Source organism: Paenibacillus sp. FSL R7-0189 (assembly GCF_037969925.1).
Lineage (GTDB): Bacteria > Bacillota > Bacilli > Paenibacillales > Paenibacillaceae > Paenibacillus_AQ > Paenibacillus_AQ odorifer.
This window is the reverse complement of sequence record NZ_CP150223.1, coordinates 5075091-5132761: the sequence shown is the minus strand read 5'-3', so window position 1 is coordinate 5132761 and position 57671 is coordinate 5075091. Positions and strand designations below refer to the sequence as shown.

Annotated in this window: 48 protein-coding genes and 2 pseudogenes (2 of these 50 cut by a window edge); 9 read left to right on the top strand and 41 right to left on the bottom strand. The window is 41.7% G+C overall.

The window, feature by feature from the left end; all coding sequences use genetic code 11:
• The 18 genes from MKY63_RS22405 to MKY63_RS22320 all read right to left on the bottom strand — a co-directional run.
• On the bottom strand, positions 1-386 hold the 5' end (the start) of the coding sequence (locus MKY63_RS22405; protein WP_076143820.1) for a helix-turn-helix domain-containing protein. The gene continues 1336 nt to the left of window position 1, outside the view; the window shows 386 of its 1722 coding nt (coding positions 1-386); its start codon is at positions 384-386; its stop codon lies beyond the left edge, outside the window.
• Between the two features lie 109 nt (positions 387-495).
• Entirely contained in the window at positions 496-1272 is a 777-nt protein-coding gene (locus MKY63_RS22400; protein ID WP_076143818.1) for an IucA/IucC family C-terminal-domain containing protein, read from the bottom strand.
• Position 1273: 1 nt separating this feature from the next.
• Positions 1274-2323 carry an iron-siderophore ABC transporter substrate-binding protein gene (locus tag MKY63_RS22395; protein WP_076143816.1) on the bottom strand — a complete coding sequence of 350 codons (1050 nt, stop codon included), beginning with the start codon at positions 2321-2323 and terminating at the stop codon, positions 1274-1276.
• Positions 2324-2727: 404 nt separating this feature from the next.
• A complete protein-coding gene (locus MKY63_RS22390; protein WP_339809841.1) occupies positions 2728-5304 on the bottom strand; it encodes a glycosyl hydrolase in 2577 nt (858 codons plus the stop codon).
• A 308-nt stretch (positions 5305-5612) separates the two neighbouring features.
• A complete protein-coding gene (locus MKY63_RS22385; protein ID WP_339809840.1) occupies positions 5613-6761 on the bottom strand; it encodes a DUF3626 domain-containing protein in 1149 nt (382 codons plus the stop codon).
• Positions 6762-7071: 310 nt separating this feature from the next.
• Positions 7072-7716: a Type 1 glutamine amidotransferase-like domain-containing protein gene (locus tag MKY63_RS22380; RefSeq protein WP_094901187.1), complete on the bottom strand. Its 645-nt coding sequence runs from the start codon at positions 7714-7716 to the stop codon at positions 7072-7074.
• A 263-nt stretch (positions 7717-7979) separates the two neighbouring features.
• Positions 7980-8744, bottom strand: coding sequence for a VOC family protein (locus MKY63_RS22375; RefSeq protein WP_076223167.1), 765 nt, complete (start codon positions 8742-8744; stop codon positions 7980-7982).
• 2 nt (positions 8745-8746) lie between these two features.
• Positions 8747-9553 carry a pyrroline-5-carboxylate reductase gene (gene proC, locus MKY63_RS22370; protein WP_076106412.1) on the bottom strand — a complete coding sequence of 269 codons (807 nt, stop codon included), beginning with the start codon at positions 9551-9553 and terminating at the stop codon, positions 8747-8749.
• A gap of 17 nt (positions 9554-9570) precedes the next feature.
• A complete protein-coding gene (locus MKY63_RS22365) occupies positions 9571-10398 on the bottom strand; it encodes a MetQ/NlpA family ABC transporter substrate-binding protein (RefSeq protein ID WP_036688665.1) in 828 nt (275 codons plus the stop codon).
• Positions 10399-10409: 11 nt separating this feature from the next.
• Positions 10410-11429, bottom strand: coding sequence for a uroporphyrinogen decarboxylase family protein (locus MKY63_RS22360; protein ID WP_036688667.1), 1020 nt, complete (start codon positions 11427-11429; stop codon positions 10410-10412).
• Between the two features lie 30 nt (positions 11430-11459).
• Complete coding sequence (locus MKY63_RS22355) at positions 11460-12119, bottom strand: methionine ABC transporter permease (RefSeq protein WP_339809839.1); 660 nt, start codon at positions 12117-12119, stop codon at positions 11460-11462.
• Positions 12094-13137: a methionine ABC transporter ATP-binding protein gene (locus tag MKY63_RS22350; protein ID WP_036688670.1), complete on the bottom strand. Its 1044-nt coding sequence runs from the start codon at positions 13135-13137 to the stop codon at positions 12094-12096. Before MKY63_RS22350 ends, MKY63_RS22355 begins: the two co-directional genes overlap by 26 nt.
• 27 nt (positions 13138-13164) lie before the next feature.
• Entirely contained in the window at positions 13165-14325 is a 1161-nt protein-coding gene (locus MKY63_RS22345) for an amidohydrolase (RefSeq protein ID WP_076141013.1), read from the bottom strand.
• 21 nt (positions 14326-14346) lie between these two features.
• Positions 14347-15018, bottom strand: a complete 672-nt coding sequence (locus MKY63_RS22340) for a GntR family transcriptional regulator (RefSeq protein ID WP_036688673.1) — start codon at positions 15016-15018, stop codon at positions 14347-14349.
• Positions 15019-15279: 261 nt separating this feature from the next.
• Positions 15280-16632, bottom strand: coding sequence for a sodium-dependent transporter (locus tag MKY63_RS22335; RefSeq protein WP_036688675.1), 1353 nt, complete (start codon positions 16630-16632; stop codon positions 15280-15282).
• A 251-nt stretch (positions 16633-16883) separates the two neighbouring features.
• Entirely contained in the window at positions 16884-17531 is a 648-nt protein-coding gene (locus MKY63_RS22330; RefSeq protein WP_036688678.1) for an elongation factor G-binding protein, read from the bottom strand.
• A 317-nt stretch (positions 17532-17848) separates the two neighbouring features.
• Complete coding sequence (locus MKY63_RS22325) at positions 17849-18721, bottom strand: carbohydrate ABC transporter permease (protein ID WP_036688680.1); 873 nt, start codon at positions 18719-18721, stop codon at positions 17849-17851.
• A 15-nt stretch (positions 18722-18736) separates the two neighbouring features.
• Positions 18737-19693 carry an ABC transporter permease subunit gene (locus tag MKY63_RS22320; RefSeq protein WP_036688682.1) on the bottom strand — a complete coding sequence of 319 codons (957 nt, stop codon included), beginning with the start codon at positions 19691-19693 and terminating at the stop codon, positions 18737-18739.
• Positions 19694-19837: 144 nt separating this feature from the next.
• Between MKY63_RS22320 and MKY63_RS22315 the strand changes: the two genes are divergently transcribed.
• The 3 genes from MKY63_RS22315 to MKY63_RS22305 all read left to right on the top strand — a co-directional run bounded on the left by MKY63_RS22315 (position 19838) and on the right by MKY63_RS22305 (position 25055).
• Entirely contained in the window at positions 19838-21649 is a 1812-nt protein-coding gene (locus MKY63_RS22315; RefSeq protein ID WP_076141014.1) for a sensor histidine kinase, read from the top strand.
• Positions 21650-21653: 4 nt separating this feature from the next.
• Positions 21654-23264: a response regulator gene (locus tag MKY63_RS22310; RefSeq protein ID WP_076141015.1), complete on the top strand. Its 1611-nt coding sequence runs from the start codon at positions 21654-21656 to the stop codon at positions 23262-23264.
• 105 nt (positions 23265-23369) lie between these two features.
• Entirely contained in the window at positions 23370-25055 is a 1686-nt protein-coding gene (locus MKY63_RS22305; RefSeq protein ID WP_036688689.1) for an ABC transporter substrate-binding protein, read from the top strand.
• Positions 25056-25123: 68 nt separating this feature from the next.
• Here MKY63_RS22305 and MKY63_RS22300 read toward each other — a convergent pair whose 3' ends face one another.
• Positions 25124-26257: an SGNH/GDSL hydrolase family protein gene (locus MKY63_RS22300; protein WP_076143804.1), complete on the bottom strand. Its 1134-nt coding sequence runs from the start codon at positions 26255-26257 to the stop codon at positions 25124-25126.
• 167 nt (positions 26258-26424) lie between these two features.
• Here MKY63_RS22300 and MKY63_RS22295 point away from each other — a divergent pair, with 167 nt between their 5' ends.
• Positions 26425-26970: a CDP-alcohol phosphatidyltransferase family protein gene (locus MKY63_RS22295; RefSeq protein ID WP_076106418.1), complete on the top strand. Its 546-nt coding sequence runs from the start codon at positions 26425-26427 to the stop codon at positions 26968-26970.
• Here MKY63_RS22295 and MKY63_RS22290 read toward each other — a convergent pair.
• Positions 26957-30073, bottom strand: coding sequence for an ATP-binding protein (locus MKY63_RS22290; protein ID WP_339809836.1), 3117 nt, complete (start codon positions 30071-30073; stop codon positions 26957-26959). The genes MKY63_RS22295 and MKY63_RS22290 overlap by 14 nt on opposite strands.
• Positions 30074-30270: 197 nt before the next feature.
• On the bottom strand, positions 30271-31104 hold the full coding sequence (locus MKY63_RS22285; RefSeq protein WP_036688698.1) for a sugar phosphate isomerase/epimerase family protein: 834 nt from the start codon (positions 31102-31104) through the stop codon (positions 30271-30273).
• Positions 31105-31281: 177 nt separating this feature from the next.
• On the opposite strand from MKY63_RS22285, the gene MKY63_RS22280 reads away from it, so the two are divergent.
• Positions 31282-32181: a LysR family transcriptional regulator gene (locus MKY63_RS22280; RefSeq protein ID WP_339809835.1), complete on the top strand. Its 900-nt coding sequence runs from the start codon at positions 31282-31284 to the stop codon at positions 32179-32181.
• Between the two features lie 8 nt (positions 32182-32189).
• On the opposite strand, the gene MKY63_RS22275 is transcribed toward MKY63_RS22280, so the two are convergent.
• From MKY63_RS22275 to MKY63_RS22260, 4 genes and pseudogenes are all read right to left on the bottom strand, one after another.
• Positions 32190-33179, bottom strand: coding sequence for an aldo/keto reductase family protein (locus tag MKY63_RS22275; RefSeq protein ID WP_076143801.1), 990 nt, complete (start codon positions 33177-33179; stop codon positions 32190-32192).
• Positions 33180-33390: 211 nt separating this feature from the next.
• The gene (locus MKY63_RS22270) at positions 33391-34479 is read right to left on the bottom strand and encodes a DUF1648 domain-containing protein (RefSeq protein ID WP_076143799.1); all 1089 of its coding nucleotides are present in this window, start codon (positions 34477-34479) and stop codon (positions 33391-33393) included.
• A gap of 406 nt (positions 34480-34885) precedes the next feature.
• Positions 34886-35176: a MurR/RpiR family transcriptional regulator gene (locus tag MKY63_RS22265; RefSeq protein WP_081390232.1), complete on the bottom strand. Its 291-nt coding sequence runs from the start codon at positions 35174-35176 to the stop codon at positions 34886-34888.
• Positions 35166-35300: pseudogene (locus MKY63_RS22260) on the bottom strand (PTS sugar transporter subunit IIC); the annotation flags it as partial. The pseudogene MKY63_RS22260 and the gene MKY63_RS22265, both read right to left, overlap by 11 nt.
• A 234-nt stretch (positions 35301-35534) precedes the next feature.
• On the opposite strand from MKY63_RS22260, the gene MKY63_RS22255 reads away from it, so the two are divergent.
• Positions 35535-36743, top strand: a complete 1209-nt coding sequence (locus MKY63_RS22255) for a GNAT family N-acetyltransferase (RefSeq protein ID WP_339809834.1) — start codon at positions 35535-35537, stop codon at positions 36741-36743.
• A gap of 96 nt (positions 36744-36839) precedes the next feature.
• Here MKY63_RS22255 and MKY63_RS22250 read toward each other — a convergent pair whose 3' ends face one another.
• From MKY63_RS22250 to MKY63_RS22195, 12 genes and pseudogenes are all read right to left on the bottom strand, one after another.
• Positions 36840-37757 carry a BadF/BadG/BcrA/BcrD ATPase family protein gene (locus MKY63_RS22250; RefSeq protein ID WP_076100313.1) on the bottom strand — a complete coding sequence of 306 codons (918 nt, stop codon included), beginning with the start codon at positions 37755-37757 and terminating at the stop codon, positions 36840-36842.
• Positions 37758-37785: 28 nt separating this feature from the next.
• Positions 37786-39348, bottom strand: a complete 1563-nt coding sequence (locus MKY63_RS22245) for a glycoside hydrolase family 3 protein (RefSeq protein ID WP_076106426.1) — start codon at positions 39346-39348, stop codon at positions 37786-37788.
• A gap of 17 nt (positions 39349-39365) precedes the next feature.
• Positions 39366-40508 (bottom strand): DUF1343 domain-containing protein, encoded by a 1143-nt coding sequence (locus MKY63_RS22240; RefSeq protein ID WP_076275212.1) that lies wholly within the window; start codon positions 40506-40508, stop codon positions 39366-39368.
• 98 nt (positions 40509-40606) lie between these two features.
• Positions 40607-41314, bottom strand: coding sequence for a PIG-L family deacetylase (locus MKY63_RS22235; RefSeq protein WP_076106428.1), 708 nt, complete (start codon positions 41312-41314; stop codon positions 40607-40609).
• Positions 41315-41316: 2 nt separating this feature from the next.
• Positions 41317-42288, bottom strand: a complete 972-nt coding sequence (locus tag MKY63_RS22230) for a GNAT family N-acetyltransferase (protein ID WP_256719405.1) — start codon at positions 42286-42288, stop codon at positions 41317-41319.
• A complete protein-coding gene (locus MKY63_RS22225; protein ID WP_076275211.1) occupies positions 42289-43509 on the bottom strand; it encodes an anhydro-N-acetylmuramic acid kinase in 1221 nt (406 codons plus the stop codon).
• Positions 43509-44369 carry a carbohydrate ABC transporter permease gene (locus MKY63_RS22220; RefSeq protein WP_036688719.1) on the bottom strand — a complete coding sequence of 287 codons (861 nt, stop codon included), beginning with the start codon at positions 44367-44369 and terminating at the stop codon, positions 43509-43511. Before MKY63_RS22220 ends, MKY63_RS22225 begins: the two co-directional genes overlap by 1 nt.
• An 18-nt stretch (positions 44370-44387) precedes the next feature.
• The gene (locus MKY63_RS22215; RefSeq protein WP_036688721.1) at positions 44388-45290 is read right to left on the bottom strand and encodes a sugar ABC transporter permease; all 903 of its coding nucleotides are present in this window, start codon (positions 45288-45290) and stop codon (positions 44388-44390) included.
• 104 nt (positions 45291-45394) lie between these two features.
• The gene (locus tag MKY63_RS22210; RefSeq protein WP_036688723.1) at positions 45395-46849 is read right to left on the bottom strand and encodes an extracellular solute-binding protein; all 1455 of its coding nucleotides are present in this window, start codon (positions 46847-46849) and stop codon (positions 45395-45397) included.
• A gap of 57 nt (positions 46850-46906) precedes the next feature.
• On the bottom strand, positions 46907-47812 hold the full coding sequence (gene murQ / locus MKY63_RS22205) for an N-acetylmuramic acid 6-phosphate etherase (RefSeq protein ID WP_042129111.1): 906 nt from the start codon (positions 47810-47812) through the stop codon (positions 46907-46909).
• A gap of 572 nt (positions 47813-48384) precedes the next feature.
• On the bottom strand, positions 48385-49248 hold the full coding sequence (locus tag MKY63_RS22200) for a MurR/RpiR family transcriptional regulator (protein ID WP_036688728.1): 864 nt from the start codon (positions 49246-49248) through the stop codon (positions 48385-48387).
• Positions 49249-49553: 305 nt separating this feature from the next.
• Positions 49554-50142 (bottom strand): annotated as a pseudogene (locus MKY63_RS22195) (MMPL family transporter); the annotation flags it as partial.
• A 341-nt stretch (positions 50143-50483) separates the two neighbouring features.
• Between MKY63_RS22195 and MKY63_RS22190 the strand changes: the two are divergent.
• Both MKY63_RS22190 and MKY63_RS22185 read left to right on the top strand, forming a co-directional pair.
• Positions 50484-51185 (top strand): response regulator transcription factor, encoded by a 702-nt coding sequence (locus tag MKY63_RS22190; RefSeq protein WP_036688733.1) that lies wholly within the window; start codon positions 50484-50486, stop codon positions 51183-51185.
• A gap of 6 nt (positions 51186-51191) precedes the next feature.
• The gene (locus MKY63_RS22185) at positions 51192-52586 is read left to right on the top strand and encodes a HAMP domain-containing sensor histidine kinase (RefSeq protein WP_076104941.1); all 1395 of its coding nucleotides are present in this window, start codon (positions 51192-51194) and stop codon (positions 52584-52586) included.
• A gap of 82 nt (positions 52587-52668) precedes the next feature.
• On the opposite strand, the gene MKY63_RS22180 is transcribed toward MKY63_RS22185, so the two are convergent.
• The 4 genes from MKY63_RS22180 to MKY63_RS22165 all read right to left on the bottom strand — a co-directional run bounded on the left by MKY63_RS22180 (position 52669) and on the right by MKY63_RS22165 (position 57004).
• Positions 52669-53022, bottom strand: a complete 354-nt coding sequence (locus MKY63_RS22180) for a YxeA family protein (protein WP_036688737.1) — start codon at positions 53020-53022, stop codon at positions 52669-52671.
• 5 nt (positions 53023-53027) lie between these two features.
• Positions 53028-54947, bottom strand: coding sequence for an ABC transporter permease (locus MKY63_RS22175; RefSeq protein WP_339809831.1), 1920 nt, complete (start codon positions 54945-54947; stop codon positions 53028-53030).
• Entirely contained in the window at positions 54934-55701 is a 768-nt protein-coding gene (locus MKY63_RS22170) for an ABC transporter ATP-binding protein (RefSeq protein WP_339809830.1), read from the bottom strand. Before MKY63_RS22170 ends, MKY63_RS22175 begins: the two co-directional genes overlap by 14 nt.
• 154 nt (positions 55702-55855) lie before the next feature.
• Positions 55856-57004, bottom strand: a complete 1149-nt coding sequence (locus MKY63_RS22165; RefSeq protein ID WP_339809829.1) for a VanZ family protein — start codon at positions 57002-57004, stop codon at positions 55856-55858.
• A 184-nt stretch (positions 57005-57188) separates the two neighbouring features.
• Here MKY63_RS22165 and MKY63_RS22160 point away from each other — a divergent pair, with 184 nt between their 5' ends.
• A protein-coding gene (locus tag MKY63_RS22160) for a DUF418 domain-containing protein (RefSeq protein WP_036688745.1) crosses the window boundary here: on the top strand, positions 57189-57671 show its 5' end (the start). Its footprint extends 564 nt past the window's final position; the window shows 483 of its 1047 coding nt (coding positions 1-483); it begins with the start codon at positions 57189-57191; the stop codon falls past the right edge of the window.

The window sequence follows — 57671 nt, the reverse complement described above, 5'->3', positions numbered from 1 at the left end:
TCCGCAGTCTGATGCAGTTCAGCCAGGAGCACAGGACGGTGAACAAATGAAGTTCGTAATGGGTGATTGCGCTGCGGAAACAGAACATGGGCAGCCCCCAACATTGGAAAAGCCTTGTATATAATAATAGTATAATGAATGGTTTCTGATCCAGCAGTCAAAGTAAATGCTGATCCCTTGACTGCGTGACAAGCGAAATAGGCCTGGATATGGCAAATTTCGCCATTCATCACAAGCCTACCTTCCCCGCCGCCTGCCAGCAGCAACACATTGGCTGTTAATCCGGTTTCGCTCATAACGCCGCCGGGTGGCAAAGTACCGCTGCGCACATCAAGCATCTTGATCGTTGTATCACTCCATAAACTTGCCTGTTCTTTCAGCGGCATTTCTCTCATCTCCTGACAATAGCATCCTCTGTTAAAACGGGCGCACTTGAATAGCATTACATGCTTTAGAGAAAGCGCGTCCGCAACATAAGTGAGTGCGTTGCTGTTGTCATTTTAATTGAGATTCATTCTCATTGTCAATTTTGGGACATTTTCCGCAATATTCCGCCGACATCCTGTAATAAAAACAGCAGGTGATACGCTTGTTTTTTGCAACCGGAGCCAAGTCATTGTTCTCTGTGAACCGGGTAAACGGATTGCGTCTTGCGCCGAACAATTGTCCGGGAGCTATCCGGGTCAGGAAGGCAAAATCGGCTTGCATTCGTTGCCTCTCTTGCCCAAATTCACCTGTTCCAGGAGAATACAACGGGGCAATGCGTACCATAATATTCTCCCAAAGTACTGCCATGGAGACGGGACCAATTGCAGCAAGCGTGTGCAGCAGCGGCGCAAGACGTACCGCGAAAATTTCCTCTACGATCTCTTCTCGCCACGCTTCCCTGTCTTCCGGTGCCGCCGTCGCTCGAAGCCCGTTCAGCGCAAGGAAAGGAAAACGCGTATCCCCTTTAAAAGCTGGGGAAGCCGGATGATAGAGGAAGCAGTTCTCCAGCGGGATGGAGACTTCCCGGTTATGAAGGGTCATAGCGGTCAGCATCGGTGCGATCCACAGATAACCGATCCGCTTGGCCAGCATGGAAGCGGCAACCTGCATATCAGGTGCACCGATATAACCCTTAAGCCAGCTTACATACTCGCGGCATGCAGCTTCTTCGTGCAACTGGCTAAGAGCAATTGTCCGAACGTTGCCTTCAGGCGGTTCACCTACCCACAGACGGTATTCCTCCGCCATTTGCTTCCAAGAGGCAGACGACAGATAGTTGTCCATTTTAATGTGATCCCAACAACGCTTCCGCCGTTTGATCTACAATAATGTTGAGGGCAATTGGCCCATAATAAGCGATCCAGAGCGTTGAATTCACATTGTATACGCGGTTATTTTTAACGGCATCATGAGATTTCCAGACCGGACTGTTCGCCATTGCCTCTGCCTCTTTGGCAAACAATTCATCCGATAACAGGAAATAGTGATCTGCTCCGATATCAGCGATGGTCTCCATCGAAATTTCAACGGAGGTATCATCTTTGATCTCCTGAACGAATGCAGGGATATTCAATCCCAAATCCTCATAAAGAATGCTTCCGGTCCGATGTTCGGGACCGTGTACGCGAATACCTTCCGGTCTTGGGCGAATTAGAGCTACCGTTTCGTCGCCCAGCTTCGCCGACAGTTGCTCCCGCAGTCCGACGATTTTGTCCTCGTAGGCTTGACGCACTACCTTCGCCTCCGCCTGCTTGCCCGTTATCATACCGATGGTAGCCGATGTATCCCGCCAATCTTCATAGAAGTCGAGTACTATTGTGGGCGCTATTTTACTGACGCTATCATACACCTGCTCCTGAAAGTCGGTCATCAATATAAGATCCGGATTCATCGCTACAATAGCTTCAAGATTGGGCTCATCGCGTGTGCCCAGGACCTTCACATCACCCAATTGTTCACTTAAATATTCTGGAAACTTTGCATCCTTCGCTCCAGCTACAACGCTGCCTGCCGGATGCTCGCCTATCGCTAACAATTGATCGATGAATTTCACATCAAGCGCGGCAATGACCTTCGGCTTCTCAGTCAACGTATATTTGCCCTTCATATGCGAGATGGTAACCGGAAAGGCTGCAGTCTGAGCCTGTGTCTCAGATGTAGGTGACGGCTCGGCTGAAGCAGATGGCAGTGCGGCAGTGCCCGCATTTGCTCCACCTCCAGTACCGCAAGCCGTTAGCACAAGTACCAGTGCCATCATCCATATCATTAATAGTCCTGCTTTTTGGGCAGCATCTACCTTTCTACCGGTTGCTTGCCTCTTCTTTGTTCTTTTCATGCTGACTCCCCCTTATGTATGATAATGATTTTCATTATCAGATCAATAAAGCGAGTATAATCTATCTTCATACTCTATTTCCATGTACTTTTGCGACATTGCAGCCGGATTAATGCGACATTGCACACCATAGGAACGACTCAGGAGAATCGCGACTGACTACAAAAATTCCACACAAGCACCTAAATCCCTAATTTTAACAAAAATTTCTTTGCTCCAGTTCTACAAATAGCCAACACAGTCGATGGTAATCTCGCTCAATTCAAGCTTTTCCTTCTCCAGAAACTGATCATCGAGCAATCTGGCTACTTCAGAAATGGTTCTCCCATTGCACTCCCTGCTTCTTCCCAAAATGAAAAAAGGTATCTTTGTATTACACAAAGATACCTTTTTTCATTAAAAGCTTACGGCTCAATCCCCCACACAAGCTGACCATTCATATACCCGGTGACCTGTTCATTGTTGATGAATTGACTGCTGGATGCCTTGAACGAATAATCATTAGCCTGGTTGTAATTGGACCAGTCGGTTTTGGAGAAACGGGTTTGAATTTCTGCGCTCTGACCTGGATTAAGTGTTCCAGCCGAACTCGTGAAACCAATTTCCAAAACATAATCTGCACTGGCAACAGGAGTCGCCAGCTTAACGAAATTGCCGGTTACATTCGCATTTCCGATGCTGGCCCAATCGATCCAGAAACTCTGATCTTTCTCGCCATCAATCGTATAGTAATACCGGACCTTCACATCACTTAGTTGAATCGCTGAATCACCGGTATTGACTACTCTGATTTTGGGTGAAATCCCGTTGGTGGAGGCACTTGTGTTGCCATTAAAAGCTTGGACCGTCAAATCTCCAGTGGGTACTGGAACACTGCTATCCGCTACGTTCACTGTAAGAACAGCATTATTTCCTCCATTAAAATGAAAGGTTAGGGTATTCTGTCCCAGCGGAAGCGTGGAAAGATAGGATTTTTTCAGAACAACAGCAGCGCTTGATGCCGTATAATCCTGACTCGCTAAAAGTGTGGAATTTCCATTTGTGATACTTGCAAGCTGGTGTCCATTTAAGGTAAGGACTACGGAAATATCCTGGGTTAGATTCGCCGCTTTATCAAATGCAGCGCTCACGGGCGCAATGGATGCGCTTGGCGTGGTATCGACAATTTTCACTTTTAATACGGGATCTTGTCCTTTATTAAAATCAAAGATGATCGAATGCTCGCCAACCGGCAGTGTCGCCAGAAATGCTTTTTTGAGCAGCAGCGTATTTCCACTCAAGGTATAATCCTGAGTCTCTATTAATGTATTTGCGCCTGCCCGGAGAGCGGTTAACGTATTGCCGTTTAAATTCACGGTGATGGCTTTGTCACTCTGATTGGAGGCATTTTTATCAAATTCGACGTTTGCAGGTGTGATAGACGCACTTGGAATTGGATTGTTAACCTTCAAATCAGGTAGCTCATCGAGCGTGATTACATAATTGCTTTGGTACAGCGTTGTTAAGGTAGCCGGATAATTAAAGGCGGAACTCATGAGATGCTCACCATACCACGGTAAGAAATAGAGCCAGCCCGATTTTTCCTCTGTCAGATTTTGAACGCTTGGAACGGTGTCGTTCTCCGTCATGGCTACCATTTTCGTACCGCCCGTTAAATCAACAAGCTGATAGAAAATCGAGGTAATCGCGTCCTCATTGGGCACACCAGACAAACCGTCATAGCGGTTATAGATCGTGTTGTATTTATCATAGCCTACAATATCCACCTGATCATCGCCGGGATACCATGCGGGAGAAGTGCTGTACACGTAGCTGTTGTAGGTCCAGATCAAATTGTGCAGACCGTACGTTTCTGTAAGTTCAGTATAGAGCAGGTCCCACAACTGCTTGTACACCTCCGAGCCTGCCGAAGCCCACCAGAACCATGCACCTTCTCCATTCAATCCACCGTTGCCCTCCGCCTCATGGAAGGGTCTGAAGATAACCGGCACATTGTTATTTTGCAGAATCTGCAGTTGCTCCGCCAAATCCCCAATGGCCAGTTGTACATATTGGTATTCTTTCGTACCTGGAACTACCGCATTGGCTGTATTAAAATTGGTTTCTGTCGGCTTGTAGGTGGCTTTCTTCCAATCTACAAATTCCCCGAGCTGATAGGCGGTGAAATCTCGGGGCACAGTGATATGCCAGCTGTTTGTCGCGATCCCGCCCCGGTTATTCACCCAATCGATCATCCGGGCGGTCGTACCATCCTCCCATCCGTAAAGCGGATTGTAATTCATCAGATCAAATCCGCGGATCGCCGGATACTTTCCCGTTAAATTGTGAATCCAATCAAACTCCAGCTCGGAATTGCCGTCATTTCCGCCTCCGTAAATCTCCTGCTGGCCGGAGATCATATGATTGCCGTAAACCTCCGTTAAATAATTCATCAGAAGCTGAGTTTCCGGAGTCGCTTGAGTATCGCTGAGGACAGGTTGCACATCCAGGGGATCAAGATCGGCATAATCCACAGTGAAGGTATCAAAATAAGCGAAACCCCAGCCAGCCTTCAGTTGAATAGTGTTGCTGCCTTGATTCAGCTTGTGATAGCCAAAATCGAAATTCGACCATGTGGTCGTATAGGGCAGCATATACGACCCCTTCGTAACGCCGTTAACGGCTAAAGATTGAAGCCTGCCGTCAGCACTGAGCTCCTGCATATAACGTGTGGAGATCGTATACATGCCGGTTTCTGGGACAGTCACTGTGAAGGAAATTGTACCGGAATTCTGCATCCAGACAAATCCGCTTCCAGAGTATCCGGGTTTGGGCTGTCCGTAAATTTGGGTCGTCACTTGAAGATCGGAGGTGAGCTGAGCGTTTTCGCTTTCAATTGTGAAAAGTGCGTTGTCTGCATGAACGGGCGGCGCTGTCATCAATCCAAGTAGCAGAGTAAATGCCAGCATCATTGTGATTGCCTTCTTGAGCAAATTTTTCATTTCCATCTTTCCTCCCTATGTTAAATATGGTAAATAAAAGTTCAATATACCATCTATTGGATGCGCTTTCATAGATAAGATAGCATATATTCCATATTTTGTAAATCTATCAAATCGAGAAAATTTCCACATGCAAAAAAACTCCCACCGATATTTATTAGGAGGAGTTAAATAACATTGATTCATACAAACAACTCATCAATGACAAGTCGAATATCCCATACGGAGGGAGATTCGCTTGCTTATTTATTTATTTGTTTGTTTGTTTGTTTACTTAAATGCCTTAACTTCAAGCGTACCAAGGCTTCTTACAACTTAAAGTTTCGGAGCGGCTTTCCGTACCGTACCAAAACATGCCATAAGAGTTTTAATTCTTGAAGTACTTCTTTATCGGTTCCTCGGTCCCGCCATGCTGCAGGATCATGCTTTAAGTGCATAGCAGCAGATCCAATCATGCTCGCATCAATATAACCGTGATGAGCAATACGCTTAGCCAAGGAGGGCATCGTAGGCCCTCTAAAATCTGAAGGCACTTCGTCTACCCACATCGCGAATCCCATGTACCAATAGAGTTGGATGGCATACTGTAAACATATTTGCTCCAGGATTTGCCCTGTTGGAGTGCCCTTGAATGAAGGATCGGCTACTAAGATTTCCACATCTTCCTTTAGACGGATATTTCCATGAACCTGCGCTTCAATATAGTGGTTAAGATTACGTTTAGCTTCACCCTTTGAAGGGTCTGTAAACGGCATTGTGAGGCTGACCCGAAGATGGTCGACTAATTTTTGTGATTGAAGATCTTTTTCCCCTAGAGCGAAATCTCTTAAGAAAATCTCCTCTAATAATGCCGCCATCATATCATCAAATTCTGCATATGTCCCTTTCTGTACAGGGTTTTGATGCGAATCCATATAGGTGTATGTACTGCGATAAGAAACCTCAGGGGATAGGAGGAAATAGCAGGAGCCAAAGCGCGGAGCTGGCCCATCCGAATGACGCATCAAATCAAGAGCGCCATATTTAGGGCGTTCGCTATTCGAAGCACCCTCTTGTTGGTATGCCCCTCCAAATAGTCTTTCCTCCCACAAATCACGTGGACCGCCAGAATAGGCTGATACACTACCACTGGATAACAAGGTCTCAAATTGGCTCTTGTACACGCCTTGCTCCAATAGCGCCTCTGCAACACTTTTCTTTACCGGATCTAGTCGATCTGGATGGAAATGTAGAGCAATCTTCGCATGTGACTTTATTTTGACCACAGCATCTTCAAACTCTTCCCGATCTACATTAGACATTTGAAGAATTTCATGGATGGTCTGAACTGCTTCACTTTTTCGAGTTCGCGCGTAATTCGTAACATATTCTAAAGCCGATAATTGTGACTCCGATAGTTCCTCAGTGAACTGAGACTCTCTTATTTTATTGGCATTTGCATCGCCTTTCCACTCCATTGCTTATTCACTCCTTTCTAGACCCAGTCCATAAGAAAAGAGACTTGAGTTCTCCTCTCACTGTATCAAACGCTTCTTCACTTGAAACTTCATATCCTTACAATCGCGGAATCCGATAACTTTACGTGGACCTGGAATGATATAAATTCAAGATCGAATGGTGATGGCTTGAACATCGTATACGCGTTATGCGTAATCTTCCTTTTTCGCAGGAGTAATCAACTCGATTTGCTCGTAAGGTGCTGTCAAATAGGGACTCAAAACAAATACCATTCAGTTAACCGTCAGTGTCACAACCACTCAACCATTATTAGAGCGTCTCAGCCAATTTCTGAATCTTTGAGTGGGAAATTAAATATACATTGCCTATAATGTCGATTTTGCTGTCCTTCACACGTACAGCACCATCTTTGTCTGCCGCCACATAAATATCCATTTCATTCGATAAAGGGAAACGCTCCTCAATCATCGCGGTGTTATCATGATCAAAATGAGCTTCAAAAGAAAAGTGATTAAGAGCCATACCTTCACAAACAGTGCATTCATCCACATATTCATCAGACATGTTCATCCCACCAGCACTTGTTCCCATTACAACAGCATTGCTTTTTTTAATCAAATCCGATAATTCATATTCCGTCAAAAGGTGCTTTTGGTTCCGAGCGGTTCCACCACATAAAAAAACGACAGAGGCGTTTTGAATTAATCGCTGGGCATCTTCCTTCTGCGTGCGGTCATCAATGAAATGATATTCATCAAAATAAATGTTAGCCTGATTAAACCATGTCCTTTCAAAAACACTATCAATATTAACTTGTTCATCACTAAAATCAGACGATTCAGCGCTAATCATAACCAGCGATTTTCTGTCTGTTATATCCTCATGCAACACATTGACTAACTTCTCAGAAAAACCCTTATCATAAAACCAATCTAAGTAATAGTGAGTTTTCATCCGTAATTACCTCCATATGTAATATTTAAATTTATCCATTATGTTTATCAAAATCCATAGTGCCAAGCAAGAGAAATTATCTTCATTCCTTTTATACCATGGATATCGTACCATATAATGGAATTCAATAAATCTTACAAATTGATTAAAACAAAAAAATGCCAGCATCATTAGTACCTTCGGTGAATAGCAAAAAGACTTACTCGAGGTATCGATCCCTTCAAGTAAGTCTTTATTTCTAAAGTTATAAAGATACTAGTCCCTTAAACGAAAACATACTCCCCATCACCAATCCGAATCGTCTTCCCTTTCAGCTCTAACGAATCCGTTTCAAAAACCACCTGCTTGAATTGGTTCTCGTCTCCTTGCACGAAAGCAAATGATCTATCGCCAATCTTAAGGCTGAAGGTATCATCCTCTGACTTCGTAACAGGCAGTCCGAATATGGTTCCCCAATGGTTGGCTGCAGCTTCAGGATCGGAGACATGAAATACAGCACGGACGATTTCGACTTCTCCCGCAGGATGAGGCTTAATGACTCCAGATGATGTTAATCTTTCCACTCGCTCTGTATCCGTTCCGCTCCATTGAATGATGAACGGATAGACCAGTCCCCCAAAGTCACCAGCAATGGTCATCATCCGCCACTCTATTAATCTGCCCTCGTTATCTAGACGCTTACCATCGATAATTGGAGATAATGATAAGCCTGCTGCTTTCAGAGAAGCCGCTACTTCTTCAATATCATCCGTCCGGATAACTACTCTACTTAGAACTTCATGTTCTGGTAAAAGTTCAACTGCATCTTTCACCACTAGATTATGTTCAGTTGCCTTTGCCAGCTCAAGATTCTCAATGCCCAGAAACTCGAGATAGGTTAGCCCAAAGTAACTTAAGGCATTATAGGTTCCCCAATCTTTATGAGATCCTCCTTTAAAAGCAACCAATCCATGAGCTCCAAAGATCTCAACCGGTTTGGCCAAATCATTGACATAGTGAACTAAATGATCCCATTTCATCGTTGCCATGATTACTTCACTCCCAGCTCAGTAGTACGTTTTACGGCTGCCAGAACACTTCTTTGCAGGCCCGCTGCGAAATCACTGTTGTTTAATTCGTACAAGCCATGCATGCCGACACCGCCAGGTGAATTATTAATATCCAGCAGCTGTCGTGGATGCAGCCCTGTCTGTTGCAGCATTGCTACCGATCCCATCATATTCTCCAATGCAACCTTCCAGGCTTGCTCACGCGGCAGTCCGGCAAGTACACCTGCATCCACGAGAGATTCAATGAAATAATAGATATAGTTAGGACCCGCCACACCAAATCCAGTGAAAACATCCATTAACGCCTCATCCAGATATTGTACTTTTCCAAAGCCAAGTAAAAAATGCTCCACTTGATCACGAGTAGCATAAGCATTTAACGCTACACCACTATAGCCATATCCTGTATCGGTTAAAGTATTGGGGATAACCCGGATAATGGACCGTTCAGCTCCAAAATACCCAGCTAATTGATCATTCGTCACACCCGCCACAATCGATACGATAGCGGCAGAAGCTGTAGCGAATTGTTGTACGATTTGACCAAGTGTAGTTAAATCATCCTGTGGACGAACTGCCACTACTATTACATCTGCTGTAGACAGGTTATGCTCTTGTGAACTCTCCGTATCTACACCATATTTGGTATTCAAAAACTGCAGCCGCGCTTCATTAATATCCGATACACTAATTTGATTTACAGACAAGGTGTTATTCGCTATACATGCGCGGATGATCGCTTCCGCCATCTGTCCGCCACCAATAAAATGAATCTTTTCTTTGGTCACTCCGTTCACTTCCTTAATTAATTGTTGTCCCAAGCTTCAGGTAGAATGAAACCATCATATTTTTCTAATCCATGAATATATTCTTCAAACTCTTTGGATTCATAAGCAGCTTTCAAATCTTTAGCCCACTGTGAATTTTCATCCTTTTTATTAACCGATACGATAATTCTGTGTTCCATAGGTGTGTTTTCTATTTTCAAAGCATCCGTAATCTTTCTGTCCGAATTGGCAATATAATTACCGTTTACAACGCCATAATCAACATCTTGAAGGGAGACAAGGATTTGAGCGGGGTCCAGTATTTTAATATCAATATTATATTTATCCGGTTCCATACTATTAATATTGAAATCCGCTACGCCCGCCCCTTCTTTAATTTTGACCCAACCCAATTCTTCCAGAATACGTAGTGCACGCTCTTGGTTTACCGGATCGTTCGGAACAGCTACGGTTGTACCGTCTTTAACATCGTCTAGCGTGGTATGATTTACAGAATAAAGACCTTGTGGAGCACCTGGAACATAAGCAATTCCGACCATATCTGCATTGATTTCTTCGTTAATGGCCTCCATATAGGCTGTACTTTGGAATATACTTGCGTCAATGGAGCCTTCCTTCATTGCTGGATTGACCTGCATGTTTTGCGAGAAGGTTTTAATGTCAACGGAATACCCTTGTTTCTCTAGAATCGGTAGAATCGATTGGCGGAATTGTTCCTCATAGGTTCCGACACCAAATCCAACGGTAAGCTTTTTCTTATCTCCAGAATCCCCCGCCTCTTTATTGCCACAAGCCGTCAACACTGCAAGAACACCTATCATCATCACTAACATTAACTTTTTCATGCTTACTTCCCCTATTCCAATATAGATTTTTTAAATTGTGCCAACGCCTCATCCGTCACATTGAGTGGGATTGCGCAATTTGGAGATAGAATAAACGGCTGGTCTTTCATTAACTTTAATGCATCTTCAGCCTGCTGCTTGATTTGGGCAATATCGTTTACCGCAAACAACCCATGATCGACTCCACCCACTTTAGTAGCTTTGAGATTTGCCTCTAACCCTGGATTCCCCTCGGCTATCGTATCCCAACTGATCCCGTCAATCCGATAATCGTTGAACTTCTCAGGCTGGGCGTAGGCTCCACAAGTATGAAGAATGTTTTTTCCATAGCTTGCTGCTTCTAAAACAATAGAATCATAAGGTCTGGACAGTTCGTCAAACATAGCTTCATCAAATAATCCTGGGTGAGCTGTGCCCGTTACTGCGTAGAACAAACCGTCAGAACCCGCTTGCTGTAACTCTTGTACATAATCGGCTAAGGTTAAGGAAATCGCATGTAGCGCATGATGTGCTGCCGCTCGATGTTCTTTAAACAAGGATTCCAAAGTTACCGGGTGCTCAATGCCAAACACCGTTTTAGTAACGTAAGCAGAACGCCCTACAATAAATAGCAATACTGTTAATGGTGAAAATACAGTTTGGATTAGCGGGGTGTCTGGTAACCCTTGACGAATTTTTCTAACCGCATCTAAATGCTCTGCCAAAGGGGCTGACTGGACTGCCTTTTTGACGTCGATATCCCACAGACTAGCCGCTGTTGGAATAGCCGTCGTTTGCTGTCTCGGAAATACGGTCTGATAATCCGTAAAATCGTATTGATTCCCCCAAGCTTCCGCCAGATAAGTCGCTCTTGGATTAATCTTGACCCAATCCCAATCATATTTTTTCGTAAAAGAAATCGTAGTTTCTGCTAAATCATCTGCAGTTTGTTCTTTGTCGATAAAATGGCGCCAACCACTTCCGATTGGACGATCCGCCCGTTCTCCTGATAATAATGCGTTAAAACGATCTTGCTTACTCCATTCACTCATCTGTCGAGTCCCTCCCAGAATATGTAGTAACTAGTAACGGCGAATTTTTCTTGCTAGCGTGTTGCCTAAAGATTGAATCCCTTGCACTAAAATAATGAGGATAATCACGGTGGCTACTACGACAACAGTGTCAAAGCGTTGGTATCCATATACGATCGCCAAGTCTCCCACGCCGCCTCCCCCTACCGTTCCAGCCATTGCAGTTGCACCTATCAGACCAATCGTCGCTGTTGTAAGAGACAGGATTAAGGATCCAACCGCCTCTGGCAATAAAAAGTACCAAATGACTTGAAAAGGAGTGGCTCCCATCGCCTCAGCGGCTTCAAGGATTCCCGGATTCACTTCAAGCAGTGAGTTCTCTACCAACCGCCCTATATAAGGTGCGATATAGATAATCAAGGGTACGATCGCTGCGCTTGTCCCAATTGAAGTATGAACAATCAATCGTGTGAAAGGCACAATCGCAACCAGTAAAATAATAAAAGGCAATGAGCGAATGATGTTGATAATCGGATTTAGTATGGCGTAAAGCGCTTTGTTCTCCAAAACCCCACCCGGACGAGTGATGACAAGCAATATCCCAAATGGGATCCCAATCAGGGAGCCAACAAACAAGGAGAACCCTACCATTTGAATTGTTTCTATAATCGCCTGCAGAAATTGATCACCTGTTACTGTGGTCGAAAACATTAGATTCTACCTCCTCTACACCGACTCCATTTCTTGTTAAGAAAGATAATGCATTGTTAATCTCTGCTGCCTCACCATCGAATTGAATGATCACTGTTCCCAGTGTTGTTTCTTGAATCTCCGTCGTATTCGCAAATAAAATATTGACCTTTATATCGCAGGAGCGAATCATTTCAAACAGGATAGGCTCAGAGGCACTTGCTCCCACAAAATTAAGCTTGTACAGCTGACTTCCGGGTTCTGTTTTGATAGATTTCCGCACGCTAGAGGTCATGCTATTTTGAATAACCGTCTTCACGAAATTTTGCGTGGTCAGATGTTTTGGACTTCCGAATACATCTAGAACACTTCCTTGCTCAATAATCCGGCCTTCTTCCATGACCGCTACCTTGTTACAAATTTCTTGAATCACGGACATTTCATGTGTAATGATCATCACGGTAATGTTGTATTCAGCATTGATTTTTTTTAATAGCTGTAAGATAGAATGTGTGGTCTGTGGATCTAAGGCAGAGGTCGCTTCGTCACATAAAAGGATAGACGGATTCGAGGCAAGCGCTCTGGCAATCCCGACACGTTGCTTCTGACCACCTGATAACTCACTCGGGTAACTCCCCGCTTTGTCACTTAATCCAACAAACTCTAGCAGCTCCATTACCCGTTGGCGGATTTCATTTTTATTCTTTTTTAGGAGAACTAGAGGGATCGCCACATTATCAAAAACTTTTTTAGATTCTAATAGATTAAAATGTTGAAAAATCATTCCGATATTTTTCTTAGCGGTACGCAACTCTTTATCGTTGTATGTTCCCAAATCACGTCCAGCGACCATAACTTGTCCTTTGGTGGGTCTTTCCAAATAATTGACTAAACGAATTAATGTACTTTTCCCAGCACCGCTATAGCCGATAACCCCAAATATATCGCCTTTTTCGACCTTTAAATCAATCCCTTTAAGAGCATCAATAGTGGTCCCTTTCCGAGTGAACGATTTGTAAACATTCTTTAATTCAATCATTTCCATTCCCCTCAATCATATATAGGATTAAGCTTCCTCTTGCTGCTTCACCAGCGCTTGTTCTGCCAATAAAGCGAAATACTTAGCAGCTGGTAATATCGCAGCTTCATCAACATCGAAACGAGGGTGATGTAAGGGATAGGCTGGACCTGATCCTATATTCACAAAAGCACCCGGTATCTGTTGTAAATAAAAAGAGAAATCTTCTCCACCCATCTGTGGAGGAATATCATGTACTTCATAGCCGAAATCTGAGGCGATCTTTTTGGTAAAGTCCGCCCATTCCCCATGATTTATCGTTGCGGGTGGACCTGGATACCAATGTAACTGTGCCTCTGCCCCAGCTCCCGCAGCAATCCCTTCGATAAGACGAGTCATTTGTATCGGAATATTGCGGCGAATCTCTTCATTGTAAGTTCTTACTGTACCTTCTAATTCGACTTTTTCCGGCAATACATTCCATGTGAAGCCTCCATTAATTCGGGTAACACTTAACACTACTGGTTCCGTGGTGCTGTTTTGACGACTTACGATGGTTTGTAGAGCGGTAATGATTTGAGCCGCAGTTACAATCGTATCCACACCTTTTTCAGGATAAGCAGCATGAGCGCCGACACCTTTTATTGTAATTTCAAACCGGTCAACACCGGCTGTTAAAGCTCCTGTTCTTGTTCCAAAAGCTCCTGTAGGCAAGTCAGGTGAATTATGGAGACCAAATATAGCCGCCACATCCTGGAGTCCTCCCGAGGCTAAGACACTTTCCGCCCCATGCCCTGTTTCTTCCGCGGGTTGAAACAATACTCTAACCTTTCCAGGTAATTCACTTTCACGAGCCTTTAATAATAATGCAGCACCTAAAATAGTAGCCGTGTGAAAATCGTGACCACAGGCATGCATCTTTCCTGGGATCTCTGAGGCAAAGGACAATTCAGTTTGTTCCTCTATGGGAAGTGCATCAATATCACAACGAATGGCCACTATGGGTCCGTGACCCTGCCCGATCTCTGCGATGAGTCCGGTTTGTAAAGGCAAGTCAAGGATGTGAATATTGGCTTGGGTCAGCCATTCCCGTAATTTTGTTGTGGTTTTAAACTCTTCATACGCTAATTCAGGCTCACGATGCAGGTTTCTGCGAACCTCTATTAATTGATTAGCTAAAGCTTGCTCAACCTCATTTAGTGGTTTCATAGCTGATGTACTCCCCTTTCGTTATGCTTCCAGCTTTTCTTCAATCCCTTTGATGCGATCAAGCGCAGTCGATAGACTGCTTAAAATATGATCTTGCATGGCTTTTTCAGCACCATCTTCATTTTTAGCAGCGATCATTTGTAAAATAAGATCATGTTCTTCATCCGCTTGTGTGTTCCAATCCCCATGCATAGAGACGAATCGACAATAACGAAGCGAATGATCTCTTAATTGATTCAGAACCTTCTCGAAGGTTTTAAGTTCACTGATTTCTGATAAATAATCATGGAACTCAAATCCATAAGTAACAAAATTCTGATTATCACCAAGCTGGAACGAGTGTTTCATTTTTGTAATCATCGTCGTTAAGTTAACAATATCTTTCTCTGTGGCATGCTTAGCTGCACTTCTTGCAATATAGCCTTCAAGCATGCTGCGAATAAGAAATATTTCTTCAACCTCTTTACGGGTTACTGAAGCTACCCGCAGTCTTCCATTTGGCTGTCGAACCAGAAAATCCTCGTTCTCCAGTCTCTGTATCGCCTCTCTTAGAGGTGTGCGGCTGACTCCGAGCAAGGCCGCCAAATTTTCTTCATTTACAGGTTGATTCGGTTCAAACTCGCTATCAATAATTTTTTGTTTTAATTCATAGTAGGTATTATCCTTTGATAACCTTCGTGATCGTATCGCCATTTCTATACTGCTCCTCATCGATAATCTATGGGGTCCGAACCCCAATAATATATTTGTATAATTGTATACAATTATTAGTTAAGGATTGATTAGTTAGTTACATTCCCTTCCATACCGTTCAAGCTTTTTTATACTATATTCCAATTATTCCACCTAGTCAAGTAGGAATTAAAAATCAATCTAATCCCCTCTTTTCAACACAAAAAAACCCTACAACCAACAAGGGTCGTAGAGCTATTTTTGAATAAATAAATTTCAGAATTAGAAAGAAATAATTCCCGAGGTATGGAGCAGCACTAGGAACACTAGGATCGGCGCCACATAACGGAGCATAAACAGCCAAACACGGAACCAGCGCGCCTGTAGTCCAGCGGCTTCCGCTGCACCTTTCCAGAAATAACCGGCGAAGATGGTAATCAGCAGACCTCCAAGCGGCAGCATAATGTTAGAGGTGATAAAATCCAGCCCATCAAATAGAGATTTGCCACCAATCGTTAGCTCCGGGAACATTCCCAGTGACATCGCTAAAGGAATACTAAGAAGGAAACAGATCAGCGTCAAAATCCAAACCGAACGTTTCCGGCTCCAATTCCAGCGCTCCATTGTGAAGGATACAGGCACTTCAAGCAGCGATACAGCTGAGGTTAGAGCAGCAATCGCCAGCAAGATAAAGAACAAACCGCCGAAGAGCGCACCAAAAGGCATAGCCGAGAAAGCGGCTGGCAAAGCGATAAAAATCAGCGAAGGCCCCTGATCAGGAGCAATACCAAATGAGAACGTCGTCGGAAAAATAATCAAGCCTGCGATAAAAGCATATAACAAATCTCCTGCACCGATTGCGATGGCAGCGGTACCCAGCGATTGTTTTTTATCAACATAAGATCCGTAAGTCAGGAGAATCCCCATCCCGAGCGATAATGAAAAGAAGGCATGTCCCAATGCAACTAGCGCAGATTCCGCTGTCAACACTGAAAAGTCCGGTTTTAGGAAAAAGGATACCCCTGCGGATGCACCCGGTAAGGTTACCGCGCGAATCATTAACACTACAAGGAGTACGACCATACCAGGAATTAATACTTTGTTAAATTTCTCAATCCCGCCTGATACACCAAGGATGACTACACCCGCCGTAATCAGAATGGCTATCCCCTGCCAAACGATTGGCATATATCCAGAGACAAACGAATTGAATTCGCCTGCATAATCAGTAGTGCTGAATAGTTGTCCATTAAAAGCAATCATCGAATAGTTCAGCGTCCAGCCAGCAACAATAATATAAAAGGAGAGAATTAGAAACGGCGCAAGCACCTGCAACATTCCAGCTGCAAACCAACTCTTCCCGCCTCCAGCCCGCATAAAAGAGGTCGCCGCACTACCACGCCCACTGCGTCCGATAGCCAGTTCTGCCAACAGCACCGGTAACCCTATCAGCACCAAACAGACGATGAAAAGAAGGAAAAAAGCTGCCCCCCCATTTTCCCCTGTAATATAAGGAAACTTCCACATATTCCCTAGCCCAACCGAGCTGCCAATGGCGGCAAAAATAAAGCCCGCGGAAGAGAAGCGTTCCTCCTTCTCCGAGAGAAGATTTTTGTTACCCTTAATTTGATTCATTATAACGCCCCGTTTTCTTTTTTAGACCTCATTATAGCTTAAGTAACAAAGCACGTCATATGGAAATTTTCTGACTATTTTTATAACCACTCGAATTTTCTGTTTGTAAACGCTTATATTATTCATTCGGCCCTTGAATCTCATTATATCCACTAATGTCGTGCCTCATTGCTTCAATGAAACGAATTGTCTATATCCTGACGATATCTTTTAACAAAAAAGGCTCCCACTAAGGGAGCCTTTTCTAAACATTATTTGCGGACAGAGAGAATGAACCTCTCAAGCTTAGCTGTATCGGTTATGCTCCGATTACATTCCTGATTATCCAAACATACGTATTGACCCACAGCAGAAATATTATCCGGCGAAACGTTCACATTCTTGGTCTTAACATAAAAGAATGCAAGCTCTTGATGCCGATTGCAGAACATGCAGTACCCTTTTTTGTGCGTTGGTGTAATTCTACCCTCTATACCAATGAACTGTCCTTCGTACGGATAGATAATGAATAATTTATTACTGGCAATATCTATCCAACTCAAATACGTTATGTTGCGATAGTCGATGAGTTGTAGATCAGGTACTTTCAGTTTCTTATTCTTAGGGAATAGCTTCTGAATCTGCTTCAGCGTAATCGTCGGATATGACTCTAGGTATGGTTCTAATTCACTAAGATATCTCTGGAAATCTTCTGCAGTTTCGAAGGTCGATATTTGTTCCAGCATCTGCTTGTGATTCTCCGTAAGAGAAGGAAATGCCTCAATAATGTTCGTAGCAGCACTATATCTTACAGTCTCCAAGACTCTGCGATCCGCAACGGTTCGCAGGGTATGCAGAACAAATTTCGTTTGTTTCTTAATTAAGTTATATTGATGGTTTCTAATAAATGGTGTACACATCGCTTTTCAGCCCCTTATTTATATTAAAAGTTCATAAGGTGCAAAGCCCATTTATAGAAACGATAAAATTAAGTTGGGCGATATATCCATCCATCGCACCTCACGCAAAGTATCGCCCTATATTAGGCTTTGCGTGAGGAACTTCTAGCTAATGGGCATTTCAACATTAGCACTGTACCACCTCCGAGCATATTTCATGCCAAAAGTATAGCACCGTATTTTAGAAGGCGCAATTCATCTCGGGTGTCTATTTTTCATGCCATACCTACAAAAAAAGGGAGCTACATGGACTAGTCCAGTAACTCCCTCTTTTTTGACTATTCTTTTACAGCGCCGACTACGATCCCTGTCACAAAATAACGTTGCAGGAATGGATAAACCAACAATATCGGTAGCGCACTTATGAAAATCTGTGAAGCCCGTATGGTCCGTTGAGACAAGTTAGCTACGGCTGACGGATCAAGCTTGGACATATCTGCCTGAACGATAATGGTCTGCATAAACGTCGCCAGCGGCAGCTTATCCGAATCTCTGATATAGATTATACCGTCAAAATAAGAGTTCCAATGACCCACCATCATGAATAGAGAAACCGTTGCAATGACTGGTAAGGAGACTGGTAAATATATTTTCAAAAAGGTCTTAAAATGTCCTGCCCCATCAATAAAGGCCGCTTCCTCAAGGTCCTTAGGTACACCACGGAAGAAGTTCAGCAGCAAAATGATGTTAAATACGGCTACCAATCCAGGTAGGATAAGTGCCATCAAAGAATTCATCAGCCCGAGCTTTAGAATCAGGATATATCCCGGAATCAGACCCCCACTGAACAGCATGGTTACGACAAAATACCAAAGGTAGATATTACGCGCCCGGAAAACTCTAGTTTCCTTAGAAAGAGCATAGGCTGCAACCGTATTTACTACCAGTGCAAGTGCTGTTCCTAGGATTGTCCGCTCTACCGACACCCACAGGGATGTAAGAAAATTAGTGTTGTTAAAAGTTTTTGCATAGGCCTCCAAAGTGAAGCCAATTGGCCAAAAGGTGACCAAACCAGCATTGGCTGGGGCGGACGCACTAAGAGATACCATGAGTAAGTGATACAATGGCAGCAAGCAGAGCACCGAAAGGATAGTTAGGAGCACATTGTTGAATATGCTAAATATTCGATATGGAAGGGTTTTATGGTACATTTGTTGTCATCCTTTCTAGAAAATTCTGTACCCTGCAAATCTATAGGCAAGTCGGTATGAAATAACGATTAGAATTAAACTAATTGCCGATTTAAAAAGATTAACTGCGGTCGCAAAGCTGAATTGTCCGCTGAGAAGACCTTCTCTGTACACAAAGGTATCAATGATATCCCCTTGTTGATAGATCAAAGGACTATATAGATTAAATACCTGGTCAAAGTTGGCGTTCAATACATTGCCCAGTGCCAAGGTCGCAATTACAATAGCAATTGGAATAAGTGCTGGTATGGTAATATACATCGTTTGCTTCCAGCGACCTGCCCCATCCACTTCAGCAGCTTCATAAAGTGATGGATTAATGCCGGATAGCGCAGCTAGGAAAATGATCGTGTTGAAACCAAATTCTTTCCAAACATCACTGGCTATGATGGTAAATCGGAACCAATTGCCGTCCCCTAGAAAAAAGATCGGTTTTATGCCGAAAACGGACGAAATAAACTGATTGACGATCCCTGTTTGTGCTAGGATATCGATCAGAATTCCTGAAAGGGTAACCCAAGACAAGAAATGCGGTAGATAGACGAGTGTTTGAATAGATCTTTTAAGACCCATATTCCTTACCTCATTGAGCAACAAAGCGAATATAAAAGGAATAATCAGGTTCAAAACAATTTTGGAGCAAGCAAAAAACAGTGTATTCCAGGTGATTTGCAGGAAATAATCGTTCTCCCACATGTACCTAAAATGCTTAAGTCCGACCCATTCGGAATCAAAAAATCCTAATGCAGGCTTATAATCCTGAAATGCCATGAGTATTCCTGACATGGGGATATAAGAAAAAATAAAAACCATAATTGCCGCTGGTAATACCATGAAGTGGAGCACCCATGGTTGTTTATAGCCTTTTTTTCTTTTTCTTTTTATACTTGGTTTATTTTCCAGGCCTACCTGCTGTATTGAATTAGCCTCCATAGCTCTCTCCTGTTCCCAAAAAAAATATTTTGTGTGTGATGGGGATCTCTGCTATAAATAGTATCAGGCGTTTCTCAGGTTTGACTATATAACATTGTTAGGCTTGATATGGTTTTATTAGGACATCATCTGGAGGGTACATTTATGAATATTTGGAAGCGCTTTACATCCCTGAGAGAATTAACACAATCCCGGTTTAGTTTGTTTGCCAAAATAAACTGCCTGATCATACTCTTGTTCATCCCCATCATTATCATGTATACCTTTTCAAATAACGTCACATACGATGTTGTAAGCAAAGAGCTGCAGGTGTCCAATACGAAGCAGCTCACTTTTCTGTCCAGTCAAATTGATTCGCGTATTAATCAGATGATGGACTTCGCCCTTATCCTTTCTAGAGATCCCAATGTCAGAGCCTTCAACGGATTAAACATTTGGGCGGATCGATATGATCAGATGCAGACCCGGTATGTCATTCAGGAAAAGATGGTGCTTCAATCCGGGGTTGCAGATATTTGGCCTGCCAGATATGCCGTACATTCACAGCAAAATAAAGATGTCATCTCCAACTACAACCGGACATTTGGGTATGATGAGGATTACTTAAAAAGAAATATGAGTGGAAAATGGACGTATGGCGATCATAGCTTGGAATCTAAAGACGAGCTAAAATCCTTTTACTGGTTCTATACGGATTCCTTAGCTCAGCCGGGGATGTTGACGGGAAGCAACTTGGTGATTGAAGCCAGCTTCAGTTATGAGAATATTCAGAACATGCTGGATACGTACAAGGAAGGTGGACAAGGTGATCCTTTTTTCTATCATAAAGGGAACTCGCCAATTCTGAATCGCAGTGCGGACAAGCAGTTATCTGAAGAACTCATTCTTTACCTGGATAAACACTCACCTGAGAACACTACCCAGGATGTAGTCAAACTCAATGGCAAGAACTACCTGGTCAGCTCTGTGAAGTCCTCCTATTTGGATTGGAATTTAATAGATGTTGTCCCTCTATATCAAATCCTAAAACCCATTTCGCTCAGTCAGGATTTGTTCTATATCTCGATGATTTTGCTGTTTGTTATGGGAATTTCCGCTTCCATATTACTATACAGAAATGTTCAATATCCTATCAAAAAGCTAATTAAAGGCTTACGGCGCGTGCAGCGTGGAGATTATTCTGTACGTCTTCATAACGAGGGCCGGAACGAGTTTTCGTTTCTATTCCATCGCTTTAATGATATGTCCCATCAAATTCAAGACCTGATAGAGAATGTGTTCAATGAGAAAATCCGTGCCCGCGAAGCTACACTTAAGCAACTGCAGGCGCAAATCAATCCACATTTTCTCTATAACTGCCTTGGTTATATTATCAATATGGCCCAAATGAAGGATGAGGACGCTGTCGTCTCAATGGCTTATAATTTAAGTGCTTACTATCGTTATACTACCCGAATGGAACGGGAAACCGCGTCACTGGATGAAGAAATCAAGCTGCTCGTCAACTATTTGGATATTCAAAAGCTGCGCAATGCCAGAATTGATTATCATATCGAAATCCCTGAGAACATGTTAAGCCAGTCTGTGCCACGTCTAATGCTTCAGCCTATTGTGGAGAACTCAGTCATTCACGGAGTGGCCAAATCGTATTCATCGGGTGAGATTAGCATTAGTGGTGAGATTTCGAACGGCTTCTGCAAGATTTATATTGATGACGACGGGCCTGGCTTGAATCCGGAGCAGTTAGAAGCTTTGAATCGTAAAATGCAGGAGCCATTGCAGGAAGAAATGGGCTGTGGGCTCTGGAATACGAATCAGCGGATCATGCACCTGTTCGGTAATCAATCCTGTCTAACCTTTAAACCATCCCCTCTTGGAGGTTTCCGAACAGAGATTATCTGGGAAATCCCTACTGAGGATGAATATTCTAAATTTAAGAATCATCAAGGAGAATAACAACATGCAAATGATTATAGTAGACGATGAAGCGCACTGGGTAGATAATCTTGCCATGACTAAACCCTGGCATACGCTAGGAATTGAACAGGTGCATAAAGCGTATTCGGCACGTGAGGCGCTACAAATTATCGATACCAACCCGATTGATATTGTGATCTCGGATATCCAAATGCCCGAAATGACGGGAATTGAATTAATAGAGCGGATAAGAAAACGTGATAAAAAGATTAAATGCATTATTTTATCAGGCCATTCGGAGTTCGATTACGCCAAAAAAGCACTCCAGCATAATGCTGTCGATTATTTGCTTAAGCCACCTACCGATGATGAAATCATCGGTGCAGTCAAAACTGCCATCGAGCAATTGAACACAGAATGGGAACTTATCAGTTCGCTTAAACGAACCCAGTTTACCCTACGGGAAAATCTGCCGCTTTTACGTGGTCAACTGCTGCTTGATGCCTTGCAAGGTCATCAATTTCAAGCTGGCGAATGGGAACGGAAGCTCGTAAATTATGATTTGCCCTTCCATTCTGGCGATTGCGCTTTGATGCTTGTACGCATGGAAGAAGAATTTAGCCATTATAACAATAATGATCAAACCTTAATTGAATATGCCATCATCAATATGGCTGAAGAGATTATGGGTGAATTCATGCAGGTCTGGGGCGTTAAAGAAGAACATGGATATCTTGTGTTTCTGCTTCAGCTTAAAGAGAAAGGATCCGACATCGGCAAAGAAACCATCCTAGAAAAGCTTTCTTTACAGCTTCAGTATAAGGTTAAGCAATTTCTGAAAGGTTCCCTGTCCATAGTAATCACCGAGTGGTTCCAGTTTCCCGAGAAGGTGTCGAGCCGTTTCCGTCAGGCTACAGCTTATTTCCGGCAGATCGTGGGAGACGAGCGCGAATTCGTAATGCGGGTCAGCGAATTTGAACCTTCCACCACCCAAGGACCTTTGGATGCCCTTTACACCCCGCCGACACTAATTCACCTGCTTGAAAGTGGGCATTGGGATGCTGCGGAAGAGAAACTACTCGCTGTCTGCGCGGAGCTGGATGAGAAATGGTCTGAATCGTGGGAGCATTGCATGGAGGCCGGTTTTTTAATCACTGCATCCTTCACGAATCTCGCACACCGAAATGGACATACTCTAGCTAACTTAGTGGGAGACGATCTCGGTTGGTTGCAAAGCGGTGAAGCGTTCTCGACCATCGGTAAACTTAGAAAATGGTCCCTCAGCATCCTGAGCAAATTGAAAGAAGGAACGTCTAACGAAATTAAGGACATCAGGTCTGAATATGTGAAAAAGATTCAAGATTTCACAGACAAAAACCTGCATTTAGATGTTTCATTACGGGTTCTGGCTGACCATGTAAACCTCCATCCGACTCATTTATCAAAAATTTATAAGATTGAAACGGGTGAAGGAATAAGCGATTATATCTCGCGCCTGCGCATGGATCGGGCCTGCCATAAGCTGAAAAACACTTCTAAAAAAGTCTATGAAATCAGCATGGAGATTGGCTATATGGACCCTGCTTATTTTATAAAAGTATTCAAACGACAGTTCGGAGTAACACCGCAGGAATATCGAGACAATAATAAATAGCATGATAGAGTCCTATCGAAACTAAAAATCTCATATAGATGCCATCCCCGACTAGTTGTTAAAGTTACACTTGTAAAGATCATACACAGTAGGGGGAATTAAAGAATGATCAAGTTCAAAAAAATGTGGTCGTTGTTAACGGTCACAGCACTTATCACACTCACAGCCTGTGGCAGTGGCGGCGGAAATAATGAAAACGCCAAACAAAACAATACCACATCGTCTGAGACTAGTTTATCTGAAGCAGATGCTGCTTTTGAAAAAGGTAAATACGATCCACCCATCGAGTTCAGTTCGGTATTGATGCCGAAGAAATATGTTCAAGGCGATACAAAAGAAAACAATGTTCACGATCGCTGGATGCTGGAAACACTGGGCATGAAGCATAAAGATACTTGGTATCCTGCCAATGACGATCAATACAGACAAAAGCTTCAGCTTGCCATTGCTTCTGGCGAAAAGCTGCCTGACTTCGTTTCTGTACCAACCAATGCAGTGTTGACCAATCAACTGATTGATTCCGGTCAGTTCATTGCTATCGATGAGTTGTTTGACAAGTATGCTAATAAAATTCTAAAAGATCATGCTGCAGCACACCCAGAACTTTGGTATCCATTCACAAAAGACGGTAAGAAATACAATATGCCGATCCTTGAATATACCGATAATGACGATACCCTTCTCTGGTTACGGGAAGATTGGATGGAAAAGCTGAACCTTCAAGCTCCAAAAACAATCGCCGATCTTGAGATCATTATGGACAAATTCAAGAACGAAAACCCTGACGGTCTAGCACCTAAAGATGTTTTCCCACTTGCGATTTCTTTGAAAAACAATACAAACACCTGGATGGGCCAACTCGACTGGTTATTCGGTGCTTATGGTACGATTGAGGAACAATGGAATAAAGATGCCGATGGCAATCTAGAATACGGTTCCATTAATCCTGGTGCTAAACAAGCCCTTGCTAAGCTTAGTGAGTGGATGGAAAAAGGTTATATTCACACAGACTCCGCACTTTGGGATGAAGGTAAATCTGCTGAAAGCTGGACAAAAGGCGCCGCAGGTATTCTACCAGGAGCAAACTGGGTTCCAGACTGGCCGGCTCCCGATCTTATGAAAAATGTACCTGGAGCGAAGATCAAAGCTTATCCGGTTCCAGCAGGTCCAGACGGACTCATCGGTACCAAATGGCAGAACTCTGGGGTAAACGCTAGTATCATGATTAACAAAGATGCTAAGCACCCTGAAGCAATTTTCTTATACTACAACTACTTGCTTGATAACCTAGCTAATCCTGCAGCTGGTAGTGAATTTGAATACGGCTTTGCTAAAGGCTACGATTGGGACATGATTGATGGAAAGCCTACTAGTGATAAAGAGAAGATTAAAGACTTCTCCAATGAGTTTCCTTTCTTAACTGGACCGGCTCGTATTCCTGATCTGTTCATGAAGACATTGGTTAAACTTGCTGATGGTGAAACACCTGTAACTCCTTATGAAAAACAAATGGCTGAGTTCCGTAAACCGGAAAACTGGGCCGCTGCAAAAGTTGTTATGTCGCAAATAGACATTCGTAGACAGAACTATTTCACTGGTGCTGCGACACCAACGATGGTATCCAAATGGAATCTGCTTCGTCAATCCGAAATGGAAACCTTCAACAAAATCATTTACGGCAAGCTTCCAGTAGATGCCTTTGACTCCTTTGTTTCCAACTGGAAAGCAAATGGTGGTGACCAAATCACCAAAGAAGTTAACGAATGGTTCAAGTCTGTATCCACCAAATAGACTAAAGTAAATAAAACAAGCCGGAGCGTGTTCCTTACGCTCCGGCTTGTTTTTTTATGAATTCATCATTAACTTTCGCCCGCTAGAATCCCTTTCAAATACCCCGTCAACTCTTTTGCCGCTTGTTCATGAGCTAATGCTCCCGGATGACTTCTTGCCCCTATGGTCTCATCCGTCATATTTGGAAGCTGCAACACTGAAACCTGCTTGTCCCCTGTTTTCTTGCTATAAACATCGACCGCTCGGTAGATCGCCGGCATCATGGGGATACCAAGCATCCCGTATGCCCATACGAGATGTGCATGTTGATTATTTTTTCTAAGCTTCATCAGAAATTTCTCGGCGGCATCGACAAAAGCTTGTATATCATCCTCATGATAGGTCCCGTCTTCATTTAAGCGTTGTTTATGGCTTTCCCCTGTTACCTCATCTTTCCATTCTGGCGATTGAAAAGCGCCCCCATCATTTGTTCCTAGATTAACTACCACAACATCTGGCTGCCAGGATTCAAAAGAGTGTTCTTGAAAAGCTCCTAAAGCTTCGTTTTTTGCTCCAGTTAGAAGACCACAAACCTGTTCATAACAATCAGGGATATTACCGTGCGGATTATTATCCCAGCTAGTAAGGACGCCCCAGCCACTTTGAGAAATAACTCTATATTCTGCATTTAAAGCATCTGCCGTCATGCTAGTATAGTTGTTAATGGCACTAAACCACATTGGTATCCAGTCTTCTTCAGCCTTGGCACCTATACTTCCTTCACCGGATGTTATACTGTCACCTATGAACTCTATCTTGTGGGGTTTGTCCGCAACCGGCAGAAATTTCCCATCCATCTTCACCGCATGTATCTGCAAAGAGCAGCCAGGGTCTCCACTCATTGCCTGCACATCTTTTACAATACGTACATTTTTCACAACACGTTCATTCATGCCTCTAAATACACAAATCCAATACCGGCCTGCTACTAACATTTGTCTGCTAACAGGAACAGAATTGATCAGGATGCTAATCCAAGGTTCATAAACATCATAATCTGCTTCTACTTCAAGCCATAGCTCAGAACTTTTAACATTTAATTCGACCGCACTGCCTGTCCAAAATAACGTTAGTGGAGAAAGTAAACCTGTTGTTCTGCCGTGAATTTTCAGATGTTCGATATCAGCTAATGTATGTACCTTTAAGTTTGTATTCTGCTTCATAAAATCCCTCCTAAATTACCACTAGAATCCTAATCTACACTTCTACTTCACTACTTCTTCAATACTATCTTATAATCCTTTTCCAAATAGCATATAGCATATAGCATATACTCTGCCTCTGGTACAATAAAAATAAAATGAGGTCATGAACAAAGGTGGGATTGAAGTTGAAAGTTATACCTAATTGTATTACACTTGGCAGAATTATTTTGGCAATCATGCTGTTATTCTTCGAGCCCCTAAGTTCGGCCTTTCTTGTAATTTATATCCTTTGCGGAGTCACCGATCTGATAGATGGTCCAATTGCCCGAAAATCAGGCACAACAAGTCATCTCGGAGCAAAGCTGGATTCTGCTGCCGACACGATACTAATCGGGATCTGCTTATTTACTTTGTATCCGTTTCTGGGTCTTGCACTCGAATTCATCTTATGGATCTTCTTGATCGCGGTCATCCGCATAACATCGATAGGGATCGCCCTCCGGAGATTCAAAACTTACGCAAGCATCCATACCTACGGCAATAAACTTACCGGGCTCCTCTTATTTATAACTCCTTTATGGCTTTCCCATAGTACCCACACCATTTGGACAACCATTGTCTGTATAATTGCAACCTTATCCGCCGTGGAAGAATTGATCATCCAAATCACATCCACTCAATTACAGCTGGACAGAAAAGGATGGTTTTACAACCATCCTAATCAGGAATAATGAAAGACACTGTAGTTCCCACCCCAGGAATACTTTGAATCTTCAAGCCTTGTCCATATAATTGTGTTAATCTCCGATCTGTATTAAGGAGACCAATTCCTTGATCCTTAAGACTTTTGGGCTGTAATAACTTGCTGACTTGAGCTTCATCCATTCCAATCCCCGTATCTGCAATGATAAAATGAACAGCCTCCGCATGTGTCTCGATGTGAATACGCAAGGTTCCACCTTTTGCCCGACTTAAGATCCCATGCCGGACGGCGTTCTCGACCAGTGGCTGAATCGTCAGCGGAGGAATTAGAAGCTGGAGATTCGCGTCTACTTCCCATTCAACTTGTAGCCTCTCCTCAAAACGCTGCTGCTGGATATATACATAATTCTCGACCAGCTCCAGCTCTTGCGACAGCGAAACAAGTTTGCCTGCATTTAAGAAGTCAAAGCTGATCCGCAGATAAGTAGTGAACGCATCTGAAAGATCTTTCATTTTGACAGTGTCAAAATCACTCAAGGACATAATCGAATTTAATGTATTAAAGAGAAAATGTGGATGGATCTGCGCTTGTAAATAAGCAGCCTCCATTCTCAAACGATCATTGACTGCTTGCTTCATAGAAGTGAGCGACGAAGCACGATACTTCAATTCTATGGCATCTACTGGCTTGGTTACATAGTCATTAGCGCCAGCCAAGAAACCTGCGTAGACATCCTCCTGCTCACTGCGGGCGGTCAATAGAATAATAGGAAGTTCATACATCGTGAACCGCTCGCGTATCAATCTTGTCAATTCATAACCAGACATGCCCGGCATCATCACATCAGCGATAACCAAATCAAACTGCTCATGATGCAACATATCCAGCGCCTCACGGGCTGAAGTCGTTGTATCAATCCGATAAGCTCCATCTGATAAAATATTTTGCAGAACTTTTAAATTGACCGAATCATCATCAACCGCCAGCACATGTATGATGTCAGCGTCTGTATCGAGCTTCGAGAGTGCCTCTACTTCCTTTGTATTATAGGTGGCAGCCACCATAGCTGATTTCTCAGCAGTTATCCACGTGCTGAATGGTGACAATGGATCCGAATCTTTTTCTGTATGAACATCTGGAATAGATGACTGCAGGCCCCCTTTAGCTACAGGTAATTTGAAGCTGAACTTACTTCCCTGACCCGGCTGCGATTGCAGCAATAATTCACTGCCATGCAGTTCGACCAGCTCCTTACAGATGCTAAGTCCCAGCCCAATGCCGCCTTGACCGTAAGCCCCTTGTTCATAGCGCATAAAAACACGCTTTTTCAAAGCTTCATCCATACCTACTCCTGTATCCGTAACATGTATCCATACATCCCCACCTACTTGTTCTGCGGCCAGTTCAACACTTCCCTGTTCGGTGTACTTTAGTGCGTTATGAACTAAATTAATCAGAATCTGCACCAATCGCTCCTCATCCGCATAAACACGAGGCAGTTTCTCATCTATAGACATTCGAAGCTCTACCTTCGTCCCACCGGTTAAGAAGCGTAACATATCCAGTACACCTTCAGCCAATGACCTCACTTGCAAGACCTTTATATTCATCACAATCCGCTTATCCTGCAATCGCACAACATCAAGCAAGTCATTCAGCATAAGCGACATCCGGCGACTGACCATAATTAGCAATTCCATGTCACGCTGGCTCTCTTCATCCAGCACATGTTTTTTTCTTGTTAACACACTTTGGGCAATATTCATAATCCCATGCAGTGGAGTGCGCAGCTCATGTGACGTATTGGCTAGAAAACGGTCCTTTAATTTATTGGATTCCGCCAATTGAGCGTTCAGTAACACATTTTGATGGGATTGATGAAAATATCTCCTAAACCAATAGGCGGAAAATGCGGCAAGGGCAGCAATTAAATCTACGGGATAAAACATGAATTGTGAGCTACCGGCATAGTAGACAGCCCCCCACAACATATTATTTAGTACTGCTAACACTGAAAACAATAAAAATAGAGCACCTTCAGCTCGTAAGGATACCATCTTCCAAAAATAATATACCGTCCAACACACTGGGACGTAATACAGGATCATGTAATACCCTTTTCCGATGATATATAACACTGCCTCTTCAGGACCTACAATAATAAATAAAGTAAAAATGAGAACTGATAGGATGTAACTATAAAACGCCTTGCCTTTCCGTCGATTCCCCAATAGTTCTCTTCCCATCAATAAAAGGAATAGACAAAACCCTATATACGAAAGAACCTTTAACCTCAACATCCAGGCAAAATCAACATGAAGAAACCGGAACAACAGTCCATTATGTTCAACCCCAATGGATACAGCCGCAGCGACCATCATTAGGAAAAAAATAATCAGCTCTGTTTTTCGTACATCCATCAGATAGATAATCAATAAATACAACCCATGTAGAAGAAGCATGACCCCTACGACTAACTGCAAGCCAATGGAATTCCAGTATATAGTGTCTACTTCATGTTGAATACCAAACTCCACCGACCGAATTATGCCCCCTTTTAGTGGAGACTCATAGTTTGACGTCCGGACAAACAGATCCAGATGCTTCTGATCTGTAGGTGTATAACTGATTAAGAATGCTTTCGTCACATAAACATGCTCTTCCTTCTCGTCAGATAACACACCAAACCGTGCGAGCACTGTTCCATTGATCTCCACTTCAGAAGAAGTATAGATGGACTGGAACCAAAAGCTTAGCGGCTCAGACAAGGGTTGATCTAGCAAAATACGCATATGATAAGTTCCGTATCCATATGCCTTTTTTTGCTCTGAAGGATTAAATGCGGTACTCCAGTTACCCGGCACCTGAAGCATTTGGCCTTTTAAAACGCTATCCACATTGGCGGCATTCACCCATTGTTGAGGATAAAACTCCCATTCTCCATCCAATGGAAAAGAGCTTAGTGATTCAAGGTCTACTCCCCGCAAATCGAGCACACCTTGCTCCACTACCGGGGCATTGGATAAAGTAAAATGATTGTACCAGCTCCAGCGTATTGCAATCAGCAGGCAGATGAATACTACTATGTACAACATATGACTTAACTTAATTTTATTCTCCGAAGTTCTCATAGACTCCTCATTCGTCAATAGTATTTAATAGTGCTATATCCCTATCTCCAACTTTGAGCAATACAGTATGATTATACTATATTAAGAGGCCTATAGACGTATGTAATCCTATGTTTAGAGGAAAAAAATCAACTATCCCATAGAGCAGATAGTTGATTCCTTCCTTAACGCTTCTTCTAATGTAGAGTTCGATGTGTTTAGATTTCTAGCAATGAGAATACTTTATCGAAACCTGCTTTGGAACGGGAAAATAATTCAGATGAACTGTGTGCGGAGGCTGGTGCCAGCACTTCTTGGGCGATAACGCCGGTATACCCGATCTTTGTAAGGCTTCCCAGGAAGCCTGTAAGATCAATAGCCCCTTCCCCTGGATACAATCGATCAAAATCAAGCAATTCTTCTATGGGCAGAGGTTTAGCATCATTGATATGGACATACGCGATTTGATGCGGTTGTAATTTCAGCAGATCCTCACTTGTTAATCCATTTGTATGCCAATGATAGGAATCCAGCAACAAGCCGATATTTCTCACTTGAATGGTGTCTATCCAGTTCAACGTATCATGCATCGTCCAGATCAGCGGATTTGCCCATTGTGTACGTAAGTGATGAGGGCCAACGAACTCTAAGGCTAGCGAAATACCATAAGCGCCTAATATTTCTGCACATAGTCTTAAACGTCTAGTGGCTGCAATCATAAACGGTGCGACCGGAAGATCAGTCGAAGGTAAAATATATGTGCAGCATGTGGTGCACTTTAAGTCAGCAGCGGCCTCAGCCATCTGGGTAAGCGATTTCAGACTCTCCCTAAAGCTATCCTCTGTCGTGCGCCAATCTACCTCTAAACCAAAAGATCCTAGCATGACGCCATGACTTTCCAACAATTGAACTGCCCCATCCTTGCCATATTGATGTACCAACTCTAATGGATTGACGTCTATGGACCGAAACCCGAATTGGCTCGCAAGTCTGATGTATTCTTCATTGGAACTAATCTCACCCAAACCTGCTGTTGTTAATCCTCTTATCATCGTCGTTCTCCCCCTTTATGACCAATCAAACAGTACATCATTGTTCTGGGTACCCATTCCTAGTCTAGCGCATTTGGCACTCGAATAAAACACCTCAGAGGACATGTCATTCCTTTCATTTTTCTTCAAAGATCCTTATACTTGCTTGAAGAAGCATTTCAAGGGAGATTGAACAGTATGGACATAAAAAAGTTACAATACTTTATCGCAGTAGCAGAGGAACTTCATTTTAACCGTGCAGCAGAGAAGCTAAATATGACGCAGCCTCCCTTAAGCCAGCAAATTCAAGCTCTGGAGAATGAGATTGGTGTGAAACTATTAGAACGGAACAAAAGACAAGTTCGTCTCACGCCAGCGGGGGCGGTATTTCTAGAGGAGGCTAAATCCATTTTATCTCAACTGGAACGCTCTATTAAAACAACACAATTAGTCGATCAAGGAATTATCGGACATTTGAACATTGGATTTATAGATTCTGCAGCTGGTGGAGTATTGGTTAATATGTTAAAAATGTTTCGGGAACGTTATCCACAAGTACAACTCAGATTACATGAGATGACGTCTGCTCAGCAATGGCAGGCTTTACATGAAGGAACGATTCACATTGGATTTGTACGTTATACAGAGTCGGGCAAACATATCGGCCATCGTCCCTTAGTCAATGAATCGCTTATTGCCGTTTTGCCAGAGCAGCATCACCTATCTCAATTACCGGTGTTATCCATTCGCTCTTTAGCTTTAGAGCCGTTTATATCGTTCCCGCGTCATTTAGGAGCTCCTTTTCATGACCTCATTATGAGCTTCTGCGCCCAACACGACATGTATCCGAATGTTGTACAGGAAGCCATTCAGATGTACACCATTGTAAATTTGGTAGCTGCTAATCTTGGAGTTTCCATTGTGCCCTCTTCAGTTGCTATTTTTCAGCGTGAAGGTGTCGCATTTCGTCCCTTTGAAGAAAGCACACCATCGATTCCCCTTTATGCCGCTTGGAGAACCGATTGCGATCGTGCCTCCTTACCCGCGTTACTAGAGATCATAGGACAAATGAGTTCAGAAGCTATTAATGGTGAATAATATAATATTCAGCCCGTTTTTCTAGGATCACGTTCAACGAGTCCTTCTAGCACCCTATCGATTTCCAACATTACTTCCCTATCCAGACGAACTCCCGCAGCTCTGGCATTTTCTATAACCTGCTCAGGCTTGGATGCCCCAATAATTGCAGAGGAGACTTGTGTATTTTGCAACACCCATGCTATAGCCAACTGCGGAAGCGTCAACCCAACTTCACTGGCGATGGAAGAGAGATTCGAGACCGCCTCAAGCACCTCAGTCCGAAGCCACTGACCCGCCAATTTATTCATAAATGGTGAGCCCGCAGCGGTTGAAGCACGAGAACCCTCTGGCAATGGTTGCCCTGGCATATATTTACCTGAAAGAATCCCTTGAGCAAGCGGTGACCAGACCACCTGTCCAATCCCTTCCCGCTCACAAGCTTGAACTACCTCCGTCTCCATCACGCGCCATAACATCGAATATTGAGGTTGACTAGCCACCAATGGCACCTTCAATTCCCTCGCCAAAATAGCACCTTCTGCTATCTGATCCGCCGTCCACTCACTTATCCCGACATAGAGAACCTTACCTTGACGCACCAGATCCGAAAAAGCCAAAAAGGTCTCTTCAAGGGATACTGTTGCGTCAAAGCGATGCGCATAATAGATATCAATATAATCGGTCTGTAATCTGTTCAGTGAAGCATGGCACGCCTCCATAATATGCTTGCGAGACAGACCTCTTGCGTTACGTCCCGTCCCTGTGGGATGGCACACCTTGGTACACAATTCGATATCAGCTCTGTGCACTCCTTTTAATGCTTGGCCCAGCACCATCTCAGCTTTCGTATCGGAATATACATCTGCAGTATCAAATGTTGTGATCCCTACATCCAATGCAGCGCGAACACAAGCATGGGCAGTATCATTGTCCACTTGAGCACCATGTGTAATCCAATTACCATAAGCAATCTCACTTAGATGTAAGCCACTAGTTCCTAATTTGCGATAGTTCATTTTATACCCTCCTTTAGATAACAATCTGATTGTAACAAAGAGATATTAATACGAGAAATACTCTTTAATATGTAGTTTAATTCAAAATAGATATTACTGAGACACTTAAAGATAATAAAAAAACACCCTTTAGGCGTTTTTTTCGGTAAATATTCTGTTTCGAAACTCTAACTTCGTCTATACTCCGGTGAGTATTAACCTCCAAGCTTTGTTACCGCACCACAACTAACAGTACAATAATTCCGAGCCAAAACAGCCAGCTTACTGGGTGACCGAAATTTAATCCCCAGCCGACTCCGAGCCTTTTCTTGACGATTAGGTTTGAATCTTTGCTATTGAAATAAATCATACCTAATAGCCATTTTTCATCATCATGGACAGGTCTGACATTGGAGCTATCGGCAGATCGCTCCAAGCGGCTTTCACCCTGACCAGCCCAGAACGTTAAGGCCAAGGCGTATAAAATGATAAGGGCTATTATGATTAGGATAATAGGGATAGCGAAATTCATGTTAAGCTGAGATATCATATTTAGTTGCACGACGGAAAACAGGATAACTATTAAGAAGCTTGCTGTAAGCATAAAATATGACCAAGTACGGCGGTAAGTTGCGTCTTGTCTGATGGAACGGTTAGGATCATTGGGTTGAACCTGCTGCTTCACTCTGCGAATACTCCAATTCTCAAATATGAACAAAAGTGTTATGAACACTTGCATGATCGTAGGCATAAACACAGAACTATAAGATTTAGCTGCATAGCCGTCTACGTTCCAACTGCTGTTGTAATGGATCGGAATCTGATCAGGAATCTGATCGTAGTTGCGTAGCACATTTACAATAGTAACAACAATAATTAAAACATGAATGAGGAACCATTTATTAGACAAGCCAATGTTTCTTTTCCGAAATCCAGTGTCCACTGCCATGATCGATGGTTCCAGAGCAATAGGCAGCATAGGTAGTAAACTTTTCATTTTGAAATGATAGCTAATGTTTATGACTAGGGAGATTACGACCATGGCGAGTGAATAAGTGACAATGATCCAACTTGGTTGCTTGGAATGTTCACCACCGTATATTAGACAGATGATACAAACAATGAATAGGATGGTATGTAAGGTAGCACTAATCCTAGCATATGACTTCCGCATCTGGCGCAGAGGCTCACTATGGAATTGTACAGGGCTGACGGTGACCCCAAAACTAATCGTTTCTCTTGTTAAATAAGGCATGCTTACCATGAGTACAATGGCAGGTACAAATACTAAGATCATTACTATAACAGGCATTATCGTCATATCATTCGCCTCCTCTTATACATAAGTGTGTATTTGAAAACTCTATAACCCTTATAGCATAGGCGATTCATCACTATGCCTTTTTGCGTATGATTATCCTATTAACTTAGGATAGGTAATCGGCTTGAACATAAATTTTATTATAATCGATTTTAGTAACTATAGGGTGAAATTAACAATTTATCCAGTTTTTTTGCTACGCAGTGCTACTCATCTGACAACTGAATTATGGCAAGTACATCTGTTTGAAATTCTGTGAAGGTAAAGGACTCGCCGCGTATCTGCAATGGTGCGGATTACTGCGTCAGAGTATAAATAAGTCCTTCCATGATTAAAATAGTACTTGCTCAGGTTTGTTACATTAAGATATTTCTCTACAATCGCTCGATAAATCGGACGCTTCATTTCATCCACTATCAATGATAGAATGCACCGTTTTATTCGATTCAACATCAAAATAACCAACATACGGCGTATTTTCTACTTCCGCTGATAATCGGATTTTCAGTGCAGGGAAATCATCTATTCCTAGCGACCTGCAAAAACGAACAACCGCCGCACTGCTTGCCTCCGCTTTCGTTGCTAAATCATGTATGGTCATATGCAGCACTTCTTTAGCATTTGCAAGAATGTACTCCGCTACTTTTTTCTCTGATTCTGGCAATTCATTTAAGTCTAGCTCAATTTGCGAAATCATACTTCCCCGCAATTAAACCCGCTCCAACAAATGCAGGAATCAATGGTATGAAAATATTTCCGATTTTTCGCAAAAATTTCTTGAACGGTTTATCATTCTTCTTTTTAAGCTGCGCCTTCATTTGTGCGCTTTGTGCTTTGTAATTGCTCAGCCGAAGTCGCTATTTTCCTAATACTCATTTAGACTATATTGAGCAATCTAAATTTTGTATCACTTCTATGATTCCACACGTTCCATTATTGACGAATTTTTTTTTCAACATTAAACTATAAGTTAAGAAATTAAATTTCAAAAAAAAAACCGTTTTTTTTCATTTATTAAATTTATCCCAACATTACGGCGCAGGAGGAAATGAAAGATGACGACGACACCAAACATCATCGTAATGAACCATCCAACTAGAGAGCAGCTTGAAAAGATTTACGATATTTTAGATGAATGCTTTTCCGTAGGCCGAGCTTTTTTCCAAGAAAGATTAGACCTCGACACCACATATGATCCAGATACAACATGGTTTGCGATGGTAGACGGTAAGATTGCATCCAATGTACAAATTTTCCCGTTTCATATTAGAGTCGGTCAAGCGATCTTGAAAACAGGTGCAATGGGGAGTGTCGGTACAGATCTAAATTACCGCGGGCTGGGGCTTGCACACAAAATTCTTCATGCGCAGACCAACTATATGAAAGAAACCGATTATGATATAAGCTTGCTTTTGGCTAGTAAGCATGCGTTTTATGAAAAAGCTGGCTGGAGACTTATTCCCGAGACTGCTTTCGCAATTGAAAAACCAGCAAGTTTGGAGCAGCAGCAAAACAGTGATGAAATCATTCCTTTTGAAGCCTGTTATCTCGATGATATCCGTTTCATCTATGAACAATTTAATAAGAATCGTACCTACACCGTGATCCGAAGTAAAACGTATTGGAATGATTTATTGACCTGGCCGGAATGGAAGAAAGTTGACTGCTTGCTCCTTCGCAGAAATGGGAAAATCGTCGCTTATGGCATCATTGAAAAGAAAGATACTGAACAAGTATTTATTAATGAATTATTGTATTTGAACGAAGCCGAAAACGGCGTTGAAGCTTTGTTTCATGCCTTATGTCAGCTGCGACAAAATGCAAAGCAAATATTAGCGATGCTCCCAGAGGACCATAAGCTATATTCCTATTACCAACAGCATCAAGCAAATTCAATTCAAATCAATATGGCGATGTGGAAAATGATCAATCTCAGTTCAACTTTCCATAAGCTTCAGCCTGAATTAGAAGATCGCCTAAACCGTAGCAACATAATTGCAGGCCAGGAGCTGCATATTGCACTTCGCAGCAATGAGGACTGTATCTACTTGGATTATAAGCAAAAGCAGCTTTCTGTTTCCGATGCTAGTAATCATACCAATCCCTATACTTCAATAGAAGTAGATGAACGCGAGCTAATGACTTATATCATGTTCGGCTATAATGAAGCAGGCGCAGCAAAGGACAGTACTGAGCACGCTAACATCCTTCAAGCTCTATTTCCGAAACAACAAGCCGTGTTTTATTTGACTGATAAATTTTAAGCCATTTTTGATTCCTACCATTTTAAAATAAGGGTGTGTCGCAAGTCCAACTGCTCGGACTTATGACACACCCTTATTTTTCCATAGCGACAAAAACTAGTCGTTGTTCTTTTTTGATCTTCCTAACAGGACAGCACCGTAGGCTGCATCCTTAATCGGCAAAATCAACTTTGTTTGCGGGTAGCTCTGTGCGAGCTTTCGCTCCAAGGCTTCTTTCACAAAGCGAGACTTTTGCAGCACACTTCCTGCAATCGCAATCGGACTTTCATATAGCTTAAGCCGTTCAATAACAGGCACAACAAGCTCATATAGATTGGCTGCACATTTCTCCGCTAACGCTATTGCATGTGCATCGCCCTTCTCGCATGCGGTCGTCATAATCGGTGCGAGCTGCGCAATATCTTTTTTCGTCGTATTTTTATCATAAACAAAGCCAATAATCTCTTTCACAGTGCTTAATCCAAGCTGCTCATATACCATCGCTGGGATGACCGTATCGGTTATTCTTCCGTCCTCCACTTGAACTAATCCGGATAATAGATCGCGCCCAATACTATAACCGCTTCCCTCGTCATCAATCAGATGACCAAAACCTCCTGTGCGATGCTGCTCTCCTTTTTCATTGACCCCAAAGCAAATCGATCCTGTACCGGCAATGAGAATGATGCCTTGCATCGCATTTTGTGCCCCGTATAATGCGGTTTCTTGATCGCCAGTAATCGTTAATGGCCCGATATAACCGTTATTTCTCACATGCTGCTCCAAAAAATTGATGACCAGCGGATTACTTATTCCTGCCGCACCTATACATATATGAGCAACTTCTTGTAAATTACTGCAGTAGAGCTTCATTTGACTAAAAATTTTCTCAAAGGAAGCGGCAATAGCATCAGCATCACCACCGTTATAATTAATAGGCCCTACAGTAAAGGTGAATAAAGAGTCTTCCTGGTCATGCGTAATGGTGACAGCTGTTTTCGTGCCACCCCCATCAATTCCAACGATAAATGCCATACCTATGTCCCCTTGTTGTACTTTTTATCTACATCTGTATCGTAATCTTGGCGGTGGGTACAACCTCACCATTTAGGATTGGAAGGAGTGATTTGAATGCATCAAGTGTATACTCAAATGCCGCAATTCCGCAGAACTCGCCTTCGATTAACGGTAAATCATACGGGCGACCTAATGTAATGGCCGTTACTTTGCAGCCTGCTGCCAGCAGCTTCTGAACAAGCGCAAGCTGACCTTTGTTTTCACGCGCATTAAACAAGCCGATAACAATATGCTTGTAGCCTTGTACCTTTGGCAGCGCAGCGTTGATTTGCTCCTCACTCGGGTCAATGTCGATAATCTCATAAGCTGTATTAAAATGCTCCCCCATATATTGCGGAAAGCTAAGAGCTTGATTCAAGCTGCTGGACGCAAGATCGGTGCGGTATGAATAGGAACCCATAAATAACACTTGCTCGTCACCGGTATGAATGGGCTGGAGCTCACCTTTAATGAGGCAGATCGTTTCCGTACGCATTAGCTCATTTGCTCGGCGATGTACATCGCAGCCAACTAGTTCATAATCTAGCTCCTCAATCGTCGCATATTGTGCTTTATAAGCTAAAATTTTTGTAACAGCTGCATCAATTAGCGCTTCATCCAAGTCACCGGTGGCTACAGCTTCTTCGATCAAATGAATCGCTTCCTTCACTGTCTCAGGAGTATGACTAATGAATACCAAATCAATACCTGCTTTAACAGCTCCTAACGCTCCTTTTGCCGTACCATAGTATCGTTTGATCGCGTCCATTTCTAAACAATCCGATACAACTAACCCTTTATATCCTAATTTTCCTTTTAATATCTCTGTAATAATGGTATGAGACATAGTTCCGGGCACACCGGATTTTTCAATTTTCGGAAATAAAATATGTGCACTCATAATCGCTTGAGCTCCTTGCTCAATTGCTGCCTTAAACGGCAGCAGCTCAAGCTGCTCTAATTCCTCAAGTGTTTTTTCAATGCTAGGCAAGCCAATATGTGAATCGACATTTGTATCACCATGACCTGGAAAATGCTTAAGTGAGGACATGACGCCTCCATCGAGCAATCCCTTCATCATTTGAATTCCATACTGGGATACTGTTGCAACAGAATCACCATATGAACGAACATTTATGACTGGATTCAATGCATTATTGTTAACATCCATAACTGGAGCTAGATTAAAATTAATACCTAATGCTTTCAATTCTCTGGCAGTCATTCTGCCTGCTGCATACGCATTTTCAGGTCGTCCTGAAGAAGCAATTGCCATGGCTCCAGCAACATTGGTCGCGTCTTTAGGCATACGAGTGACTCGACCGCCTTCTTGGTCGATCGTAATAAAACCCGGGATACCAGTATGTGTCGTGTACCATTGCTGCAGCTCAGTAACAAGCTGGCCTAATTGATATTTATTGTCGATATTATGTGAGAATAAAATAATATTGCCCACTTTATAATGCTCAATAACTTCCTTCAGCTCAGGAGTGATCTCGGTTGAAGGGAAGCCTGTTACGAACATTTGTCCAATCTTTTCGCGCAAGCTCATATGTTCTATTGTTCTCATCAATTATTCACCTTCCTCTAGCGATATAAATGATACTGCTGTGTTATTTCTGCAAATTGCTTGCTTTCCGCTGCAAACTGTTCAAGCAGCTGCTTGGCTTGCATATTTTCCGTACGATACATGCTGTCTCCCCCCAGCAAATCGATAAATGGGCGAGAGCCCTCCTTCACAGGAGGCAGGAATGAAAATTGCTCGTACAAATCTCTTATCGTAAATAATAAGGTTACCCCAACTTCTAAAGGCCTCAGCACTTGGAGATCTGTAATGTAAATTTGTACCCCGCCGCATAGCTCGCCACAATGTTTAGATGACGTTGGCTTGAAATAAACTGGACGAAAAAGCACACCCGGGATACCTTTTGCATTCATCTCATCTGCCAATTGCTGCGCTTGAATGAACGGAGCACCAATCATTTCAAACGGGAACGTTGTGCCTCGTCCTTCCGAGCAGTTCGTGCCTTCAAATAAACATGTTCCTGTATATAATAACGCTGTTTCATATCGTGGCATTCCAAGTGAAGGATGAACCCAAGTTAATCCTGTATCCGGGAAGGACATGCTCCGTTCCCAGCCTTCCAAACGAACGACATGCAGCGATGCATTCCAATTCATTTGATCATTTGCCATCGTTGCTACCTCACCTGCTGTTAAGCCGTATCGCACGGCTAGCTCGTAATTTCCAACAAATGATTTGAAGCCGGGCTTCAAGACATTCCCTTCTACCGTTACCCCGTTAAGCGGATTAACACGATCAAGAACAACAAATTCCACACCTGCATTTGCACAATCTTCAAGTGCATATAGCATCGTATAAATAAATGTGTAATAGCGTACACCAACATCTTGAATATCGTATACAATGATGTCTACTTCATTCAGCATTTCTTTTGTTAAACGCTTGGAGTCTTTACGGTACATGCTATAGACTGGAACATTCGTAAAAGGATCCATGTAAGTGTCTACTACTGCCCCTGCATCCAAATCTCCGCGAACGCCATGCTCAGGTGAAAACATCGCAGCAAGATTAAAATTTTCATGTAATATAGTAATCGTTGATGCAAAATCCTTCGTAAGACCTGTCGGCGCTGTAATCAATCCTACGCGCTTACCTTCGAACAAATAACGATAATTCGTTATAGAATCAATCCCATTTAACACCATATGAAGCTGCCTCCTAGCTGCTTTTTCGCATAAATGGATAGAACAAGGGAATGTTTCCTGCTATACATAGAAACACTCCCTCTTAGCTAGTTGAATAGTTACCAAAGACTAGACTGCCTAACCTTCACCGTTTCAGCTGGCACCATAAATGCTTCTGCATATGTCTTTCTTGCTTCACAGCCGCGAACAACTGCTAGTGCTTTATAATAATCCATGTATTTGAAAGATTTGCTATTCGTCACAAACCAATGCTTGCTTAAAGCATCTATCCATAGATCAAATGCCGCTTGATCGAAATCCACATATACGTAAGGGACATAATCAACCGCATCCTCCCAGTTTTCGGAGTAATATAATCTTGCTGCAAAGTGCGCGGGGAGCGCTCGTTCAAAGGATGATAGACTTGCGAAGAAACGGGCATCATTTACGATATGATGCGTTAGCGCATGGTCCTTATGCATACTGTTTTTCCAGTGTGTAATAATAATGTTAGGCTTCACGCGACGAATTACATCACAAACCTCCATACGAATTTCTTGATTGTCAGGCAACTCTCCGTCACAATAATCATCGAATACAATGGCTTCACCGCCTAGCATATCCGCAAAAACCTGTGCCTCTTTCACTTTTTGCTGACGATATTCCTTCATATCCTGTCCTGCCGGGACCCCTCGTTCACCCGCAGTTAACGCTAGTGTCACAATGCGATCTCCCTTTAAACTATGACTAGCGAGCACACCACCAGAAGCTAGCTCCACATCACCAACATGCGCTCCAATTGCTAATACTGTGAATTTTTCGCTCATCTTTAAAGTTCCCTCCGCAATATAGAAAATTGTTTTTCAATAGTAAAGCCCGCTTTTTGATAGATTCGAAGAGCCGGATTATTATTTCCAGTGAATAGAGAGATATATTGACAGCCCACATTTTGAAAAGCTTCAACCATTCTGAAAAATAATACACTGCCAAGGCCATGACCCTCATGCTCTGGGTGCACTCCGATACCGCAAAAAAATGCTCTTCCATCAGGCTGCGAAATAATTGGACCCGCAAAGCCCACAACCTCGTTGCCGTACACAGCTACTACAAGTGGTGCGCCAACCTTCACATAAGTAACAACATCCTTCTTCCACTGCGGATTTTGCAGGGCAGCAAGCGTTGCTTCAAGCCCTGTATGTAAATCAGGGACATAGGAAGTAATGTAATAGTCCTTGCTATTTGCATTGGTTTCCTTATCTAAAATACCTTCGGGAACTATAAAGCTTCCGAGTTTTAAATACATGCCGCATTGCCTCGCTCGATCTTCGTAGCCTCTAGCAATTAAAGCTTCATATAGTGGCTGGTCCTTACTGATGCCCGGGGCATTATTATGCTCATGCTGAGGTGCACTTGGTATACTCCACTTCAGCTTAACAGGGTTGAAAAACAATACATCCGCTTGTCTTTTCCCAAGTTCTTGGAATCTTTTTTCTAAACGCAATAGAAAAGCATCGTAAAGCTCCAGAGAAGCCACATGGGTATCTATAATAACACTCGTAATATAACCCGCCACATCTCCAAGAGGGAGATCGTCACCGCAGCAGCCAGCTGCAAAACCAACAATCCCTTTTTCGTCACAGCCTACCCATATACAGTCAGCGTCAAAATAAGGATGGTCGATGAATGTATCTTGAAACTCTCGCTCTGTAAATGGCTTATAATCATATTTTGTAGCCTCACGATTCCAAAGCTCTACAACTGCAGAGTGATCTTCAATTGAAAAGGGTCTGATTTGCATCATTTAAGCCTCCTGTGAACGTCCAATATAGGGCCAGGAAATTTTGCCCATTACTACTGGCTGTGAAGCTCCAGTTACTAGCGGGATATTGTTTGGTAAGCGCTCCATCGTGTAATACGCTAGCAGAGCAAAAGCAATTGCTTCCTTAGCATCACTATTACCACCGATATCCTCCTGCGTCAGCACCTGCACGTTATGCGGTGCAAATAAGTGTTGTAAATCACGCAAAAGCGTCTTGTTATAGCTTCCACCGCCGCCAATTAACAATTGCTCAGCCTGATGCTGCGGTGCAATATACCGTTCATAGCTATCGACGATGCTCCAGGCAGTTAAGTACGTAGCTGTTGCAACAACATCTTCCGCTTTCCAGTGATTAACCTTCATCATTTCAATAATTTGTGCCACGTATTGTTGGCCAAACCGTTCTCTGCCTGTCGATTTTGGTAACGGCATCTTATAATATTTATCCTGCTGCATCCATTTCAATAGCTCATCAATCACTTGACCGCCCGCACCAATTTCGCCATCAACATCCATGGTCATAGGTGCAAATAATTGCGATACAAGGCCATCGATAATCATATTTCCAGGACCCGTATCAAAAGCAAATACCTCATCCAATGAGGCATTTACAGGCAAAACAGTCACATTGCCTATTCCGCCAATATTTTGCATCAGAATTGTTTTCTCTGGATTGTTAAACAATAAGTATTCGGTAAATGGTACTAACGGAGCTCCTTGTCCACCCATTGCCATGTCAGCAACTCGAAAGTCTGATACGCAAGGAATTCCTGTGCGATTGGCGATAACTGCACCATCCCCAATCTGAACAGTACAATGCAGATTATAGCCGCCCATAACATTCTCTTCCGGAGCATGATAGATTGTTTGACCATGCGAACCTACTGCGAATATTTGCGAAGGCGAAAGGCCGCATTTCCCTATAACGGATAATGTGGCTTGGGCGTATAATTCGCCAAGCCACATATTCATTGCGCCAACCTTATCAATCGTAGCGCTAGCGGGATCAAAAAGCTCAAATATGGAGTTTCTAACTTGCACCTCAAAAGGTGTGTTTTCAAAAGCCAGTAATTCAATCTCTACTCCATGCTCTTTTTCGGCTGATGGGAAAAGCTTAACTACTGCTGCATCAATACCATCTACTGATGTACCTGACATCAAGCCAACTAAGTATGTTGCATCAACTTTTGATTGTTTGTCCATTAACCTTTCACCGCTCCAACTGTTACCCCTTCAAGGAAGTATTTTTGTAAACTGAAGAACAAAATAAACATTGGAACTGCTGAAATGGTTGCCCCCGCCATCATCGGTGCAAAGTAAGTTGTATTCGCAAAGCGAAAGTTTTTCAAGCCGACCTGAATGGTTTGCATATCCATCGTATTCGTTACTAGGAACGGCCAGAAAAAGTCATTCCATGCCGCCATGAACGTTAGGATTGCTAGTACTGCCATAATTGTTTTAGATAGAGGCATAATGATATACCAGAAGATTTTAGGCTGGGAACAACCTTCGATTTTAGCAGATTCAATAATTTCACCTGGAATGGAGGACATGAACTGCTTAACCAAGAAGATATTGTATACCGTTACTATGCTCGGCATAATCAACGCTGTGTACGTATTTTGTAATTCAAAAATGTTTACGATCAAAATATATAGTGGAACCTGAGTGACTTGAACAGGAATCATCATAGATCCCAGCAAAATAGCGAACAAAATGTTTTTCCCTTTAAATTTCATTTTTGCAAAAGCATATCCAGCAAGTGTAGCAAAAAATACGTTAGATACCGTGATACACGCTGCCACTATAAAGGAGTTCAATAACCAGTCCCATGTATGTGGGCTGAAGTTAAAGAAGAATTTATAAGATTCAAATGAAATCTTCGATGGTAGGATAGAATAGCTCATTGCACCAGCTTCTACCGGATCACCGAACGAGGAGATGACCATAAAGTATATCGGGAATATGGTAGCTGCGGCAAATAGGATAAGGAACGTAATGTTTGCACCATTACGTATAAACAGATACCCTTTGCTTCTTAAGCTATTGTTGTACAAACCCATAGTATTCTGCTCCTTTTCCTAGTATTCTACATCTTTACCTATAAACTTGAATTGAAGGAATGAGATAAATCCGATAATCGCTGCTAGAACTAATGATTGTGCCGCTGCCTCACCAAACTCAAAATATGTGAACGCATTGTTAAAGATTAACAAACCTACCATTGTTGTTGCATGGTCTGGTCCACCGCCTGTCATAAGATAAGCGTTTTGGAATACTTGGAAGGAACCGATAACACCAGTAACAAGTAGGAATAGCGTTGTTGGCTTAAGGAAAGGGACAACGATAAACCAAAGCTTTTGCAGGAAAGACGCGCCATCAATTTCAGCTGCTTCATAATAGCTGTTATCAATAGCGAGTAATGCGGCTATATAAATAATAATTGCTGTACCATGACTTGATAACCATGACATTAATACAAGTGAGAACATTGCAGTTGCACTGGAACCAAGCCAGTTTTGATTTTCAATACCTAAAAAACTCACGAGCTTATTGGCAATACCTGATTTTAACGGATCGAAGATCCACAGCCACACAACAGAAAGCGCTACACCAGATGCTACGGCTGGCAAGTAATATAGTGCTTTAAAGATCGTTTGTGTTTTTTTCTTGAAAGGAATAATCAAAATTGAAATTAAAAATGATAGAAGAATATTAAACGGAACAGTTAATAGCGTATATACTAACGTATTTTTCAGCGCTTTCCAGAAAAGTTCATCTGAAAAAGAGTTAACGAAGTTATCCACGCCGACAAAAGTGGATCCTAATGGACCATATTTTTGTAAGCTGATAATAAAAGCATTGATGACTGGATATGCGGTAAATAAAGAAAACGCAATAAGTGCTACTGCGATAAACGCGTATCCCCAACCTGAGTCACTTTCGAGTTTCAATTTTTTTCTTTTAGTCAACGTTTGATTCATTGGGTCGCACCTCTCTTCTAAAAACAGTACAAGCTCTAGCTAATTTAGAAGGAAAGCTGTACGTTCTAGCTACGCACAGCTTTCACATGTCAGCCTACGACAGACTAGTCAACTACAATACCATCTTTACCGAAAGATTTAATTGCAGCTGCTTTAACTGCATCATACATTTCTTGTGGAGCAATCTCATTTGCAAGTAAGGCTTGTAGTTTAGGAATAATAACTTCTGTTTCAATTTTTAATGCTTCAGCAGCCAGATCAGTAGGAATATCTGTACGAGCCGGAAGCGCTTTTGCCATCATAGCTTTACCTGCAGCAACGTTATCTTCGTTACGAGGGAATTTTTCAAGTACTTCTGCATTACGTGCAGATTCAGTAATTGGTGATAAGAACAGCTCATTACTGTAGTTAGCAGCAATTGAACCAGAAGACAAGAAATTCGTTGCTAGGGCAATATTTTTGATGTGCTCTTCAGATGGAGCTTTTTTACCACGAAGTGCGATATAACCATCAACGATTGAAGTAGGGACATAATCGGCACCGTTGAATGTTGGGACTGGAAGTGAAATATAATCAACTTCAATAGAATCTGCAACAGCTGAACCATCGTTCGCTTTAATCTTCTCATTGTTTAGACGAGCAGAGTTTTCAAATGCAGATAAACCTTTACCTGTGATCATCGTTTGACCCGTTAGGAACATGTTCCACCGTTTACCAGCATCGATAGAGCTTAGCTCTTTAGGCATAGAACCATCGTTGATCATTTCGCGAATAGATGTAAGTAGCCCCAAGAAGTTTTTGCTTGTATACGTATATTTAAGATCTTTATCGAAGTAATCTGGTAAACCAGCAGTTTTAGCAAGAATAGCTAGATAGTCTTTAGATGCTACACCAGATGTTGCGAACACGAAACCATAACGAGTAGTTTCACCTTTATCATTTTTCACTACGCCTTTAGAAATTGCATTACGGAACTCTTCATAAGTCCAACCGTTTTGTTGAATGCTTTTCCAATCAATTCCGGCTTCTTCAAGGAATTGTTTGTTACCACCGATAGTGTGGATTTCCATATACGCTGGTAGGCCGTATTGAGCGTCACCTAGTTGGAAATATTTCAATGGAACTTCGTCATAATCTGCCTTGGCTTCATCAGAAAGGGCACCGTTAAGGTCGATTAGTACATTAAGTGCTGCATATTTCGAAATTCCTGAAGCACCGATAAAAGCAATATCTGGAGGAGAACCTGCATTTACTTGAGTATCAAGTTTTTGCGTCATATCTTCCCAGCTCGCTGGCTCGATTTTCAAAGTCAAGTTAGGATGTAGTGTATTAAATTCTTTTTCCATATCAGCAAAACGTGTTTGATAGTTCGCTGATATCGGAGGTAAAAGTGCTGTAATCGTATCCTTTTTAGGCTCAGAACCACCGTTACTAGTTCCTGTGTTACCGGAATCTGTAGAAGCTGGAGCGTTATTTCCGTTTCCTCCGCAAGCCGATAATAGTGATACCATCATGATTCCTGACAAAAACAGAGTTAATCCACGTGATCTTTTTTTCATCGAAAACAGCCTCCTCAATTATTAATAGCATCCATCCTGTTATTCCACTTTTCACACCTAAACCAATGATGCGATTGCCTGTTTCAAGCGTCCTCCGTTTGTGTTAAGTACTTGTTCTGCTTCTTTTGCATCTAACCCCGATTTAATCATCATAATTGCCAGCTTACAGTTCATAGATGCTTTTTCAAGTGTTTCTGCGGCGGTTGATGTATCTACACCAGTCGTGTTCATGATGATACGAATCGAGCGATCTACGAGCTTAAAATTACTAGCCTTCAGATCAACCATCAAGTTGTTGTACGTTTTTCCTAACTTGACCATTGTGCATGTTGTCAGCATATTAAGCACCAACTTCTGAGCAGTTCCTGCCTTTAATCGAGTCGAACCGCTAATGACCTCAGGTCCTACAACAGGTGTTATACAAACATCTACAATGGGTTCGAACTTTGAGCCTCTGTTGTTACAAACACCGATAGTGGCTGCTCCAAGTTCCTTTGCTTTCGCTAAAGCTGCAATAACGTAGTTTGCACTACCGCTTGCCGAAATCCCAATAAGTACATCTTTGTTTGTTACACCAATGCTTTCGATTAATGCGATCCCTTCATCCATATCGTCTTCACAGCCTTCAACCGCAGTACGCAAAGCAATATCACCACCAGCAATATAGCCCTGCACCAAGGAAGGATCTGTACCAAAGGTAGGAGGACATTCGGAAGCATCCAGAACACCTAATCTTCCTGATGAGCCAGCTCCTATGTAAAACATTCTTCCACCATTAGACAACCTATGATGTAGAATATCTACCGCCTTTGCAATCTGCGGAATCTCCTCAGCTATAGCTCTGGGGACCAGTGCATCTTGTTGATTCATTAACTGGATCATTTCTTCCGTAGTACATTCATCAATCATTAATGTGTCTGGATTCACAGCCTCTGTTGTCAATCCCGCAAGGTAGTCATTCATAGCCATCCTCCTTCTTCCCAGCCTTAATCTGTCATTTAATTAACAAAGCGTGTTAGATTAACTTACAATTATTATGTTCTTATACTAATACAACACCATCGCTTCGTCAATAGATTTTGAAATATAATTTCATTAAGAAATTAAATTCTGATGTTTTATTTCATTTCTTACATACTATGTTATACCACATTTATAAAGCGCTTACAAGATGCAATTTAAATTTTTAACAATTGCTTTGATCGCTATGGCTCTAAGGTTAAAGCGATTTAAAAAAATGTATTATTTGCTGATTATCGCTCCAAACGAAACATAAAGTTACATCATCCGTGTTCAACCGGATGATGTTTCGTCTTCGATTCCATTCATTTTCTTCCTCATAATTGTGTGCCAAGCTATTAATTATTGAATTAAACTACTTATTATATTCATTAGATCAACGTATTCATCATGTAGATAATCTGACATGGATTGATAAGTAGTACATTTTAGTACACGAATAAGTGAATGAAATACAAAAAAAGAAAGCATTGATCCATGATCAATGCTTTCCTCCACATTCATTCTATCAGAACCTAATTTCTAAGTTTTTTCTTTAATATATTATGCGTTTTTGTTAAGTAGGTTTTTACTTCTTCATATTCAGCACTTGCGACACCAGCAAATAATATGTCGATGATCGTAAGCATCGCAATACGCGAGCCCATAGCCCCACTGCGGATTGTTATTTCAGGTGTGGATATGCTCAGTACAATATCCGCCCGCTCCGCAAGCTCACTTTTATTGTACTTCGTAATCGCAATACATTTCGCTCTATTCTTTTGGGCAATTTCCAGTGCATCAATAATATCACTAGTTGCTCCAGAGTTAGAAATGAAAATGGCAACATCATCTTTCTCAAGTAAAGTTGCTGCCGTGAGCTGACTATGACCATCTGTATAGGCATGACACATCTTATTAATTCGCGAGAACTTCTGTTCCCCGTCCATACAAACGAGTCCCGAAGCACCTATTCCAAAGAAAACAATTCGCTTACTATGACATAGTAATTCTACAGCTCTTGTAATTTCTTTTCGATCAATAACGCTAAGCGTATCCTCAATGGACTTGCAATTATTCAATGAAATATTTGATATAATTGTCGAGAGATCATCACCTGGCTGAATATCAGTATATTGAGCCTTTGAATCCTCATCACGAGAACCCAAAGATGCCGATATACTCACAATAAAATTGCGGTATCCGCTGTAACCCATCGTCTTACAGAAACGAAGGACAGATGCATCACTTGTCTTACTCGATTGAGCCAATTCCTTAATCGACAAATGAGGGATCTCTTCCGTATTTTCTAAAATGTAATCTCCGACCAATCGTTCAACTGGTGTATAACTCTCTCGCATATCACGAATTTTAATTAATACGTTGTCATTTAGACTCATAATCTACCTACTCTAGATTTAATTAACACCTTTATTAATATCATAAACAATATAAACAACCTATTTCAATAACAAAATACGTTTCGGCATATCAAAAGCTAATATTAATTAAACTATTAAAATCATCCTACTCTTAGGTCATCTGCTGACTTTACGTTGATTATAGCGTAATAAAGTTGTAAGGTATAGTCGATAATTATATACTTTCTGATATGGTGAAACAAGGGACCACAAAGGTCCCCGAAGATTCTTTCTATTGTTCTCAGCATACGTAATACGCATGTATTTTTAAATTTTACTGCCCTCTAAATATGACTCGATTTGTCAACTACATTCTTTGATGTAGCACCGTTGCTTGAACCATTTAATTTGCTAGCAAGCTGCTTTAATGCAGTCAAGAACACCGGCATGGCCGCTACACTTAGTAATAATAGTGCAATGATTAATACAAATGCTACCTGTATAAGTGTCATTACGCCCGAAGGAATCAACGCGGCGCAGGTGCCTCGAATAAAGGCAGCAGACAATACTACACCAACCATATAACGTGATGCCACTCAATTCTTGATCCAACATCCCCTTCAAGCTCGTTATACCGCATCATCAGGAATATGCTGTAATCAACGCCCAGGGCTGCAATCATAATGAAGCTCAAAAATGAAACGATCCAGCTCAAGATTTCACTGATTCCAAGAGAAGTAAGTAAACTAGCACCAAGGAAGCAATAATGAACAGAGAACTGGACACAGAGCGCGTAATGACTATTAGCACAATTATGATTCCGACCAGCATAATCACGGTTGTACGTACAAAGTCATCCTGTGAAATATTCTGCAAATCAGCATTGGTTGCAGTTGTTCCTGTTAAGGCTGCTTGCACTCCTTGCAAGTCGCTGCAATCTAATAGCATTCCAAAAGCTGTCTGCAAGTTCTTCTTCGAGCTCAAGCGAATACAGTAACTCACCTTCTTCCATCATTTTAGCGAACATCTTCAAAGGGCCATATACAGTGCAGATCAATGCCATGGAAGGCAGGGGGCGTAACAATTTCTCCTCCTTACCTGATTTGGCTATATCTAGAATGAATTTTAATAAATCACCGAATATTGCTTTGCTATGTTCGTCTAAGTAATACCCATCTTCATGCAAGCCTTTCTTTTGCGATTTTTTTGCGCAAGAAATAAAGAGTCCTTTATAATGTAATAATGTACATAAAGACGGATTTGGAGGGAAATAAATGGCAAGTCGTAAATGGGTATTAATCATAGACGATGAAGATGATTTAGCGCGTCTAATGAAGGCTGTTTTACATAAAGAAGGTGTTCCAGACGTTGTAACTGCCGGGACCGTTGCAGAGGGTTGGGACAAGTTCCAGGAGTATAATCCTGAGCTTATATTGCTAGATATTATGCTCCCAGATGGAGAAGGATATGACTTATGCAGAAAAATTCGGGAAACATCAAATGCACCCATCTTATTTATGTCTGCAAAAGACGAGGAAATTAATAAGCTGTTAGGACTGGCGATAGGTGGCGATGATTATATTACTAAACCGTTCAGTCCGAAAGAAGTCGCTTATCGGGTAAAGGCACAACTGAGAAGAGCTGGCTTTACAGAAGAAAAAAAGGCTCCGAAAAGCTTACAAGCTGGTCCCTTTGAACTTAGTGCCAATGAGACAGAATTAAAAAAGAATGGCGAAGTCCTCGTGCTAACCGCCAAAGAAGTCGGTTTAATGAGCTGTTTTATGCATCATCCCAATCAGATTCTAAGCAAAGAAACCTTGTTTGGACAGGTGTGGGGTGAAGATTTTTTTGGTTCCGATAATACAGTGATGGTACATATTCGGCGATTACGTGAAAAAATTGAGGCCGACCCTTCAAATCCTTCCTTTATTTTGACGGTTAAAGGGTTAGGTTATAAATTACATACCAAGGAGTGAGACTAGTTGAAATGGAAATTGACACTCCGCTTTTTAAGATCGGTTATGACTATTGTTGTGATCGTTGGTATTGTAAACGCGATTTTGTTCCTTTCCCTATTCTTTATAAAGGTAAATAATAATAACTTTGGCACTGAAGAAGCATCTGCAGAAACCTTTAGCCGAACCTTTTCACAATACGTAGAACTACAGGCTGGCAAACCTGTTGTGAACGAAGAAGGTCTCAAAAAACTACAAGAAATGAGCGCCTGGGTACAATTCTTGAATGACCAAGGGGAGCAAGCAGCAGCCTTTTATACCCCTGAAGAATTGAAAACAGAGTATTCTCCTATTGAAATTGTCCAAATGTATAAATATAAAGAATTAGATGCACGCACGACGGTTTTTGTCAGCGAAGCCCAAAATTTCAGTTACTTTTTAGGGATTAATAATCCTAAAATAGGCCGCTACGTAATGACCTATGACTACGCTAAAATTTTCAAAGATGTTAATGTTTTTCTTTCCATTTTTTTAATCGTTGATGTGCTTATTGTAATCATCATTGGATTTCTATTTGGGAAAAAGTTAACTGCACCCCTTCATACATTAATAGAGGGTATTCAACAGCTCAGGGAACGACGTTTTAAGAAAATGCCTACTCCCAAAGGTGTTTATGAAGATGTTTTTCGTAATATGAATGAACTATCTGAAAAGCTCGATCGGCATGAAGAGGAGCGTAAACGTCTCGATCAAATGCGTGAGGAATGGATTAGCAATGTTTCACATGACATGAAAACACCACTTGCTTCTATTCAAGGTTATGCAGAATTTATTAACGACAGTGCCACAGATTTAACAGCCCAAGAATTACAGGAATACACGTCAATTATCAAGAGTAAATCGATGTATATGAAAGATCTGTTAGATGACCTCAATTTAACAACACGTTTACGTAATCACCAGCTATCCCTGCAATTTGAAGAGGTGAATCTCGTTCAGTTTCTACGAGAAATGACGATTGAACTTTTAAATGACCCGACCTTTGGTGAACGGCAGATAGAGTTTGAGGCGAATGTGGCTAAAGCAATGCATAAAGTAGATAAAAAGTTACTAAAACGAGCGATCCTTAACTTGATCTACAACGCGCTGGTGCATAACGATGAAAATGTCGTGGTGAAGATTCGAGTGGATACAGGTCCAGAATCTCATACCCAAATTTCGATTTCTGATAATGGCCAGGGTATTCCAACTAAAGATCTGGAACAGGTTTTCGAACGCTACTATCGGGGTACAAATACAACCAGCAAGCATGGTACTGGTTTAGGAATGGCCATCGCAAGAGACATTATTTGGGCTCATGAGGGGAACCTCGATATGACGAGCATTGAAAATACCGGAACCACCATTACTATACTTTTATAATACAAATGCCTTACTTACTCATTAGGCAGAGAAAAGGGCTGTGCTCCATTACCTTTATTGGAGACAGCCCTTCTTCAATTTATTAGTTTTTTATTGCTTTTAGCGGAATATCCTCTACTTTCACTTCATCGTATGAGGAGACTTGATCACCTTTTTTTACATACATTTTTAAGTAGGCGCCTTTACGAAGATTTTTTTGTGCATTAAATTCCAGTGGAATTGTATTACCTTTAGCATTTGTAGCCTCTAGTGTATACGAATAGGAAGTCATCACTGTACCATCACTCAGTTTATATTCATGGGGTTCCCCATCCTCTGTAATTTGTAAATAGTAATTTTCGGCATTCATGCGATTGAAATCAATCTTTGCTAGAGCAAAGACACCTACAACCCCAATAACAAACAAAATACCCATAGTAATTAGAAATTTTTTCATCTCAATCATCCTTCTGTTCTATTATTTAGTGTGATAATACGATTGTATGAAGCTACGGTTAAGAAATAATACAACCCGTAAATTACGGTATAAGCAATCATCCAGAGCAACACTGGCTTTGCTAAATCTATCATCAGTAGACTAGAGAATGCTTTTAAAGCCACTACACTATGCAATAACCCTACTATAAGCGGTACAACAAAGATAACGAATACCTGTGACGCAATGGATTTCTGCATTTCTTTTGCACTGACACCCATTTTATGCAGCATATTGTACTGTGCTTTATCCTCTTCTGCCTCTGTTAAAACTTTAAAGTAAATGATACTGCCTGTTGCAGCCAGAAATACGAGCCCAAGGAAACTTCCTATAAAAAGTAGAGAACCCACACTTTCCAAGCTTGTTTGGTAATCTTGAGGCCTACTAGAAAATGGCGCTTCTTCAGGCAATTGGTTTGCAATTTTTGCAGATAAATCCACAGAGGCATCCTCTACCCCAAGAACACGATAGCGTAGCACTTCTCCATCATTCCGTAATACTTTATACTGTTCATCCGAGACTACAACTGTTATACCTGCTGTGCCTGCATTCAATACGGTTTGTGTTTTAAAGCTTTGGAATATGAGTGGATGGCCGTTGCCTGTTGTTATAGTTTTTCCTGTATACATAGGTGAGAACCTTTTGTCATATCCGATATCTAAAATAACCGCGTAACCATCCTTTACATTTAATTTTTCTTTATGCTGTACATTTGCTAAGTTGTTATATGTTTTTTCATCGATAACTGTATACCCTCTTTTATCAGAGCTATCGAACGAGGATGGTGAGTTTAATTCTTTCGTATGAAACGTAATGGATAGCGCATCGATATTTTCATCGTATTTTGTAGCTGGCAGTACAGCATTTACTTGTTTATCCATTTCTGCATCTGTTAATTGATACATAAAGGTATTCGGATTAATCGTTTTTGCCGAGTCATTCGTATTGTAATACAGGCTATAGACCGCTCCACCGGCAGTTACTGTTGTAGCACTCAACACAGCAATCACAGTTAATGTACGTGCATTCCCACGGATACGATGGAGCAGCTGCGATATGGTTATTACATGAAGGTCTTTCCACAGCCACTTTTCATTTTTCTTAATCATTGCTAATACAAAGCCAGTCACACTGTGGAACAATAAAAATGTACCCACAATAACCGTTGTTAAAATAATTAATACGGTCATGAGAAATCCGATTTTTGCCCATACCTTAGAAGTGAAAAGGTCCTGCATTGCAAGCCAATAGCCCAAGACAATAAGTAACACTCCAAGAACAGCTACTATCATAGATGGTTTAGGCGCCACTTCTCCCTTTTTGGAAGCATGAAATAAATCAATCAGCTTAAATTGATAGATCAAGCGGTAGCCTTGAAATGATGTCACTAAGAAAATAACCAGAAATACGATAGCCGTGTTCATCGCAGCCGCCATTGAAAAAGTAAAGGGTGCTACAACGTCATAACCCATTAAATGAATCAAAATCGTCATAAATCCTTTTGAGCAAAGGAAGCCAAATACAATCCCTACTATTAAAGAGAATAATCCTAATAACAAATTTTCAAAAAAGAGCATAAAACCTATTTGACGATTACGTACCCCCAGCAACGCATACAGTGCGACTTCTTTTTTACGTTTTTTCATAAAAAATGAATTGGAATAAGCTATAAATATGAACACGAAAAAGATAAGAATGACTGCCGCGCCACTCATTAGGGAACCCAGTTTTTGGGATGAAGCCGTCTGTTCTGCTATCGTATCACTATATTTTAAGGTCACAAATGTAAAGTAAATGATGATACTAAACACCATCGATGCAATGTATAAAAAAAATTGCGAGAAGTTTCTGGCTATATTTTTTCTTGCTAGACTAAATAACGTCATCTACCTCACCCCCAATGGCCGCATGAACATCTAAGATCTCTTGGAAGAAGGCTTTGCGTGTCTGATCACGACGATAGATTTCTGTTGAAAACGAACCATCCTTGATGAAAATAATCCGGTGGCAGAAGCTTGCGGCAAAGGCATCATGGGTCACCATCATAATGGTCGAATTGTTATTTTCATTTAAAGTACTTAAGCTTTCCAATAAATCTGTTGCTGATTTAGAGTCAAGTGCACCTGTTGGTTCATCAGCCAAAATCAGTGCAGGCTCTGTCACGAGCGCTCTAGCCGCAGCGGTTCTTTGCTTTTGACCCCCAGAGATTTGGTAAGGATATTTCCCCAGTAAATCTTCAATCCCAAATACTTTAGAGATCTGAGTCACGAGGTGATTAATTTTCTTCGCTGGAATTTTAGCAATCGCCAGGGGAAGCAATATGTTCTCCTTTACCGTCAAGGAATCGAGTAAATTGTAATCTTGAAAGATGAACCCGAGATGTTCACGCCGGAAGTCTGACAAAGCTGCTTCCTTCAGATCATGAATACTCTTGTTCTTCATATATATCTTTCCTTCTGTTGGAGAATCTATGGTTGCTAACAAATTTAGCAAGGTTGATTTTCCCGCTCCGGAAGGTCCCATAATCCCTACAAACTCACCTTCATGAATGTCAAAAGACACGTTTTCCAACGCTGTGTAAGCAGCACTTAACTTCCCGTACACTTTTTTTACGTTTTCTACTTTTAATAATGGTTCCATTCATTTCACCTCATAATTTGCTGATACTTATACTATAGGCACCGAACCTTACAGCAAATTCATGCCAACCTTACAACAAGCTTAAATCTACAAAAAAAAGGATACCCTGTAGCCATTTAAGACTACGGAGTATCCCTTTGCTATTGAATAGCATTCATTTTTTTCTGGTTGTATATAAATCAGAAGCTTCATCAAAGTAAAAGCGGCGTTTTTGTTTGCCAAACACGACTAAGACAATATGGATGAACAACACGATCGTTAAAATAATGGAGGTCAATCCAGCACCTAGCGTTAAGAATATAGATGCCTTATAAAATGGAGAATCCATTGATAGTTCCACATTATTCAAAATATTCGCAATGACTGTTATGAAGTACATCGCGTAAATGGCACCAAAGCGTTTAAATAATCGCTTGTTAGTTTCCACTCGACTTATTTTACTGTCATAGTGATAACGCATTATTTTCGTACCGATTGTCGATCCATTCCAAATCATCGGAATAATAAAAAAGGTTACAGAAAGTGTAATTGTGCTCGCAATAAATTCACTAACCATATTAACGTTGGTCATACTCAACACAACTTTAACTACTAGGTTGCTGATAAATAGATCAATAATAACAGCCAGTAACACAGACATCCCTCTTACTTCATCAAGAGCTAATAATCTTTCTGCTTTCTCCTTAATTTTCTTTTTTGATGGGAATAACGCCAACACGGCTGGAGCAATAAAGAACCCCAGTACTCCGCCAGAAGTATTTAACAATAAATCATCCACATCAAAAATACGATAAGGGCAATTATAAATCCCGTAAATGCCGGTTACCTGTGTTATCTCATAAAATAAAGTTAATAGGAACGTGAAGCCTAGAGCTTTCTTCCAATATTTTTTATCATGAAAAAAGTATCGCAGATAAACACCAAAAGGTAATAATAGCAAGAAATTAAAAAAAGCTTGATAGAATGAGGGTTGGCTAAATAACAGTCTATACGTGGCTGGCTGTGATAACACGATGCCACTATTGCCAAAGGTGCCCACTATAAATTGAAATGGCATAAGTGAATAATGTTGTGTGCCCGGTTTTTGAAGAGAACAAGTATTACGTATTTCCGGCAACGGCAACAATACTAAAAATAACGCTGCTAGAAAGTAAAAGATAAACGAAAACGAAATTAACGTGGTAGAAAAGGGAAGGTAATTATATTTTCTATAGGTATAAATGAGCCATGGGATAAATAAGGCAAATGCTAAAACCACAAAAAAGATCGCTGCCACAAAGATCGGTTGAGTATATGCTGACATTTCTAGTTCACACCCCAAAATGATTTAGTATTCATATTAACCATAAAACTGATTCTAATTCAACTGGAGTTGGAACATTTTATCAAATTTAAGGATCCTGTAATGTTGGCATCAATTTAATGTAAGGTTCGCAACTTATACTAACTCCTAAGCAAATAAAAATATTTTCAAAGGAGCACTATTAATGAATCCCTCCATTTCGCAAAAAGAAAGAATCATTTCACTCGACATCATTCGCGGACTTGCTCTTTTCGGCATTCTGCTTATAAATGTTGGAGCCTTTAAAGTTATTATGGAAGGAGATCCCTTACCAGACTATAGTGGCATTAATGGAATCATCCATAGCTTGATAATCATCTTCGTACAAAAAAAGTTCTTTTCTATTTTTTCCTTTCTATTTGGTGTAGGTCTATACATTTTCGCCTCAAGAGCCGAAAGCCGGGGAGATAAACCCAGATGGCGTATGGCTAGACGTTTACTAATCCTTTTGCTGCTGGGAATCATTCATGTATTTATCTTTTGGGGAACCATTCTGCCCGCATACGCCATTATCGGATTGTTTCTGATCCCTTTTTATCACTCAACGGTTTCTACACTTAAAAAATGGCTGATAGGTATGACATCCATTTACATCATTTCCTTGGTGGCAAAAATATTTCTACCCACT

Bases quoted from the DNA above. Each gene is read 5' to 3' on its own strand.
- MKY63_RS22400 (WP_076143818.1), bottom strand. From the start codon at position 1,272: ATGGACAACTATCTGTCGTCTGCCTCTTGGAAGCAAATGGCGGAGGAA.
- MKY63_RS22395 (WP_076143816.1), bottom strand. From the start codon at position 2,323: ATGAAAAGAACAAAGAAGAGGCAAGCAACCGGTAGAAAGGTAGATGCT.
- MKY63_RS22390 (WP_339809841.1), bottom strand. From the start codon at position 5,304: ATGAAAAATTTGCTCAAGAAGGCAATCACAATGATGCTGGCATTTACT.
- MKY63_RS22385 (WP_339809840.1), bottom strand. From the start codon at position 6,761: ATGGAGTGGAAAGGCGATGCAAATGCCAATAAAATAAGAGAGTCTCAG.
- MKY63_RS22380 (WP_094901187.1), bottom strand. From the start codon at position 7,716: ATGAAAACTCACTATTACTTAGATTGGTTTTATGATAAGGGTTTTTCT.
- MKY63_RS22375 (WP_076223167.1), bottom strand. From the start codon at position 8,744: ATGGCAACGATGAAATGGGATCATTTAGTTCACTATGTCAATGATTTG.
- MKY63_RS22365 (WP_036688665.1), bottom strand. From the start codon at position 10,398: ATGAAAAAGTTAATGTTAGTGATGATGATAGGTGTTCTTGCAGTGTTG.
- MKY63_RS22360 (WP_036688667.1), bottom strand. From the start codon at position 11,429: ATGAGTGAATGGAGTAAGCAAGATCGTTTTAACGCATTATTATCAGGA.
- MKY63_RS22355 (WP_339809839.1), bottom strand. From the start codon at position 12,119: ATGTTTTCGACCACAGTAACAGGTGATCAATTTCTGCAGGCGATTATA.
- MKY63_RS22350 (WP_036688670.1), bottom strand. From the start codon at position 13,137: ATGATTGAATTAAAGAATGTTTACAAATCGTTCACTCGGAAAGGGACC.
- MKY63_RS22345 (WP_076141013.1), bottom strand. From the start codon at position 14,325: ATGAAACCACTAAATGAGGTTGAGCAAGCTTTAGCTAATCAATTAATA.
- MKY63_RS22340 (WP_036688673.1), bottom strand. From the start codon at position 15,018: ATGGCGATACGATCACGAAGGTTATCAAAGGATAATACCTACTATGAA.
- MKY63_RS22335 (WP_036688675.1), bottom strand. From the start codon at position 16,632: ATGAATCAAATTAAGGGTAACAAAAATCTTCTCTCGGAGAAGGAGGAA.
- MKY63_RS22330 (WP_036688678.1), bottom strand. From the start codon at position 17,531: ATGTGTACACCATTTATTAGAAACCATCAATATAACTTAATTAAGAAA.
- MKY63_RS22325 (WP_036688680.1), bottom strand. From the start codon at position 18,721: ATGTACCATAAAACCCTTCCATATCGAATATTTAGCATATTCAACAAT.
- MKY63_RS22320 (WP_036688682.1), bottom strand. From the start codon at position 19,693: ATGGAGGCTAATTCAATACAGCAGGTAGGCCTGGAAAATAAACCAAGT.
- MKY63_RS22315 (WP_076141014.1), top strand. From the start codon at position 19,838: ATGAATATTTGGAAGCGCTTTACATCCCTGAGAGAATTAACACAATCC.
- MKY63_RS22310 (WP_076141015.1), top strand. From the start codon at position 21,654: ATGCAAATGATTATAGTAGACGATGAAGCGCACTGGGTAGATAATCTT.
- MKY63_RS22305 (WP_036688689.1), top strand. From the start codon at position 23,370: ATGATCAAGTTCAAAAAAATGTGGTCGTTGTTAACGGTCACAGCACTT.
- MKY63_RS22300 (WP_076143804.1), bottom strand. From the start codon at position 26,257: ATGAAGCAGAATACAAACTTAAAGGTACATACATTAGCTGATATCGAA.
- MKY63_RS22290 (WP_339809836.1), bottom strand. From the start codon at position 30,073: ATGAGAACTTCGGAGAATAAAATTAAGTTAAGTCATATGTTGTACATA.
- MKY63_RS22285 (WP_036688698.1), bottom strand. From the start codon at position 31,104: ATGATAAGAGGATTAACAACAGCAGGTTTGGGTGAGATTAGTTCCAAT.
- MKY63_RS22280 (WP_339809835.1), top strand. From the start codon at position 31,282: ATGGACATAAAAAAGTTACAATACTTTATCGCAGTAGCAGAGGAACTT.
- MKY63_RS22275 (WP_076143801.1), bottom strand. From the start codon at position 33,179: ATGAACTATCGCAAATTAGGAACTAGTGGCTTACATCTAAGTGAGATT.
- MKY63_RS22270 (WP_076143799.1), bottom strand. From the start codon at position 34,479: ATGACGATAATGCCTGTTATAGTAATGATCTTAGTATTTGTACCTGCC.
- MKY63_RS22265 (WP_081390232.1), bottom strand. From the start codon at position 35,176: ATGATTTCGCAAATTGAGCTAGACTTAAATGAATTGCCAGAATCAGAG.
- MKY63_RS22255 (WP_339809834.1), top strand. From the start codon at position 35,535: ATGACGACGACACCAAACATCATCGTAATGAACCATCCAACTAGAGAG.
- MKY63_RS22250 (WP_076100313.1), bottom strand. From the start codon at position 37,757: ATGGCATTTATCGTTGGAATTGATGGGGGTGGCACGAAAACAGCTGTC.
- MKY63_RS22245 (WP_076106426.1), bottom strand. From the start codon at position 39,348: ATGAGAACAATAGAACATATGAGCTTGCGCGAAAAGATTGGACAAATG.
- MKY63_RS22240 (WP_076275212.1), bottom strand. From the start codon at position 40,508: ATGGTGTTAAATGGGATTGATTCTATAACGAATTATCGTTATTTGTTC.
- MKY63_RS22235 (WP_076106428.1), bottom strand. From the start codon at position 41,314: ATGAGCGAAAAATTCACAGTATTAGCAATTGGAGCGCATGTTGGTGAT.
- MKY63_RS22230 (WP_256719405.1), bottom strand. From the start codon at position 42,288: ATGATGCAAATCAGACCCTTTTCAATTGAAGATCACTCTGCAGTTGTA.
- MKY63_RS22225 (WP_076275211.1), bottom strand. From the start codon at position 43,509: ATGGACAAACAATCAAAAGTTGATGCAACATACTTAGTTGGCTTGATG.
- MKY63_RS22220 (WP_036688719.1), bottom strand. From the start codon at position 44,369: ATGGGTTTGTACAACAATAGCTTAAGAAGCAAAGGGTATCTGTTTATA.
- MKY63_RS22215 (WP_036688721.1), bottom strand. From the start codon at position 45,290: ATGAATCAAACGTTGACTAAAAGAAAAAAATTGAAACTCGAAAGTGAC.
- MKY63_RS22210 (WP_036688723.1), bottom strand. From the start codon at position 46,849: ATGAAAAAAAGATCACGTGGATTAACTCTGTTTTTGTCAGGAATCATG.
- murQ (WP_042129111.1), bottom strand. From the start codon at position 47,812: ATGAATGACTACCTTGCGGGATTGACAACAGAGGCTGTGAATCCAGAC.
- MKY63_RS22200 (WP_036688728.1), bottom strand. From the start codon at position 49,248: ATGAGTCTAAATGACAACGTATTAATTAAAATTCGTGATATGCGAGAG.
- MKY63_RS22190 (WP_036688733.1), top strand. From the start codon at position 50,484: ATGGCAAGTCGTAAATGGGTATTAATCATAGACGATGAAGATGATTTA.
- MKY63_RS22180 (WP_036688737.1), bottom strand. From the start codon at position 53,022: ATGAAAAAATTTCTAATTACTATGGGTATTTTGTTTGTTATTGGGGTT.
- MKY63_RS22175 (WP_339809831.1), bottom strand. From the start codon at position 54,947: ATGACGTTATTTAGTCTAGCAAGAAAAAATATAGCCAGAAACTTCTCG.
- MKY63_RS22170 (WP_339809830.1), bottom strand. From the start codon at position 55,701: ATGGAACCATTATTAAAAGTAGAAAACGTAAAAAAAGTGTACGGGAAG.
- MKY63_RS22165 (WP_339809829.1), bottom strand. From the start codon at position 57,004: ATGTCAGCATATACTCAACCGATCTTTGTGGCAGCGATCTTTTTTGTG.